Source organism: Kineosporia sp. NBRC 101731, from assembly GCF_030269305.1.
Classification (GTDB): domain Bacteria; phylum Actinomycetota; class Actinomycetes; order Actinomycetales; family Kineosporiaceae; genus Kineosporia.
On the sequence record NZ_BSTC01000001.1, the window covers coordinates 1005437 to 1062977 of the forward strand.

Consider the following 57541-nt stretch of genomic DNA (forward strand, 5'->3'; position numbering starts at 1 on the left):
TGCAGGTGGCCACCCCGAGCCGGGACCGGGTCGAGGAGTACGAGAAGATGAAGCGCGACGTGGAGGTCACGGTCGGGCGCATCAACGGCGACTATGGCCAGCTGGGCCACCCCGCCGTGCACTACCTGCACCAGTCGCAGGACCGCGAGGAACTGGCGGCGCTGTATCTGGCCGCCGACGTCATGTTGATCACCGCCCTGCGCGACGGCATGAACCTGGTGGCCAAGGAGTACGTGGCCACCCGGCACGACGAGCAGGGCGCCCTGGTGCTGAGCGAGTTCGCCGGGGCCGCGATCGAGCTGCCGCAGGCCTTCCTGGTCAACCCGCACGACATCGACGGGGTGAAGGCCGCGATCGTGCGGGCCGCCGGGATCTCGCCGCGCGAGGCCACCCGCCGGATGCGGGCCATGCGCCGTCGGGTGTTCGAGTTCGACGTGGCCCGCTGGGCCTCCACCTTCCTCAAGGTCGCGGCCTCCGCCGCGGCCGAGCCGATGCAGTCCCCGCCGCACCGGGTGCACATGCCGGCCACCGAGAGCATCGAGCTGTCGGCGATCCTCGCGGCCGCCGAGGCCCGGAACGACCCGGCCGCGGCCGAGGCCCGGGCCGAGAGCGACTCCACCGCACAGGTTCCGGTAGACGAGGGGCGTAAGTACTGGGAGGCCGGCGACTCCACTCCCTACGACGACGCGTACGAGGAGAAAGACCTGGACGACCCCGAGGGCCTGGAAGAGCCCGGGCACGTGCTGGACGATCCGCTGGTCGTGATCGACCCGGAGAACCGGCGCCCGGCACTGTCTCTCGGCCTGGTGACGGCGCTCGAGGGCTTCGCCATGCATCCCTCGCTGCTCATCGCGATGGACTTCGACGGGGTGATCTCCCCGATCGTGGCCGACCCGGACGCCGCCCGTCCGCTCCCGCACGCCCTGCGGTATCTGAACGAACTGGCCTCGCTGCCCGGTGTCCGGGTGGCCCTGGTCTCCGGCCGGCAGCTGGACGACCTGGTGCGGGTGGCCACACCGCCCGCGCGGGCTCTGCTGGTCGGCAGTCACGGGGCCGAGTTCCGCGACCCGCTGGGTGAGTCCTCGGCCGGCTCCCCGCTGACCGACGCCCAGGCGGAGCTGCTGGCCAAGGCCACGGCCGAGATGGAGGCCATCAGCTCGCGGCATGAGGGCACACACGTCGAGACCAAGCCCACCGGCGTGGTGCTGCACACCCGCCGGGCGATGCGTCCGGTGGCGGCCAAGGCCACTCAGGAGGCTCTCGACGGGCCCGCCTCGTGGCCCGGTGTGCATCTCACCCACGGCAAGGAAGTGGTTGAGCTGTCGGTGGTCTCGGTGACCAAGGGCACCGCCCTGCGGCGCCTGCGCTCGATCACCGGGGCCGACGCGGTGCTCTACGCCGGTGACGACGTGACCGACGAGCGGGCCTTCGCCGTGCTGCGCACGGAGGCGGGTGACGTGTCGGTGCGCGTGGGCTCCGGCGAGACCCGGGCCGACCACCGTCTGGGTTCCCCGGACGAGGTGGCGACCATGCTCGGGCTGCTCGTCGACCTGTGCGGTGAATGAGGCATAACTGATGCATAACCAGGCCGATTACGCCACCGGGGGCCTAACGGGTACGGCCTGAACATCTCGACATGCCGCCCCACGCGCCCCGTGATTCGATCTTGGTGTCGGAAAGAACAGATGGCGCTAGACGCCTCTTTAGAGTGACGGGAGCTTGTTCATGCCTCTCTGGCTGATCCTCATCATCGTCGGTGTCGTGCTGGCCGTTCTCGGCTTCGGTGGCGTCGGCAACCTGCTCATCTGGATCGGTGTGATCGTGCTCGTCGTGGGCGCCGTTCTGGCACTGGTCGGCCGTTCGAGGGTCTAGCACCCTGTGAGCGCCGTCCGACCACGGCCACACATTCATCGTGGGCGTCACCTGAAGAAGGTGACGCCCACGAGGCGTTGGGCGGGTCGTCGCCAGGAAGCGCTCTTCGGCCCCCGGTCTTTCCGCTCTACGGCGGCGGGTCCCTCCGCCGGACGGCCCTTTTCGGATCGGCTCTATGCACCTTGGCCTCCTCGTCACCGCAGGGGAGTCTGGGGACAGGGGCACGGGCGGTTCCACTGACGGGCTTCACCCGACCGGACTAAAGGTCACCGGAACGACTGCCGAACTCCGCTGGGAAAGCGCGGGTTGCCCCGAACGGGTGCACCCGCTGGTGCGGAGAGAGGTGGCACGGTGCGAGCGAAACGGCGACGATCACGGGTCCGCGACACGGCTGCGGTTCTCGCACTGGCCACGGCGCTCGTGGGTGGCCCGGCCCTGAGCGCGGCGGCGGACGAGCCGGTGCCCGGTCAGGACGACGTGCGGCGGGCCCAGAGGAAAACGGCCCAGGCCCAGTCCCGCGTCGATGCGATCCAGGCCCGGATGGACGCGTCGGCCCGCCGGGTCGAGGCCGCGAACGTGGCGCTCAGCCAGGCCGCCGAGAACTACGACTATGCCCAGGTGCAGCTGCAGGCCGCGGCGAAGGCCTCGGACGAGGCCCAGGCGCTCGCGCAGCGGGCGAAGAAGCGGCTGGACGGTGCCGAGGGGGATCTGGGCCAGCTCGCCGCCCAGGCTTACCGCAGCGGCGGTCCGATAGCGCAGCTCGACGTACTGTTCTTGCCGCAGGGCCCGCAGGACATGCTCGAGCGGGCCTCGATGATGCAGGTGCTGGCCGGGCATCGGCAGAGCGTGCTGCGCCGGGCCGACTCGGCCCGGGTGGTGGCCAACAGCCTGACCGCGCAGGCCGAGCAGGCCCTGAAGCGTCGCCGGGCCGCGGCCCGGGTGCTGGAGCAGGCTCAGCAGGAGGCCGAGCAGAAGGCCGCCGCCGCGCGGGCCGCGCTGGCGCAGGACGCCCGGCAGCGCGGCCAGTTGCTCACCGAACTGGCCGCCGCCCGCCGCACCTCGGTGGCGATCGAGCGTCAGCGCGAGGAAGGGTTGCGCCGGCAGGCCGAGGAACGGCGTGAGGCCGCGGCCCGGAAGGCGGCCGCCGAACGCGCTGCACAGGCCGCCCGGACCGCTCAGGCCGAGCGGGAGGCGGACGACAACGATTCGGACTCAAGTTCTGGTTCGGGCTCCGGTTCGGATTCTGGTTCGGGCTCTGGGAGCGGCAGTTCCAGCGGGTCCACCGCGTCGGGCGGCTCGTCCGGCGGCAGCAGCTCGGCGGGTGCCGGTGCGGTGTCCTGGGCCCGCGGCAAGCTCGGCCTGCCCTACCTCTGGGGTGGTGAAGGCCCCGGTAGTTACGACTGCTCGGGCCTGGTGATGAAGGCCTGGGCGCAGGCGGGCGTGGCCCTGCCGCACTCGTCCCGGTTGCAGTACGCGTCGGTCCAGCACGTCTCGTACGCGAGCATGCGCCCCGGCGACCTGATCTTCTTCGGCACCAGCCCCGGCAACCCCGCCTCGATCCACCACGTGGCGATGTACATCGGCGGCGGCCAGATGATCGAGGCCCCGTACACCGGCGCGTTCGTCCGGATCGTGCCGGTCCGCAGCTCCGAGGCCATGCCCTACGCCGGCCGCCCCTGATCACGGAAAAAAGGATTGTTCGCTTCGGGGGGCGGGACCTCGTCCTCCATGCGGGCCACAAAACCCGACGGGGCCCCTCGACGGTGAGGGGCCCCGGTCGTGCTGAGCTGTGAGAACCTGTGAATATCAGTGATACGTGCCGTTCGCCTTGGCCTCGATGAGCCGCTTGCGCGAGTTCTCGATCTCGATCTCGGCCGCGGCCTTGTCGGCCCAGGCCGCGTCCTCGACCGACTTGCCCGGTTCGAGGTCCTTGTAGGTCTCGAAGAAGTGCTGGATCTCGAGGCGGTAGAAGTGGTTCACGTCTGTCAGGTCCTGGAAGACCTCCAGACGCGGGTCGCCCGAGGGGATGCAGAGGATCTTGTCGTCCCCGCCCTTCTCGTCGCGCATGTGGAACATGCCGATGGCCCGGCACTTCACCAGGCATCCGGGGAAGGTGGGCTCCTCCAGCAGGACCAGGGCGTCCAGCGGGTCGCCGTCCTCACCGAGCGTGTTGTCGATGAAGCCGTAGTCCGCGGGGTAGCGCGTGGCGGTGAAGAGCATGCGGTCCAGGCGAATACGGCCGGTCTCGTGGTCGACCTCGTACTTGTTGCGCTGTCCCTTGGGAATCTCGATGGTGACGTCGAAGTCCACGGGTGTTCGCTACCTTCCGGCATGTGGTGTGGGCGGCCCAGCGTAATCTGGTACCTCTGGACCATGGGTTGTGATCGGGGTGTCTGACGTCACCCAGCGGACGTCCAAGCAATGGGTGATCCGCTTGTCTGTCGTGTTCGCTGTTCTCGTCGCCGCACTGATCGTCGCTCTGACGGTACTTGGTCCGTTCGGCGATCGGCAGTCGACCTCCCCGCAACAGGCCCTTGCGCCCTTGACGGAGAGGGTGCCCGGTGCATCCCTGCCTGAGCAGGAATCGCCCGAGGTTCTGCCCGCGGTCGACGCGGCGGCGCCGGAGATCTCCGCGACGAAGCTCACAGAGCGCATGAGCAAACTGATGAGCAGCAAGGCCCTGGGCAAGTCGGTCTCGGTCGACGTGCTGGACCCGCTGACCGGCGAGCACGTGCTCAGTCGGGCCTCGGGCACCGCGCGCACCCCGGCGTCCACCGCGAAGCTGCTCACCACCGCGGCCGCGCTCTCCGCCCTGGGCCCGCACGCCACCATCACCACGTCGGCCGTGTTCGACGACGACACCGTCTACCTGGTCGGCGGCGGAGACGTGCTGCTCGGGGCGGGGGAGAGCGACGAGGACGCGGTGGACGGGCACGCCGGCCTGGCCACGCTGGCCGAGCAGGCCGCGGCCGCGCTCTCGGCCAGTGGCCCGACCAGCGTGAAGGTCGCCCTGGACGACGCCCTCTTCGAGGGGCCGGCGATGGCCGAGGGCTGGGACGCCTCCGACGTGACGAACGGCTACGTGGCCCCGGTCTACGCGGCCGAGATCAGTGCCGGACGGTTGCGGGAGGGCAACTACGTGCCGCGCTCGGCCGACCCGGGCAAGGCGGCCGTGCAGGCGTTCGCCAAGGCCCTGGCCGAACAGGGGATCACCGTCGAGGGAAAGATCACCCGGTCGGAGGCCCCCGTCACGGCCACCCCGCTGGGCAAGGTGCAGTCCGCGACCATCGGCGACCAGGTCGAGCTCGCGCTCGACCACAGCGACAACACGATCGCCGAGGCCCTGGGCCGGCTCGTCGCCATCGAGCGCGGTGAGGGGGCGACCTTCTCCGACACCGGTCCCGCCGTGCTGAACGAGCTGGCCGAGCAGGACGTGGAGGTGGGCGGGGCGATCCTCGCGGACGGCAGCGGACTTTCCGCTGAAAGCAGAATCCCGGTGCAGGTGCTGACGTCGGTGCTCGCCCTGGCCGCGGGCGAGAACGGCGCGCAGTTGCGGCCGATGCTCAGCGGGATGCCGATCGCCGGGGTCTCCGGCACGCTCGCCGAGCGCTTCGAGGCGGATTCGGAGAGTGCGGCGACCGGCCTGGTCCGGGCCAAGACCGGCACGCTGAGCGGGGTCAGCTCGCTGGCCGGGACGCTGGTGGACGAGGACGGGCGCTACCTGGTGTTCGCGGTGATGGCCGACAAGGTGCCCTCCACCGTGGCTGCCCGTGAGGCCCTGGACCGGTTCGCCACCGGTCTCGTGGGGTGCGGTTGCTCCGGGGGGTAACCCGTACCGTGGGTCCATGGCAGCGGATCCGGTGGTGGCTGAGCCCGTCGACACGATGATCAACTGGGACCTCGCGGCCCGCACGGCGGCCCGGGTCGGGCGTTCCGGCCCGGATGTCAGCGTGGCGCAGGCCCAGCAGATCGTGGGGGAGCTGCGCCAGGCCGCGGCCACGGCGCACCCGCACGTGCAGTCGGTCACCGGGCTCACGACGAACCCGGGCGAGGGCGTCTTCGTGGTGGACCGGCCGGGCTGGGCCCGGGCCAACATCACGGCCTTCCGCACCCTGCTGGCCCCCGTGATGGCCGAGGTCCAGGCGAAGAACGAGGAGCGCGGCAAGGCCGGGGCCGGGCAGAGCGCGATCGGCAGCCGGGTCACCGGCGCCGAGATCGGGGCCCTGCTCGGGGTGCTCTCCAGCCGCGTGCTCGGCCAGTACGACGCGTTCGCCAGCCCGGGCCGGCTGCTGCTGATCGCGCCGACGATCGTCACGGTCGAGCGTGACCTGGAGGTCGTGCCCGAGGACTTCCGGCTCTGGGTGTGCCTGCACGAGGAGACACACCGGGTGCAGTTCACCGCCTCGGACTGGCTCGCCGACCACCTGCTGGGCGAGGTCCGCAGCCTGATCAGCGAGCTCATGCTGGAGCCCGGCCAGGTGGCCGACCGCTTCGGCCAGGTGCTGCGCGGGCTGCCCGACATGGTGCGGGGTGAGGGCGACGGGCGCTCGGTGCTCGAGGCCGTGCAGACCCCGCAGCAGCGGGAGAAACTGGCCCGCATCACCGCGATCATGTCGCTGCTGGAAGGCCACGCCGATGTGATCATGGACGAGGTCGGCCCGCAGGTCGTGCCCACCGTGGCCACCATCCGCCAGCGCTTCACCCGTCGCCGGGCCGGCCGGGGCGCCATCGACCAGCTGCTGCGCCGGCTGCTCGGCCTCGACGCCAAGGCCCGGCAGTACGCCGACGGCGCGAAGTTCGTGCGGGGGGTGACCCGGGAGGTCGGCATGGAGGGCTTCAACGCGGTCTGGACCTCGCCGCAGACCCTGCCCGAGCCCGCGGAGATCAACGACCCGAAGGCCTGGGTACGCCGCGTGCATGGATGACGTCACGGCCGTCCACGTGGCGGTCCGGGACGCTCTGGCGGACCTTTCGGGCAGATCCGGCCCGGTTCTCGTGGCCTGCAGCGGTGGGCCCGACTCCCTGACGCTCGCCGCGGTCACCGTCACCACCGCCCGGGCCCACGGGTTCCGCGCCGGGGCGGTGGTGATCGATCACGGCTGGTCGGCCGCGGCGTCCGCGGCCGGGGCGCAGGCGGCCGGGGCCTGTCGCGCGCTGGGTCTGGATCCGGTGCGTTTCATGACGGTGGACGCGGGTGGCCCCGGGGGGCCCGAGGCGGCCGCCCGGGTGGCCCGGTACCAGGCCCTGGAAGCCGTGGCCGCCGAACTGGGGGCCTGCGCGGTCCTGCTCGGCCACACCCTCGACGACCAGGCCGAGACCGTCCTGCTCGGCCTGGGGCGCGGTTCGGGGGCTCGCAGCCTGGCCGGCATGCCCGCGGTCCGGGGCGTCTTCCGCCGTCCGTTCCTCGGGCTGCGGCGGCAGGTCGTGGCCCGGGCCGGCGCCGCCCTCGGCCTGCACCCGTGGCACGACCCGGCCAACGACGACCCGGCCTACACCCGGGTGCGGGTGCGGCGGCTCTCCGGGGAGCTGGAGGGGGCCCTGGGGCCCGGGGTGGTCCCGGCCCTGGCCCGGAGCGCCCGGATGCTCAGGGAGGACGCGGACGCGCTGGACGCGCTCGCGGCCCAGTTGCTGGAACCGTTGCTGGAACGATCCCTCACCGGCGCGCACGAGGTGGCCGTCGAGCCGTTGCGGGACGCTCTGCCCGCCCTGCGCCGCCGGGCCCTGCTGGGGCTCGCGCGCCGGGCCGGCTGCCCCGGTGGGGCCCTGGGACACCGGCACGCACTCGCGCTGGAGCGGCTGGTGATCGCCGGCCGGGGCCGGGCGGATCTGCCCGGGGGAGTGGTGGCCCAGGTCATGACCGCCGGGCGGGGGCCCCGGCTGAGCCTGCACGGCCGGATTGTGGCAGGCTGAGATGCCGCCGGATCCGGCGCGACACCCCACTTCCGAATGCACCTGGGAGATACGTGGACGCCTCCGACATGGGTTCGGACCTGGAAAAGGTCCTGCTCACCGAGGAACAGATCCAGGCACGACTCGGCGAGCTCGCCGAGCAGATCGAGAAGGACTACGCCGGTCAGGACGTGCTCCTGGTGGGCGTGCTCAAGGGCGCCATCATGGTGATGGCCGACCTGAGCCGCACCCTGCACCGCAGCTACGAGACCGACTGGATGGCCGTGTCGTCGTACGGCTCGGGCACCAAGTCGTCCGGTGTGGTGCGCATCCTGAAAGACCTGGACCGCGACATCAGCGGCCGGCACGTGCTGATCGTCGAGGACATCGTCGACTCCGGGCTGACGCTCTCCTGGCTGATCGCCAACCTGAGCTCGCGCGGCCCGGCCTCGGTCGAGGTGTGCACGCTGCTGAGGAAGCCGGAAGCGATGAAGGTGGACCTCAAGGTCCGCTACGTCGGGTTCGACATACCCAACGAGTTCGTGGTCGGCTACGGCCTCGACTACGCCGAGCAGTACCGCAACCTCCGGGTGGTGGGCACCCTCGCGGAGCACGTGTACTCGAGCTGACGCCGCCTGGCTCCACCTGGCGCCAAGCTGTGAGCGCAACTGTGAACCGGCAGGAGCGGAACAGGAGGACGATGTCCTCCGTTCCACTCATAGCTGCCTTCCGGACGTGCGTCGGTAGTAGCCGGAGAAAGCGTCCGGAAGCGGCGACGTCCGCAGCAAGATGTGCACGGGCCGCCGGGTCGAGGCCGGGTCGGTCTGTGGGCATCGGTGTACCGTCGTCCTATTGAGCACGAGCAGGAGGGTCGGGGCCTTTTTGGCTCCAGGTGAACACACGGCATGGACGTCAAACGACTGACGCGGGGGCCGGCGATCTGGGTGATCGTCTTCGTGGTCCTGCTCATCATCGGGGCCCGCGTGTTCGCGCCCAATCAGGTCTCGAAGATTGACACGTACCAGGCCATCGACCTGATTGAGCAGAACAAGGTCGAGAGCGCCACCCTCATCGACGGTGACCAGCGCATCGAGCTGACCCTGAAGGCCGGCAACGAGATCAAGGGCCACCTTCAGGTCGAGGCCAACTACATCTCCCAGCGCGGCGACGAGCTGGTGCAGCTGCTGAAAGACAATGAGCCGGCCAAGGGCTTCACCGACAAGGTGCCGCAGTCCTCATGGTGGTCCAGCCTGCTCATCGGGGTGCTGCCGCTGATCCTGCTGCTCGCCGTGTTCTGGTTCCTGATGGGCCAGATGCAGGGTGGCGGCTCGCGGGTGATGAACTTCGGCAAGTCTCGTGCCCGGCTGGTCAGCAAGGACACCCCCAAGGTGACCTTCGCCGACGTCGCCGGTGCCGACGAGGCGGTCGAGGAGCTCCACGAGATCAAGGAGTTCCTGGCCGAGCCGGCCAAGTTCCAGGCCGTCGGGGCCAAGATCCCCAAGGGCGTGCTGCTCTACGGCCAGCCCGGTACCGGTAAGACGCTGCTCGCCCGGGCTGTCGCCGGTGAGGCGGGCGTGCCGTTCTACTCGATCTCCGGTTCCGACTTCGTCGAGATGTTCGTCGGTGTCGGTGCCTCCCGCGTGCGTGACCTGTTCCAGCAGGCGAAGGAGAACGCTCCGGCGATCATCTTCGTCGACGAGATCGACGCGGTGGGCCGCCACCGGGGTGCCGGTCTCGGCGGTGGGCACGACGAGCGCGAGCAGACCCTCAACCAGCTGCTGGTCGAGATGGACGGCTTCGACGTCAAGACGAACGTCATCCTGATCGCGGCCACCAACCGGCCCGACATCCTCGACCCGGCCCTGCTGCGCCCGGGCCGTTTCGACCGGCAGATCTCGGTCGAGCCGCCGGACATGAAGGGCCGCACGAAGATCCTCAACGTCCACTCCAAGGGCAAGCCGATGGCTCCCGACGTGGACCTCGAGGGTGTCGCCCGCAAGACCCCGGGCTTCAGCGGTGCCGACCTGGCCAACGTGCTGAACGAGGCCGCTCTGCTGACTGCCCGCGCCAACGCCCGGGTGATCGACGACCGGGCCCTGGACGAGGCGATCGACCGGGTCATCGCGGGGCCGCAGAAGCGCACCCGGCTGATGAGCGAGAAGGAACGCAAGATCACCGCGTACCACGAGGGTGGTCACGCGCTGGTGGCGGCGGCGATGAACAACACCGAGCCGGTCACCAAGGTCACGATCCTTCCGCGGGGCCGCGCCCTCGGCTACACCATGGTCCTGCCGCAGGACGACAAGTACTCCACCACCCGCAACGAGATGCTCGACCAGCTGTCGTACGCGATGGGTGGCCGGGTGGCGGAAGAGATCATCTTCCACGACCCCACCACGGGCGCCTCGAACGACATCGAGAAGGCCACCGGCATCGCCCGGGCGATGGTGACCCAGTACGGCATGTCCGAGCGGGTCGGTGCGATCAAGCTGGGCCGCAGCAGTGGTGAGGTCTTCCTCGGCCGCGACATGGGCCACGAGCGCGACTACTCCGAAGAGGTGGCCAGCGTCGTCGACGACGAGGTGCGCCGCCTGATCGAGGCCGCTCACGACGAGGCGTACCAGGTTCTGGTCGAGAACCGCGATGTCCTCGACACCCTGGTGCTGACCCTGCTGGAGAAGGAGACCCTGAACCGGGCGGAGCTGGCCGAGATCTTCGGTCCGGTACGCAAGAGCCCGGTGCGCCCGGTCTGGCTGTCCAGCGAGCGCCGCGCCGTCTCCGACATCCCGCCGGTGCTCAGCCCGGCCGAGCGTCGCCTGGCCCAGAACGGCAGTGCGGCCTCGGCCAACGGTTCGGCCAACGGCCACGGCGCCGAGCTCGGAGACCTGAACTAGGTTCGGTACGAACGATCCCCGCAGGTTCCCTCGCGCAGGGGGAGCCTGCGGGGATTTTCATCTCCCGGCGGCGGGGCGCCGGAATTCGCCAATCACTGGAGAACCACGTGGCACACGAGCTGGACACCGTCGCCGACACCCCGGCCGAGGGACTGGACCCGAGCGTCGACACCGCCCGGATCGAGTCCGCCGTGCGAGAGATCCTGCTCGCCATCGGGGAGAACCCCGACCGCGACGGTCTGGTGCAGACCCCCGCCCGGGTCGCCCGGGCCTATGCCGAGATGTTTGCCGGTCTGCGTCAGGACCCGTCCGACGTGCTCTCCACCACCTTCGACCTCGGGCACGAGGAGATGGTGCTGGTCCGCGACATCGAGCTGTACTCCTGCTGCGAGCACCACCTGGTGCCGTTCCACGGCGTCGCTCATGTCGGCTACATCCCCAGCTCCGACGGCCGGATCACCGGGCTGAGCAAGCTCGCCCGCCTGGTCGACCTCTTCGCGAAGCGCCCGCAGGTGCAGGAGCGGCTCACCACACAGATCGCCGATGCGCTCGTCGAACACCTGAAACCTCGCGGTGTGATCGTGGTGGTGGAATGTGAGCATCTCTGCATGTCCATGCGTGGCGTGCGCAAGCCGGGCTCGCGTACCGTGACGTCCGCGGTGCGTGGCCAGCTGCGCGACCCGGCCACCCGCGCCGAGGCCATGAGCCTGATCGTCGCCCACGCGCGCTGACCGCACGAATCTGCTGACGAGGAAAGAGGCCGTGGCCCACATCCAGCTGCCGGGAATGACCACCTCCGAACACCGGACCCTGGTCATGGGGGTGCTCAACGTCACCCCGGACTCGTTCAGTGACGGTGGTCGATGGCTCGACCCGGACGCGGCGGTGACGCACGGCCTGGAACTGCGGGCGCAGGGTGCGGACCTGATCGACGTCGGTGGGGAGAGCACCCGGCCCGGGGCCGAGCGGGTCAGCGAGGAGGAAGAGCTGCGCCGCACCGTTCCGGTGGTGCGCCGGCTCGCCGGGCAGGGCGTGGCCGTCAGCATCGACACGATGCGGGCGAGCGTGGCCCGGGCCGCTCTGGAGGCGGGCGCGGCCCTGGTGAACGACGTCAGCGGTGGCCGCTGGGACAGCGCCATGCCGGCGTTGATCGCGCAGACGGGTGCTCCCTTCGTGGCGATGCACTGGCGGGGCGTGCAGGCGCTGGGGCGGGCCGAGCACGATCTGGCCGCCCAGTACGACGACGTGGTGGCCGAGGTCGCCGCCGAACTGACCCAGAGCCTGGAGGTTCTGGTGGCGGCGGGTGTCGACCCGGCACAGGTGGTGCTCGACCCGGGTCTCGGCTTCTCGAAGAACGCCGAGCACAACTGGGAACTGCTGGCGCATCTGGACGCCCTGGTCGACCTCGGGCGACCGGTGCTGGTCGGGGCCTCTCGCAAGCGGTTCCTGGGCAGCCTGCTGGCCGGGCCGGACGCGGCCCCGGCACCGGTGGGGCAGCGCGACGACGCCACCGCTGCGATCAGCGCCCTGGCCGCGACGGCCGGGGTCTGGTGCGTGCGGGTGCATGCGGTGCGGGCCAGTGTGGACGCGGTGCGGGTGGCGGCCCAGGTTCGGCAGGCCGGGCAGATGCGGCAGATCCGGCAGCAGACCCGCAGTGGCACCCACACAGAGCACACACAGGCCGGAAGGACGACGGGGACACGGTGAGCACGGGGCTGGGCTTCGGCCCGATCACACAGGGGTCCGGGCGGTTGCTGGACCAGATCCGGCTCTCCGGCGTCACGGCCCGGGGCACCCACGGGGTCTTCGACTTCGAGCGGCGTGAAGGTCAGGACTTCGTCGTCGACGTGGTGCTGCACACCGACATCTCGGCCGCCGCGGCGAGCGACGACCTGACCCGGACCACCCACTACGGCGAGTTGGCCGGCACCGTTGCGGACATCGTCCGGGGTGATCCGGTCGACCTGATCGAGACCCTGGCCGAGCGCATCGCCTGGGCCTGTCTGGAGCCGCCGGGTGTGTTCGCCGTCGACGTCGCGGTGCACAAACCGCAGGCGCCGATCGAGGAGACCTTCGGCGACGTGGTGGTGGCGATCCGCCGCGAGCGCACGATCTTGCTGGAGCGGGCCCCGGCCGCGCCGGTGCCGGTGGTGCTCGCCCTGGGTACGAACATGGGTGACCGGCTGATGATCCTGCGAGGCGCCGTGCGTGACCTGCGGGCGGTAGAGGGGCTGGAGATCGACGTGATCTCACCGGTGATCCAGACCGATCCGGTGGGTGGTCCCGACCAGCCCGACTACCTGAACGCGGTGGTGCTGGCCACGTCCACGCTGAGCGCGAACGACGTGCTGGCCGCCTGCAACCGCATCGAGGGCGAGTTCGGCCGCGAGCGCACGGTGCGCTGGGGCCCGCGCACCCTCGACATCGACGTGATCAGCTACGGCGAGCTACGTAGTTACGACGAGAAGCTGACCCTGCCGCACCCCCGGGCACACGAGCGGGCGTTCGTGCTGGCGCCCTGGCTGGCGGCCGACGAGCACGCCACGCTGCTCACCGACTCGGGCCCGGAGAAGGTGGCCACCCTGCTGGAACGGGCTCCGGACCGGATCTCGCTGCGGCAACGGCCCGAACTCACCCTGGAGCACTGGGCATGAGGGGCGCCCGGATCAGCACCACGCTGCTCATCGGAGTGGTCTCGAGCGTGGTCTGCTGGGTCCTGCTGGACAGCTGGACGGGTCAGGGCAACACGGCTCCGCCGCTGTCCTGGACCGCGGTGTTCGGCACGGTGGCGCTGGTGGTCGTGGTGATCGCCGCCGGTCTGCCGATGCGTCGCTGGCAGCGCACCGTCCCGGGGGAGCGGGTCGGGATGAAGCGGCGGATCGACCCGCTGGTGGCCGCCCGTACCGCGGTGCTGGCCAAGGCGGCGGCGTACGGCGGGGCGCTGATCCTCGGCTGGTATCTCGGTCAGGCCCTGATCCTGCTGCCCGATCTGGTGGGTGACCGCCTGGGCCGGTTCGTGCTGGCGATGATTGCCGCGGGCAGTGCCGTGGCGCTGAGCGCGGCCGGTTTCGTCGTGCAGCGATGGTGCCGGGTCCCGCCGGACGACGACGAGAAGAAACCGGACTGAGTTCGGCATCTGTGACGGGTGTGTCGTCTGAGTCGTACCAGTATGAAAACCTCCGAACGGGAGGCTGACTGAGGCATCGGCCGAACGGCCATTCCTCTCGGTACCGGCGATGTCGGACGCACGCGTAACTACCCTGGGTACTCGATCGTAAGCACAGCGATCATTCACTCCCAGGAGACACCTTGCCCCCTGCTGTCCTGCTTGCGTCCGGATCCGTGCCCCTGGCATCCGGCCCTCTGGACGTGGTCAATGCGTTCGTCCCCTGGGACTCGGTGCAGGACCTGCGTTCCTGGATGCCGCTGGGGGTCGCGGGTGTCATCGTGTGGAGTCTGTGGATCTACCGGTGGGTGCTCTCCCGGGCCTACCGCCCGGTCAGCAACACCTTCCGCACGACCACCTCGGTCGTCGTACCCAGTTTCCGCGAGGACGTCGAGATCCTGCGCCGCTGCCTGGCCACCTGGCTGGCCCAGGGGCCGTCCGAGCTGATCGTCGTGCCGGACATCGAGGACATCGACTGCATCGAGATGCTGAACCGGGTGGGCGACCCCCGCCTGCGGGTGCTGCCGTTCGCACACCGCGGCAAGCGGTCGGCGCTGGGCGTCGGCATCCGCGCCGCGCGGGGCGAGGTGCTGGTGCTCACCGACTCCGACACTGCCTGGGAGCCAGGCCTTCTCGCGGCCGTCCAGATGCCGTTCCAAGATCCGCGGGTCGGTGCCGTCGCCACCCAGCAGAAGGTCTACCGGCGCTGGTCGAGCATGTGGCGGCTGGTCGCCGACTGGATCATCGACCTGCGTTACTACGACTACGTGCCTGCGATGGGCCGCGTCGGGGGCGTGATCTGTGTGTCCGGCCGGACCGGTGCCTACCGTCGCGACGCGGTGATGCCCGTGCTGGAGAACCTGGAGCACGAGTTCTTCCTGGGCCGCCGCTGCGTCGCCGGCGACGACGGCCGGCTGACCTGGCTGGTGCTGGCCTCCGGCTACCGGACCGAGTTCCAGTCGACCGCCCAGGCGATGTCGATGTTCCCGGCCACGTTCGCCGGTTTCGTGAAACAGCGCATCCGCTGGAGTCGTAACTCCTACCGCTGTTACCTCACCGCGCTCTGGAAGGGCTGGTTGCGCGACGTGCCCTTCGTCTCCAAGATCACCGTACTGCAGATTCTGCTCACCCCGGTGACCATGGGCATGGCCCTGACCTACCTCCTGCTCTCCCGGATGGCACCGGGCTGGGGCGGCGTGGTGCTGGCCCTGGGCTGGCTGATGGCGGGACGACTCGTGCGCAGCGTGTCCCACCTGTGGCGGCACCCGCTCGACATCTTCCTGCTGCCCGTGGTGACGCTCGTGGTCATCCTGATCTCGTTGCCGATCAAGCTCTACGCGTTCGTCACGATGAACAAGCAGGGCTGGCTCACGCGTAACAGCGACCAGATCGGTGGCGACGGGCAGGACAACGCCTCGCTCGGCCTGACCTTCGACGAGTCCCGGCGCGAGGTGGTTCTCGATGTCCGGTAAGGCTTTTCTGGGGTGCCTGGGCGCGGCCGTGCTGGTCTGCGCCGGCGGTGCCGCCCCGGCCCGGGCCGATTCCCCCGGAGACCAGGTGCTCGCCGCGAAGGAGGCTCTGACCGACGCCCCGCGCCAGGCCGAGCTGGTCGCCGGCGAGGACCAGCGGGTCACCCGGGCGCTGGTGAGTCAGCAGGTGCGCAAGGAGAAGGGCGCCGGCACCGGCGCCTACCGGGCCCGCTCGAACGGCCAGTACACGTTGGTGCTGACGGCCCGCAAGCGTCCCTACAGCTTCGACGACCTGCGAAACCTGTCACCGGACAAGCTGATCAAGCAGACCGACGGGTCGTTCCTGCTGCGCGAGCACGTGCTGGTCGGGCCCGGGGCCACTCTGTCGATCAGCCCCGACAAGCCGCTGAACCTCAAGATGAGTTCCGGCCCGGACGGTTTCGTCTCGATCGTCACCGACGGCGGGCGGCTGCGGCTGAACGGCACCGCTACCGCCCCGATCTCGATCACCAGCTGGGACGAGTCGCACGGCCGCACCGACGCGAGGCTCGGTGACGGCCGGGCCTACGTGCGGGCCAGTGGCCTGCTCGTGGCGAGCTACACCAGGTTCAGCCGGCTCGGCTTCTGGAGCGGGCGCACCGGCGGGCTGGCCGTGGGTGCCAACAGTTCTCTGCCCACCACCAACCTCAGCACCAGCGCGGCCACCGGGGTGGACGACGACCCGGTGGCCCAGCGGGCGGGCAGCCACACCGATATCCTGCCGGCGGGCAAGGTGCCCTCCGCGGCGCGGGACGGGGCCACGCCGCTCTTCTCCGCGATCACCAACTCCTCGATGAACGGCAACGCGTTCGGGCTGTTCGTGACCGGTTCCTCGGTGCAGGTCGCCGACACGGTGATCAGCAACAGCCTGGTCGACGGCCTGGTGCTGCACCGCAACGTGTCCGGTGCGGTGATCAGCCGGGTGACGGTGAAGAAGTCGGCCCTGGACGGAGTGGTGGTCAACCGCGACGTCGAGGCCACCACGCTGACCCAGCTGAACGTGCACGACAACGGCCGGGACGGCGTGCTGCTCAACGGCAGCCCGTTCGCCGACGGGCCCTCGCCCAGTGGCGCGTCCATGCGTCCCTTCGGCAACAACAACCTGAGCAGCAGCAAGATCTCCGGCAACGCCCGGATCGGGGTGTACGTCACGGGTGGGGAAGCGATCACCGTGCAGGGAAACACCGTGTCCGGTGGGCATTCCGGGATCGTGGTCTCGGAGGGCGCCCGGGAGGTCATGGTGAACAGCAACACGGTGAAAGACTCCGCAGCCAACGGAATTCAGGTGCGGGACGGCTCGAAGGCCGACCTGACCTCGAACAACGTGATCGGCGCGGCGACCGGTGTGCACGTCCGGGACGCGATCGCGTCGCTGCGCGACAACTCCACCTCCGGTGTCACCCTGCACGCGTTCACCTTCGTCGGGAACGTGGCCGGGAGCGTGGCCCGGGACAACGCGCTACGTGGTTCCGGCACCTCGGCCGTCGACACGGTGCGCGTCAGCGGTGAGGTGCCCGAGGTGTCCGACACCGATGACTCCGGCTGGTCCCGGACCGTCACGAAGGACTCGCTCGTCAGTATTCTCAGGCATCCGCTCACGATGGTCTGGATCGGCGTGGCCGTTCTGCTCCTGATGATGAGCCGTCCCCGGCGTGGCGGTACCCGTGCGCCCTACCTGGCTGATCCACTGATCGGGAACGGTCGGCCACCGATGGCCGACCTCTCGACGGAACGCACAGAACGCACGGAACGGGCAGAACGGCAGGAACGGGAGCAGTCGGTGAATCATCCCCAGCAGCCGGGATCCCGGCCGAGAGCCCAGCAATTCAGGCCGATCACGGTCAGGTCCGACGAATCCCCGCCGACCGTGGCCGCGCCCGTCCAGCATCCGGTGCCGCCGCAGCCCGGACGCCGTTCCACCCCGCAGTACCGGCCCCGCACCGCCGCGGAACGCCTGGTGCCGGGGATGCAGCCGAGGCCCGCACCGAACCGGCACGACCAAAACCGGCACGACCAGACCCCGCCCGGATATCACCCCGGTTACTCCGACCCGGAGCCCCCGGTGGCGGCCGAATGGCTTCAGCCGCGACCATCCTCGGTGCCGAGGCAGAAACCCGAGGTGCGTGTGGACGTCCGCGATTCCTGGGATGCCCGAAACGACAACGGCGACAACACCGGCGATAACGGCAACAACGGCAACAACGGCAATGGCACCCCGGCCAACGGGAGCACCGTGATCGACCTCGCGATCGCGCAGGCGCGGGCCAACCCCGTTCCCTCGCGCCGTCGCCGGTCGGTGGGACGATGAACGCGCCGACGGGCCGCCCCCTGATGGCGTTCGCGGCGCTCGGCCTGGTCGCGACCTTCGCGGCCGGCTGGGCGGTCGGGCATGAGTCCGGCAGCTCCGGCGGCGAGGTGCACAACACCACCTCCCCGGCCGTTCCGGGTGCCACCCGGACCCCGGCCACCAGCCCCGAGCTCCCGGCCGGGACCTCCACCGCACCGGACGTCACCGGTAGTCCGGAGGAAGGCGGGATCAGCACCGCCAAGCTGAAACTGCCGTCGCTGAACAAGTGGAAGAAACCACCGGTCGGCGCCTTCACCTGCCCACAGGCCACGTCCACGGTCTCGACCAGCGACGAACTGCAGCAGGCGCTCGACACCGCCAAGGCCGGCTCGTCGATCCGGATCGCCGACGGGCTGTACACCGGCGAGTTCAGGACCAGGCGCGACGGCACCGCGAAGAAGCCGATCTACCTGTGCGGCGGCCGTAAGGCGGTGCTGGAGGCGGGTGCGGTCAAGGGCGGGTACACGCTGCACTTCGACAGTGCCTCGTACTGGCGGGCCGACGGTTTCACGGTGCGCAACGGCCAGAAGGGCGTGATGGTGGACGCCGGTACGGGTATCGGCCTGCAGAACCTCCTGGTCGAGCAGATCGGTGACGAGGCCGTGCACCTGCGCACCGGCAGCACCAAGAACGTGGTGCGGGGCCTGACGGTGCGCGACACCGGCCTGCGTAAGCCGCAGTACGGCGAGGGCGTGTACATCGGTACGGCCGAGAGCAATTGGTGCGAGTACACGGACTGCAAGCCGGACCGCAGCAACGACAACTTCGTCCTGAACAACCACATCTCCGGCACCACCGCGGAGAACGTCGACATCAAGGAAGGCACCCAGGGCGGCGTGCTGACCGGCAACACCTTCGACGGCGCCGGCCTGACCCAGGGCGACAGCTGGGTCGACGTGAAGGGCAACGGCTGGCTGATCTCGGGCAACACCGGCACCGACTCACCCGCCGACGGCTACAAGGTGATCGAGATCCTGGACGGCTGGGGTTGGCGGAACCTGTTCAGCGCCAATTCCTCCACGGTCAACGGCAGCGGCTACGCGATCAACGTGACGAAGCGGCACAATGACAACGTGGTGCGCTGCAACAACACGGCGAAGAGCGCGGCCGAGGGGCTGACCACGATCGACTGCGCCAAGTAGAAGCTACTTGTCGACTACTTGTCGACGTCGCCGACCACGAAGAAGGTCGAGCCGATGATGGCGACCAGGTCGGGGAGCAGGGTGCCCGGCAGCAGTTCGGACAGCACCTGCACGTTGCTGAACGAGGCCGAGCGCAGCTTCAGTCGCCACGGCACCTTGTCTCCCTTGCTGACCAGGTAATACCCGTTGAGACCGAGCGGGTTCTCGGTCCAGCGGTAGACCTGACCGGGCGGAACCTTGAGCACCTTGGGCAGTTTCACGTTGATCGGGCCGGGCGGCAGCGAGCGCAGCCGGTCGGCGCAGTAGTCGGCCAGGTCGAGGCTGACGTGCACCTGCTCCTGCAGCACCTGGAACCGGGCCAGGCAGTCGCCCTCGGTGCGGGTGACCACGCGGCCCGGGCCGCCGGGTGCGAACAGCTCGCCGTACGCCAGGTAGGGGTCGTCGCGGCGCAGGTCGAGGTCGAGCCCGCTGGCCCGGGCGACCGGCCCGCTCACCCCGTAGGCCGCGGCGGTCTCCTTCGACAGCACCCCCACACCGCGGGTGCGGGCCTGCAGAATCTCGTTGCCGACAATCAGCGACTCCAGCCGGGGCAGCCGCCGTCGCACCGACGCGACGGCGTGGTGCACCCGGGCCAGCCAGCCGGCCGGCAGGTCTTCCTTCAGCCCGCCGACCCGGTTGAACATGTAGTGCATACGCCCGCCGGAGAGCTCCTCCATCACGGCCTGCAGCTCTTCGCGTTCGGTGAACGAGTAGAAGACCGGCGTGATCGCCCCGAGCTCCAGCGGGTACGAGCCGAGGAACATCAGGTGATTGAGGACGCGGTTGAGCTCGGCGAGGAGGGTGCGGGCCCAGACGGCGCGCTCGGGAACCTCGGTGCCCAGCAGTTGCTCCGCCGCCAGCACCACTCCCAGTTCGTTGGCGAACGCCGAGAGCCAGTCGTGACGGTTGGCCAGCACGATGATCTGCCGGTAGTCGCGCACCTCGAACAGTTTCTCGGCGCCGCGGTGCATGTACCCGACGATCGGCTCGGCGCTCACCACCCGCTCGCCGTCGACGACGATGCGCAGCCGCAGCACCCCGTGGGTGGCCGGATGCTGCGGGCCGATGTTGAGCACCATGTCCGACGTGGCCAGGCCCGAGGACCCGAGCGCCACGGTGAGAGCGCGGGAGGTCTCGCCGGCAGCGCCGACAGTGGGAGTCACGCCTGAAAGTCTGCCCTAGGAGCGGCGGGGTGGGTGTGACATCCTGCGAACCATGGTCAGGACCCAGGGCGACGTCTTCGACGCGGACGGTGCGGCGTGGACGCCGATCTCCCCGAAACTGGCCGCCGTGCGGCGCGCCTGGCTGGCGATCGAGAGCCTCGTGGCCCTGGCCGTCTTCACCGTCCCGGCCGTGATGTTCAGCCGCTGGTTCCTGATCGGCACCGCGGTCAGCGTTCTCGCCCTGATCTGGGGCTGGTGGCTGATCGGGCGGCAGATCCGGTCGTGGGGCTACGCCGAGCGGGCCGACGATCTGCTGATCCGGCACGGGGTGATGTTCCGGGAGCTGGTCGTGGTGCCCTACGGGCGCATGCAGTTCGTCGACGTGCAGGCCGGTCCCATCGACCAGTTGTTCGGGGTGGCGCACATCCAGCTGCACACCGCCTCGGCCGGCACCGACGCCCGCATCCCCGGCCTGAACACCGCCGAGGCCTCCCGCCTGCGTGACCGTCTCGCCTCCCGCGGCGAGGCCCGTCTGGCGGGGTTGTGACGTTGTGACGCAGCCTCCGGTACCTCACTCGGGCCTGGCCGACGGGGAGTGGCACCTGATGCACCCGGCCACGCCGCTGCTGCGGTCGTGGCAGGTCATCGCCGTGATCCTGGTGTTCATCGTGCAGAGCCTGGGCAACAACGTGCTCACCGGGGAGGCCGACTTCGAGCGCCCGGACGTGGCGGGCAGCTGGCTGGCCGGGGCCGGGGCGGTGTTCGTACTGCTCATGCTGCTCGGTGTCGGCTTGGCCTTCGTGGTCTGGCGCTCCACCCGGTTCCGGGTGCTCGACGAGGCACTGGAACTGCACTCCGGCATCCTCGTCCGCCGGCAGCGGCGTGCCCGGCTCGACCGGATGCAGGCCGTCGACGTGGTGCAGCCGTTCCTCGCCCGTCTGCTCGGCCTGGCCCGGCTGACGGTCGAGGTGGCGGGCGGCAAGGAGTCGAACGTCGCGTTGTCCTACCTGCGTGAGGACGACGCGCGCACCTTGCGCAACCAGTTGCTCGCCTCGGCCGCGGGGTTGCGGTTCGAGGGGCCGGACGCGCCGGAGGCTCCCGAGCGCGGCAACCTGGAGGTGCCGGTCGGCCGGCTGATCGTGTCGCTGCTGGTCAGCGGCCCGGCCATCAGCTTCGTGCTGGGGGTGGTGGTGCTGGGCACCATCAGTGTCGTGATCGGGCACCCCGGGCCGCTGTTCGGCTCGTTCGCTCCGTTGCTCGGTGCTGCCGGGGTGCTCTGGACCCGTTTCACCAAGGGCTTCGGCTTCCGCGTGGCCGACTCGCCCGACGGTCTGCGCCTGCGGTACGGACTGCTCGAGCAGCGCACCCAGACCGTTCCGCCCGGCCGCGTGCAGGCGGTCCGGATCAGTCAGGGCCTTCTCTGGCGCCGCCTGGACTGGTGGACCGTGCACGTGAACATCGCCGGGTACGGCGGTGAGGACAAGGACTCCACCTCCGGCAGCACCCTGCTGCCGGTCGGTCCGAAGACCGAGGCGGTCGGCGTCCTGGCCCTGGTGCTGCCCGATCTCGGGGTCGGGCCGGGCGAGAACCCGTGGGACGTGGTGGACGCCGGCCTGCGTGGCTCCGGTCCGACGGCGGGATTCATGACGGCTCCGCGCCGTTCACGCTGGGTGGACCCGATCTCGTGGGGCCGGTCGGGGGTCCGCGTCACCGATCAGGCCCTGCTGATCCGTAGCGGCCGGATCTACCGTCACCTCGACATCGTGCCCCACGCCCGCACCCAGAGCCTGGGCCTGAGTCAGGGCCCGCTGCAACGGAAGCTGCGCGTGGCCTCGTTCACCGTGCACTCCACCGCCGGCCCGGTCGAGGCGGTCGCCTCGCACCTGGACGAGACCGAGGCGTCCGCGCTGATCGCGGTGCAGTCGCTGCGGGCCGATCAGGCGCGTAAAGACTCGGGGCCGGAGCGCTGGATGGAGACGGGGCCGTCAGAATTCGTGCAGGAGCCAGGCGAACCCGCCTAGCCCACCGGGATCCAGCAGCTCGTCGTTCTTCACCCCGAGTTCTTTCAGGGCCCGAGCCTGGCTGGTCAGCGTGCAAGAGACCGAAGTTGCCGACAGCGCCGACAGCACCGAGTCGATCGCGACATGCGCGGTGAGATCCATGGTGCCGTCCGGGCGGGGCGGCACGGCCCGTCCCCGGTAGAACCCGGTCAGGCTGCCGCCGGCCGGCCGGTCGGCCTTCCGATGGGCGTAGTCCACGCACAGGGTGGCCACCGCCCCGGCTCGTCGTGCCCGGTCGACCAGCCGGTGCCAGAACAGGTCACGGGCCCGCCCCACTTCGACCCGGTCGCCCTCACCCAGGTGGTCGAGCGGCCACCAGGTCCTGGCCCAGTCCAGATCGACGGACGAGGCCCGCCCGCCCAGGCGCTCACGCCCGGTTCGCGGGTCGACGAGAACCAGGCTCAGCCTGCCGTTCTCGTCCATCTCCAGCACCGTCACGGGGATGACGTCGAGCAGTTCCCAGGCGATCACCAGGGCGCCCTCGAAAACGTCGTCGGGCAGGGCGTCCACCCCGGGCGACCACCCGATCGACGGTGACAGGCCCGCGGGCCTGACCACCACGTCCGTACCCCAGAGCTCGTGCGGTGAGCCGACGAGCGAGGTGAGCAACTCACCCCGGCCGGCACCGACGTCCACAATCCGGCGGGCCCCGAGCATCGAGGCGAGCCGGGAGACCGCGCCCGCCAGCTCGTCCGGTGCCGCGTGCGACGCCGTGCGGAAGTGCCCCGCCGGGCCCTCCGGACGCCGGTAGAAGCCCGCGGGTCCGTACAGCGCCTCTGACCAGGCACTCTGCCAGGGCAGCATCACTCCGGGCGGCGTAGCACCACGGCGACATCGGTGACCGCGAACATGAACTTGCCCTCGGCCGCGAGCCGGGACAGCTCCTCGACCCACGACACGGCGCGGGCGGACAGGTCCGGGTCGTCCTTGGTCGCGGCCAGTACGCCCATCGCGACCTTCCAGCTGACCGAGCCCTGGTCGAAACGGCGGTGGGCATCGGCCCAGGTCTCCGCGCCCAGCATCTCGAACGGCGACTTCGAGGCCAGGGCGAGCAGTTTGCGGCCCATGAAACCGTCGGCCCGCTCGGCGAAGCGCGGCACGGTGGAGACGAAACGGTTGACCAGCAGCCGGGTCAGGGCGTCGTCGGGGCTGGCGAACAGGGCGGTGTCCCAGTCGCTGTGGGCCAGCACGAGCCGGCCGCCGGGCCGCAGCACCCGGTAGCACTCGGCCAGGTGCGCGAGCGGGTCGGCCAGGTGCTCGGCCACGTTCAGCGAGATCACCCGGTCGAGGGAGGCGTCGGTGAAGGGCAGTGGCTCGTTCAGGTCGGCGAGTACCGAGCGCACCCGGGCGTCGTTCAGCACGTCGTCGTCGAGGCTGGAGGCCGAGTCGACCGCATGCACGCGCCGGGGCTCCACGTCGTTCGCGGCGGCCGCCTTCAGCAGGGCCCGCACGATGCGACCGGGCCCGGTGCCCAGATCGGCCACCTCCAGCCCGGCGCGGTCGAGGTCGATCAGCTCGGCGATGCGTTCGTGACGTCCCACCCTGCAACCCTACGGCGCCCTCTTCGTGATCATGCAAAACCTCCCCGTGATGACCGGATCAGGAACCGCGACGTCCTACGCTGCCGGGGTGTCTGAAACTCAGCGACCTGCCGACCGTCCGGGCCGTCTCGGGGTCGGGGTGATCGGTGCCGGCCGGGTCGGTGCCGTGCTCGGCTCGGCCCTGCGGGCGGCCGGCCACGCGGTGGTGGGTGTCAGTGCGGTGTCCGAGGCCAGCGTCGAGCGGGCCTCGGTGCTGCTGCCGGGGGTTCCGGTGCTCGAGGTGCCCGACGTGGTCGAGCGGGCCGAGCTGGTGCTGGTGGCGATCCCCGACGACGCCCTGCCCGGCCTGGTCTCCGGCCTCACCGAGACCGGCGCCTGGCAGCCGGGACAGCTGATCGTGCACACCAGCGGGCGGTTCGGCTGGAAGGTGCTGGAGCCCGCGGTCAGCCGGGGCGCGATCCCGCTGGCCCTGCACCCGGCGATGACCTTCACCGGCACCAGCCTCGACCTGAGCCGCCTGGTGGACTGCTGCTTCGGGGTCACCGCACCCGGGCCGGTGCTGCCGATCGCGCAGGCCCTGGTGGTGGAGATGGGCGCCGAGCCGGTGGTGATCGACGAGAAGATGCGTGGGCTCTATCACGCGGCCCTCGCCCACGGCTCGAACCACCTGGTCACGCTCGTGGCCCAGGCCCTCGACCTGCTCCGGGCCGCGGGTGTGGAAGACGCCTCCCGCCTGCTCGCGCCGCTGCTCTCGGCCTCGCTGGACAACTCGCTGCGGGGCGGGGACAACGCCCTGACCGGCCCGGTCGCCCGCGGTGACGCGGGCACGCTGGCCGACCACCTGCGGGCGATCCGCGCCACCGGCGAGCGCGGTGAGGGCACCCTGGAGACCTACCGGGCGATGGCCCGGGCCACGGCCGACCGGGCGCTCGCCTCGGGGCGTCTGCAGGTCGCGAGCGCGGAGGCACTCCTCGCGGCCCTCAACACGGAACCCCCCGAGCAGTAGTTGTTCGTCACGCCAGGGGCCGGTGGGCCCGGTGAAGATGACGAGTAGGTTAAGAACCATGTCCACAGTTGTGGCCCGAACCCGGGACGAGCTGGCCGTGGCTCGCGAGAAGCTGCACGGCACGGTCGCCGTCGTGATGACGATGGGCGCTCTGCACGAGGGGCACGCCGAGCTGGTGCGGCGGGCGCGCGAGCGGGCCGACAGCGTGATCGTCACGATCTTCCTCAATCCGCTGCAGTTCGGCCCGAACGAGGACCTGGCCAAGTACCCGCGCACCTTCGAGGCCGATCTGGAGCTGTGCGAGCGCGAGGAGGCCGACCTGATCTTCGCGCCCTCGCCCGACGTGGTGTACCCGAACGGCGACCCGGGCATCCGGATGTCGGCGGGCCTGCTCGGGGCCAAGCTCGAGGGAGCCTCGCGGGCCGGGCATTTCGACGGCGTGCTGACGGTCGTGGCGAAGATGTTCCACCTCACCCGGCCGCAGCTGGCGTTCTTCGGGCAGAAAGACGCGCAGCAGTTGCTGCTCATCCGCCGGATGGCCCGCGACCTGGACTTCGACTGCGAGATCGTGGCGGTGCCCACCGTGCGGGAGAGCGACGGCCTGGCCCTGAGCAGCCGCAACCGGTACCTGAGCGCGCTGGACCGGGAGTCGGCGCTGGCCCTGTCGAAGGCCCTGCACGCCGGGCACGACGCCCGCACGCGGGGTTCGGCGGCGGTGCGCCGGGCGGCCCGGGACGTGCTGGTGGCCGAGCCGCTGGTGCTGGTCGACTACCTGGTGCTGGTCGATCCGGAGACCCTCGACGACGTGCCCGAGTGGTATCAGGGTGAGGCGGTGCTGCTGGTCGCGGCCCGCGTGGGCACGACCCGGCTGATCGACAACCGGCCGCTCTGGATCGGTGGTTCGCTGTGAGCACCCAGCTGGCGACCTCACTGGCCACCCCGGAGATCGGCTGGACCACCCAGGCCGACGTGATCGTGGTCGGCTCGGGTATCGCCGGGCTCACCGCGGCGCTGCGACTGCGCCGCCGGGTGCCGCGGGTGCTGCTGGTCACCAAGACGGTGCTGGACTCCGGCTCCACCCGCTGGGCCCAGGGCGGTATCGCGGCGGCGCTGGCCCCGGAGGACTCGCCCGCCGAGCACCTCGACGACACGCTGGTGGCCGGGGTCGGGCTGTGCGACACCTCGGCCGTGCAGGCGCTGGTCACCGAAGGTCCGGCCCGGGTGCGCGAGCTGGTGGCCCTGGGGGCCAATTTCGACCGCACCCCGGACGGTGAGATCGCCCTGACCCGCGAGGGCGGGCACCACCGCGACCGCATCGCCCACGCCGGTGGTGACGCCACCGGCGCCGAGATCTCCCGGGCGCTGATCGCGGCGCTGGAGGCGGTGCGCGACGACCCGGGCATCGAGGTGCTGGAGCACGCGCTGGTGCTCGACGTTCTCACTTCTCCGGACGGAAAGGCCTGCGGAGTAACCCTTCACGTCATCGGCGAGGGCAGCCGTGACGGGGTCGGCGCGGCCCTGGGCCGGGCCGTGGTGCTGGCCACCGGCGGCATCGGGCAGGTGTTCCAGTCGTCGACCAACCCGCGCGAGGCGACGGGCGACGGCATCGCGGCCGCGTTGCGGGCCGGCGCCGAGGTGGCCGACCTGGAGTTCGTGCAGTTCCACCCCACGGTGCTCTGGCTCGGCCAGAACGCGCGGGGTCAGCAGCCCTTGATCTCCGAGGCGGTGCGCGGCGAGGGCGCCCTGCTCGTCGATGTCAATGGCGTGCGTTTCATGCCCGGCGTGCACGAGATGGCCGAACTGGCCCCGCGTGACGTGGTGGCCAAGGCGATCGTGCGGCAGATGGCGGCGACCGGCTCCTCGCACGTCTACCTCGATGCCCGGCACCTGGGCCGGGACTTCCTCCGCCGGCGCTTCCCGACCATTGTGAACGCCCTGGCCGGGCACCGTTTCGACCCCGCCGAAGACCTCATCCCGGTGGCACCCGCCCAGCACTACCACTCCGGTGGCATCCGGGTCGACGCCGTCGGCCGCTCCAGCCTGCCCGGGCTCTACGCGGCGGGGGAGTGCTCCTGCACGGGGGTGCACGGGGCCAACCGCCTGGCCAGCAACTCGTTGCTGGAGGGTCTGGTGTTCGCCCACCGCATTGCGGACGATGTGAGCACCCGGGTCTCCTCGGGTGAGCTGACGCAGGTGGAGCCGTCGGCGAGGCCGGGTCCGGTCGGCCTGCTGCCGGCCACCGCCCGCACGAAGATCCAGCGGGCCGCGTCCTCGGGCCCGGGCGTGATCCGGACCGCCGCCGGTCTGGAGAAGGCGACGCAGGACCTTGCCCGATTGTCTTCCGGTGCGCCCGTGGAGATTCCGGAAGGCGCGCACAAGCTCGACGTCACCCACGGCACGGCGGAGTGGGAGACCATGAACCTGCACACGGTCGCCACCGCCCTGACCCGGTCGGCCGCGCTGCGCGAGGAGACCCGGGGTGGGCACTACCGGGAGGACTTCCCCTCGGCGTCGGCGGACTGGCTCGGGCGGCTGGTCTCCCGGGTGAATCCTGACGGGGAGCTGGAGACCCGGTTCGAATCTTTGGGGAGCACGTCGTGAGTAACTGGGAATCGCTCTGGCCCGCAGGGGTTTCGGAGAGGCTGGACGACGCGGGGCTGGACCCGGCGCGGGTCCGCTCGGTCGTGCGTGACGCCCTGGCGGAAGACCTGGGGATCGGCGGCGCGGTGGTCTCGGTGCCCGGCGCGGCCCCCGGTCACGACGTGACCAGCGAGTCCACGATCGGCGCGGACGTGCTCGGGCAGGCCCACGTGGTCGCTCGCACCGGCGGGGTGATCAGTGGAATGCCGCTGATCCCGGTGGTTCTCGCCGAGGTGGCGGGCTGGACGGGCCTGGCGGGGGTTTCTGCCGAGGTGCTGCGCGCCGACGGTGACGTGGTCGTGCGCGACGACGTGCTGGCCGTGCTGCGGGGACCGGTGCAGGTGTTGCTGATCGCCGAGCGCACCCTGCTCAACCTGGTCTGCCGCACCAGCGGTATCTCGACGCACACCCGTCTCTGGGCTCAGGAGCTGTCCGGCACCGGCGCCCAGGTGCTCGACACCCGGAAGACCACGCCCGGCCTGCGGATGCTCGAGAAGTACGCGGTGCGCTGCGGCGGCGGTACGAACAAGCGCATGGGTCTGTACGACGTCGCGATGGTGAAGGACAACCACAAGATCGCCGCCGGCTCGGTGGCCGGGGCCTACCGGGCCGTCCGTGAGCGGTTTCCCGCGGTGGCCGTGCAGGTCGAGGTCACGACTCCGGACGAAGCCGTTGAGGCGGTTCTCGCCGGGGCCCGGTTCCTCCTGTGCGACAACATGTCTCCCGCGGTACTGGCCGAGAGCGTGAAGGTGGCCAGGGCCGCGACCGACGAGAGGATCGAGATCGAGGCCACCGGTGGCCTGACGGTCGAGGTGGCGAACGAGTACGCGCGCACCGGGGTGGACTACCTGTCCGTGGGTGGGCTCACGCACTCGTCGCCGATCCTCGACCTCGCGATCGACCTGATCAGCGATTGATCAGTGAGAAGAATCAGGCCTTTTCGTCGAGCAGGCTCTCGTAGGTGTTGCGCAGCCACTCGGCGATCGCGACCCGCTCGTTGAACCGGGCGGTCGGGTCGGCGCGCTCGGCCTGGGGTGCGCGGACGGCCTCGGCAAAGGCCTTGGCCAGCGACGACACATCGGGGATGCCGGCCCGGTCGCAGGTGTAGGTCAGGGCCGAGCGCTGCGACGAGGCGTGACTGTTCGCCGGCATGATCGCCTGCGTGCCCAGGTCGTAACAGGCCTCCGGCCACAGCGAGTGCGAGCCGAAGAAGGGCGGTACGAGTGCGGCGTCGAGACCGAAGATGTTGTCCCACAGCTGGGAGTCGGTCATCGGTCGGTGGGCCCGTAGCGTGCCGCCGACACTGTTGACGATCCGGTCGATCTCGCGGATCGTGGCCGGGTCGTAACGGGTGGAGTCGGGGTCCAGCAGGTGGTCGTGGGCGAACAGCACGAGCCGCACGTCGGGCGTGCGCTTCGCGGCCTCGGCCAGTGCCGACACCACCTTGACCGGGTCGCTGGGCAACCGCAGGCTGCCCAGGTGCACACCGACGAGGTAGGGACCGCTCTGACCGCGGGCGGGGCGCTCGCGGCGCATCCGGACGAAGTCCACGGCGTGCGGGTGCGGCTGCACCTGTGCCGTCACCTTCCAGCGCTTGGCGATCTCCTTGGCGGCGGACTCGGTGAGCGTGACGACCTGGTCGGCCGCGGGGATCAGCACGTCGAGCTGGGCGGCGTAACCGGCCTCGTCCAGGCCGGTCGGGTCGCTCAGGTGGTAAGCGGTGACGATGAGCGGCCGGCCGGCGTCGCGGGTGGCCTGCACCGCCGCCTTCACGTGCTCGGCGCTCATCCGGGGGGCCAGCGCGTGCACGTGCACGATCTGCATGTCGCCGAGATGGGTCTGGAGCCAGGCCGGGTCGAACGCCGCGGGGGGCTTGGGGGCGGAGCCGGGCATCTGGACGGTGGGACGGTGAACACCGTCGACGCCCTCGGGGTGACCGAGGTGCCGGACGTAGACGCCGCGCCCGGGGAGCGCTGCGATCTTGATGATCGTGCGGCCTTCCCACTCGGGGGATGCACGACGTCGCTTACGGGATGGTGACACGGGCGCCTCTCGCGAGATATCGCTGGTAGCGGTGGCTGTGCGACTCGCGCCGGGGCTGGACGAGATGGTCACCATAACCTGATCAACTCCACTCAACGACCTGATGATCCGAAGACTGCGAGCGGAGGTGACTCCGCACATTTCCGCCGACTCGAGCCTGGCATCTGTGATCGCTTTCCGCGCGCTGAAGCCCGATGCTAGGGGCTCGACGGCCTCGCGCCGCTTTTTGGAAAGGACCTCACTTGACCATCCGCGAGTTCGGGAACGACCTGCTGACAAGCCTTCTCGAGTTCACCCGGCAATCCGTACCGGGTGCCGTAGGGGTCGGGCTCAGCGTGGCGATGGACAGCAAGGAAAACGAGGGCGCCCCCCAGACGATCGCCGCCATCGGGGTTGCCGGAGAACTTGACATCGCTCAGTGGAAACACGCTCAGGGCCCGATCTGGGACGCATTCCGTCGCGACACCGTGATCATCCGGCCGACGGAGAACGACGACATCGGCCTGAACTCCCTGCCCGGTGTCGGCACGGACGTGACCGACGTGGTGCGCGGCGCGGTCTTCGTGCCCGGGGAATTCGGCTCGGACCTGCCCACCGTGTTCTCGGTCTACCTCGACCGGGTGCCGGACCACCAGGTGCTGCGCGACATCGACCGCTACGAGCCGCTGGTGACCCAGGCCCTGGCCGTGGTCGAGTACTGCGCCGGCGAGGAGCAGGTGGCCCAGCAGATGCTGCAGATGACCCAGTACCGTCGGGTGATCGAGCAGGCGAAGGGTCTGGTCATGGGTGCTATCGGGGCCGACGCGCCCTCCGCCTTCGCCGCCCTGGCCCGGGCCAGCCAGCACTTCAACATCCGGCTGCGCACCCTGGCCGTGGCCCTGGTCGAGCACGTCGGCCGTCAGGACGCCGAGCACCCGGACGACCCGGAACTGGTGGTGCGCCCGACCCCGGCCGAGCGGGAGACCGCGGCCCGGATCTGGGCCGCGCTGACGACCAGCGCGATCCTGGAACAGAAGTGACCTGCCTCTCGTGATCGGACCCGGGACCCGGCGCACCGTCGCACGGTCGCGCGGGGCACGGGTCGCACCGTCACGAGAGGGACGGCCTGAGGGTTGACGGCGGCGCGGTAAAGGTTTAGACGGGGCCGACTAGGATTGCTCGTCGTGACCGACCAGCAGGCTGATGCCACCCGCGAACTGCCCGACTCGAACGGCGAGGACCTTCCCGAGCAGATGCGTATCCGCTCGGAGAAGCGGGCGCGCATCCTGGCCGAGGGTAAGGCCGCCTATCCGATCGAGGTCGAGCGCAGCCACACGCTCGCCGAGATCTGCACCGCCCACTCCGAACTGGAGGCGGGCGCGTCCAGCGGCGAGATCGTCTCCGTGGCCGGCCGGGTCGTGCGGTTCCGCAACGCCGGCAAGCTCATCTTCGTCGTGCTGCAAGACGGTGACGGCACCCAGCTGCAGGTCATGGTGTCCAAGAACGGCGTCGGCGACGAGGCCCTGGCCGCCTTCAAGACCGATGTCGACCTGGGCGACTTCGTCTCCGTGCACGGTGAGGTGATCTCCTCCCGCCGCGGTGAGCTCTCGGTGATGGCCGACGGCTGGGCGATGGCCTCGAAGGCCCTGCGCCCGCTGCCGGTGCTGCACAAGGAGATGTCGGAAGAGGCGCGGGTGCGCCAGCGGTACGTCGACCTGATCGTGCGTCCGGCCGCGCGCGAGGTGGTGAGGACCCGGGCCAGCGTCGTGCGCTCGCTGCGCGACACCTTCCACTCGCACGACTTCACCGAGGTCGAGACCCCGATGCTGCAGTCGCTGCACGGGGGCGCGGCGGCCCGGCCGTTCCAGACCCACATGAACGCGTTCGACATCGACCTGTTCCTGCGTATCGCCCCCGAGCTGTTCCTCAAGCGCGCGGTGGTCGGCGGTATCGACCGGGTCTTCGAGATCAACCGCAATTTCCGGAACGAGGGCGCGGACTCCACGCACTCCCCGGAATTCGCGATGATCGAGGCCTATCAGGCCTACGGGAACTACAACACCATCGGCGACCTGACCCGGGAACTGGTCCAGAACGCGGCCCTGGCCGTGGCCGGCAGCACCACCGTGGTCCTGGCCGACGGCACCGAGTACGACCTCGGTGGCGAATGGCGGCAGATCACCATGTTCGGTTCCCTCTCGGAGGCCGCCGGACGTGAGGTCACCGCCCTGACCGAACGCGCCGAACTGGTCGAACTGGCGGCCAAGCACGATGTGCCGGTGCAGGACTGGTACAGCCCGGGCAAGCTCGCCGAGGAGCTCTTCGAGGAGCTCGTGGTGCCGGACCTGTACGCGCCGACCTTTGTGCGCGATTACCCGGAAGACACCTCACCTCTGGTGTCGGCACACCGCACCACGCCCGGTGTGACCGAGAAGTGGGACCTCTACGTGCGGTCCTTCGAGCTCGGCACCGGCTATTCCGAGCTGGTCGACCCGGTGGTGCAGCGCGAGCGCTTCGTGGCCCAGGCCCGGGTGGCTGCAGCGGGTGACGACGAGGCCATGCGGCTGGACGAAGACTTCCTCCGGGCCATGGAGTACGGCATGCCGCCGACCGGTGGCATGGGAATGGGCCTGGACCGGTTGCTGATGGCAATCACCGGCCTGGGCATCCGGGAGACGATTCTCTTCCCCTTGGTCAAGCCCGAATAAGCCCGTAGCACCAGGACAGTTGTAGGACAGGAGTCGACATGGACTACGTGGCAGCGATCTTTCCCTCGATCGGTGTTCTCGCCATCTTCGTGGTCGCCATCCGCGCCATCTTTCAGGCGGATCGGCGTGAGCGTCTGGCCCAGGCCGCCCAGGACCGCAGGCTGACCGCGGACGAGAAAGCCCGGGACGGGAAGTCTGGGCAAACGCACACCTCGCAATCTGTGAAGCCTGCAGATTCGTAGAGACGCGCCGGGCGACCGGTCGTTCTTTAGCGTCACCCGTTCGGCCGAACGGGTGACGTGATCCTCGCAGATGCCGGTGAAAGGTTTGAATGTCACCGGTCGTGGAGACACCACGAATCCGTTCGCTATTGCGGGCCGTCAGCGGTGTTGGCTTGACATGTTTGAATGTCGACTCCATGATTCCGATGAATGGGTTCATCTGCCCGGGGTGGACTCCGGTGGCGTTTCTAGGAGTAATTGATGGCGCAGAAGGTGCAGGTCATTCTTGTTGACGACCTGGACGGCGGCGAGGCCGAGGAGTCGGTCTCGTTCTCGCTGGACGGGGTCAGCTATGAAATTGACCTCTCCGCAGCGAATGCGGAGGCATTGCGGGAAGCGATCGCACCGTGGGTGGAGCACGCCCGCCGGATCAGCGGCCGTTCCGGCGGCCGTGGCCGGGGTGCTGCCCGTGGCCGTTCCGCCGCCAAGGCGGATCTCGGCGACGTGCGCTCATGGGCGCGTGACAACGGTTACCAGGTGAGTGACCGGGGCCGCGTCTCGGCCGAGGTCATGGCCGCCTACGAGGGCGCGCACTAGCCCGTACGCACAACCCACCTTTGCCCCGGTGAAGTTCTGCCCCGGCGGGTGGTGTAAACGAACGCCGCGCCACCGCCGTGAATCACGGTGAAAACTGTGTGCCGGGCGCCGGATCACTCCTGGTCCGGCGCCCGGCACAGTTTTGTCCAGGGTCTTTGTATTTCCCTGGGCCGGCCGGGGAATCGAAAGTGCGGTACCTGGAGGGGAAACAGATTTCGGCTTAATCCCGAATCGGCAGGTGGGCCTGAATGAAGCGGCAGAAAGTCGCTCGCCGGGCTTCCCCCGTCGTACCACTTCCGGGTATCGGTGATGACGCCGGGGTGGAATCCGGGTAGCCCCCGGGCGTCCTCCCGGGGGTGGCGGTGCAATCGCCGGGCAATGTCCGGGTTCGGGTGCGGCCCGGTCGGCCGAATTCGCCGGGTGAATATCCCGGCCGGTGGCGGCCCGGAACCGGGGCGGGCCGGCCGGCGTTCACCCGTGGGCTTCTCCGGCCTGGTGACGCCGGGCCGAAAGAGTGACCCGCCGTAACCACGGCGGGGAAGGGGTGCGACCCTGGTGCCGGGGTCGGCGGACCCGGCCCGTCGGGCGGGCGCGATTCGGGACTTCGGTCCCGAGGCGGTGCAAAGCTCGCGAAAAGCGCTGGATCTGTCCGCCAACAGCGAACATCGAACAGCTGTGCCCGGGCCCTGGAACACGTAAGGTTCCAGCTCCGTTGGCCGATGCACGGGTGTCGGGACAGTCTCACCGTCAGATTGCAGGGTGTTTCTTTCCGTAGCCCCAGATAGCATCGATAAGGTCAGCGAGACCGGATCTCACCGAGTCTCACCCCCACTGACCGCACGAGGAGCGCAGATGTTCGAGAGGTTCACCGACCGCGCCCGCCGTGTTGTTGTCCTGGCCCAGGAGGAGGCCAGGATGCTCAACCACAACTACATCGGTACCGAGCACATCCTGCTGGGGCTGATTCACGAGGGCGAGGGAGTCGCAGCCAAGGCGCTGGAGTCCCTCGGCATCTCGCTCGACGCTGTCCGCGAGCAGGTGCAAGAGATCATCGGTCAAGGACAGCAGGCCCCCTCCGGCCACATCCCGTTCACGCCCCGCGCCAAGAAGGTGCTGGAACTGTCGTTGCGGGAAGCGCTCCAACTGGGGCACAACTACATCGGCACCGAGCACATCCTGCTCGGCCTCATCCGCGAGGGTGAGGGCGTCGCCGCCCAGGTGCTGGTCAAGCTGGGCGCCGACCTCAACCGCGTGCGCCAGCAGGTCATCCAGCTGCTGTCCGGCTACCAGGGCAAGGAGCCGGCCGCGGCCGGCGGTCCGGCCGAAGGCACGCCGTCCGGTTCGCTGGTCCTCGACCAGTTCGGCCGCAACCTCACGCAGGCCGCCCGCGAGGGCAAGCTCGACCCGGTCATCGGCCGGGAGAAGGAAATCGAGCGGGTCATGCAGGTGCTGTCGCGACGCACCAAGAACAACCCCGTTCTGATCGGTGAGCCCGGGGTCGGTAAGACCGCGGTCGTCGAGGGTCTGTCCCAGGCGATCATCAAGGGCGAGGTGCCCGAGACGCTGAAGGACAAGCAGCTCTACACGCTTGACCTCGGCGCCCTGGTCGCCGGTTCTCGCTACCGCGGTGACTTCGAGGAGCGCCTGAAGAAGGTCCTCAAGGAGATCCGCACCCGCGGCGACATCATCCTGTTCATCGACGAGATCCACACCCTCGTCGGGGCCGGTGCCGCCGAAGGCGCGATCGATGCCGCCAGCATCCTCAAGCCGATGCTGGCCCGCGGTGAGCTCCAGACCATCGGTGCCACCACGCTCGACGAGTACCGCAAGCACATCGAGAAGGACGCCGCCCTGGAGCGCCGGTTCCAGCCGGTTCAGGTGCAGGAGCCCTCGCTGGCCCACGCCATCGAGATCCTCAAGGGCCTGCGTGACCGGTACGAGGCGCACCACCGGGTCTCCATCACCGACGCGGCCCTGGTCGCGGCGGCGACGCTGGCCGACCGGTACGTCAACGACCGGTTCCTGCCGGACAAGGCGATCGACCTGATCGACGAGGCCGGGGCGAGACTGCGCATCCGTCGCATGACCGCTCCGCCGGACCTGCGCGAGTTCGACGAGAAGATCGCGCAGACCCGCCGCGACAAGGAGTCTGCGATCGACGCGCAGGACTTCGAGAAGGCGGCCTCGCTGCGCGACGGCGAGAAGAAGCTGCTGGCGGCCAAGGCCGAGCGCGAGAAGCAGTGGAAGGCCGGCGACATGGACGTGGTCGCCGAGGTCGACGAGGAACTGATCGCCGAGGTTCTGGCCACGGCGACCGGCATCCCGGTGTTCAAGCTCACCGAGGAGGAGACCACGCGTCTGCTCCGGATGGAAGACGAGCTGCACAAGCGGATCATCGGCCAGGTCGACGCGGTCCGGGCGATGTCCCAGGCCATCCGCCGTACCCGTGCGGGTCTGAAAGACCCGAAGCGTCCCGGTGGCTCGTTCATCTTCGCCGGTCCGACCGGTGTGGGTAAGACCGAGCTGGCCAAGGCGCTCGCCGAGTTCCTGTTCGGCGACGAGGACTCGCTGATCCAGCTCGACATGTCCGAGTTCTCGGAGAAGCACACGGTCTCGCGGCTGTTCGGTTCTCCTCCCGGCTACGTCGGCTACGAAGAGGGTGGCCAGCTCACCGAGAAGGTGCGCCGCAAGCCGTTCTCCGTGGTGCTGTTCGACGAGGTCGAGAAGGCCCACCCGGACATCTTCAACTCGCTGCTGCAGATCCTGGAAGACGGTCGCCTGACCGACTCCCAGGGCCGCATGGTGGACTTCAAGAACACCGTGATCATCATGACGACGAACCTGGGTACCAGGGACATCGCCAAGGGTGTGCAGCTGGGGTTCCAGTCCGGCAGCGACACGAAGACCAGCTACGAGCGCATGAAGGCGAAGGTCGCGGAGGAGCTCAAGCAGCACTTCCGTCCGGAGTTCCTCAACCGGGTCGACGACACCATCGTGTTCCCGCAGCTGTCGCAGGACGAGATCATCGAGATCGTCGACCTGATGATCGCCAAGCTCGACGAGCGTCTGAAAGACCGGGACATGGGCATCGAGCTCACCCCGGCCGCGAAGATCGCTCTGGCGCACAAGGGTTACGACCCCGTGCTCGGTGCCCGGCCGCTGCGCCGCGCCATCCAGCGCGAGATCGAAGACACCCTGTCCGAGAAGATCCTCTACAACGAGCTCAAGCCCGGTCAGATCGTTCTGATCGACGCGGAGGGTGAGCCGGCGACGGCGCACTTCAGCTTCCGCGGAGCCTCGAAGGGCGGATCGATCCCGGAGCTGGCGCCCGCGGGCGAGAAGGGGGCACCGCCGGTCACCGGCGAGGCCACTCCTTCCGCCTGATCGCTCGCTCGCACGACCGGAGGCCGGAACCCCCCAGGGGGGTTCCGGCCTTTTCGTGACGATGCTGCGCTTTCGGGCGCGGACATGAGAACATCGACGGGTGGCTGACTTCCGCGTCCGGCGTGCCCGCACCACCGACGTCTCCACCATCGGCCGCCTGGTGTCCGGTTATGCCGATCAGCGCATCCTCCTGCACAAGGAGACGGTGACCTACTACGAAGACGTGCAGGAGTTCCGGGTCGCGGTAGACGCCGACGACACGGTGATCGGCTGCGGGGCCGTGCACGTGCTGTGGGAAGACCTGGCCGAGGTGCGCACGCTGGCCGTCTCGTCCGACTGGCGCGGTGCCGGCGTCGGGCACGCCCTGCTCGACACTCTGGTCGAGCAGGCCACGGAACTCGGTGTGAGTCGGCTGTTCTGCCTCACCTTCGAGGTGAAGTTCTTCGAACGTCACGGTTTTCGCGAGATCGAGGGCACCCCGGTCGAGCCCGGCGTCTACGCCGAGATGCTGCGCTCGCGCGACGAGGGCGTGGCCGAGTTCCTCGACCTGGCCCGGGTGAAGCCGAACACCCTGGGCAACAGCCGGATGATCCTGGACCTCTAGACGGCCAGTCTCCGCACCAGCTCGGCGACGTCCGGCTGTTCCAGCGTCAGGCCCCGCACCGGGGCCCGCGCCACCACGTTGGCCAGCACCTTCGAGACCTTCACCGGGCCCGGGGCGATGCCCAGCCGCTGCCGCAGGCCACCCGCCTCGACCGCGATCAGTTCCGCCCCGGGCAGGTCGTCCAGCGGCGCCACCGGCCGGTGCAGATCGACGATGAGGACGCGTTCGGTGCCGAGCAGCTCGTTCAGGGCCGACACGTTGCCGTCGAACCCGATGCGTCCCTCCACGCCCACCAGCAGCCGGTGGCACAGGGACTCGACGTCGGCCAGGTCGCTCGTGACCAGTAGCAGAGTGCGCCCGTGCATCCGGTTCTCTTGGCGCAGAACTGATCTCAGTCGTTCCTTGCTGGCCGCGTCCATCCCGCGCATTGGCTCGTCGAGGATCAGTACCTCCGGCTCGGGCAGCAGGGCGGCGACGAGCTCGGCCCGTCGGCGCTGCGCCGGGGTGAGGTGTTCCACGGGCGTCTTGAGGACGCGGGTCAGCTCCAGTCGCTCGGAGAGTTCCCTCGCGCGGTGGTCGGGAACGTCGTAGAACCGGCACAGCAGAGTGAGGGAATCGCCGAGCAGGTCGTCCAGCCACAGCTGTGAGTGCCCGTTGACGATGGTGCCGACCCGGCCGGTGAGCTCGCGCTGGGCGGTGGCGGGGCGCAGGCCCAGGACCGAGAGCGAGCCGAAGGACGGCGACGAGTGGCCGCCGGCCAGCTTGACCAGGCTCGTCTTGCCCGCGCCGGGCGGAAGCAGCACGCCGACTGCCTCTCCGGCCGCGACCGTGAACGACAGACCGTCGAAGAGCCACTGGCGGCGGCGGAACAGACCCCGGCGTGGTGCGAGCCCCACGTGCCCGAAGGCGATCGCGGGACGCGTCGATGCCTGGGTGGGCGGCTGACCCCCGCCACTGTGCGCCACGCGTTGAGATTATCGAAGATTTAAGGCATTCAGATGACAGCCGTAACGTATGGGTCCTGTACTCCGGTACGAGGCTTATGCGGGGAGCTGGTACTGATCGCCGGGCAGCGGCTCGACCAGGCCGTCCTCGATCAGGCCGGCCAGGCAGCGTGACCGCTGCCCGGGCTCGCGCAGGGCGCTGTCGGGTACCTGGATCACCAGCTGTGGGTGCGAGAGCGGCTCCCGGCTGGCGCGCAGGGCCGCCATCAGGGCTCCGCGGATCTGCCGGTCGGTGCCGGCCCAGGCCTGGCCCTTGCGGGCGGGGCCGGAGTGCGGTGGGGAACCGGCCAGACGCCAGGCACACTGGTCGGACACCGGGCAGTCCACGCACTTGGGGGATCGGGCGGTACAGACCAGGGCGCCGAGTTCCATCACGGCCACGGCCCAGCGCGCCGCCCGATCGTCTTCCTCCGGGAGCAGCTCGGTGGCCAGCCGGGTCTCGGCGGCGGTGAGAGCCGGTGGCGGGTACTCGACCCCGGTGACGGTGCGGGCGAACACCCGGCGCACGTTGGTGTCGAGCACGGCGTGGCGCTGACCGAACGCGAAACTGGCCACGGCGGCGGCCGTGTACGAGCCGATGCCCGGCAGGGCGAGCAGCTCGGCGTGGTCGCTGGGCACCTCACCGCCGTGCTGCTCGACGATCGCCTGGGCGGCCGCGTGCAGGCGCAGGGCGCGACGCGGGTACCCGAGTCGGCCCCAGGCCCGGATCACCTCACCGGGCGGCTCTTTCGCCATGTCGGCGGGTGTCGGCCAGCGTTCGACCCACTCCTGCCAGATCGGCAGCACCCGGCTCACCGGGGTCTGCTGCAACATGATCTCGCTGATCAGGATGTGCCACGCCGGGCAGCCCGGCTCCCGCCACGGCAAGTCACGGTTGTTCGCCTCGTACCAGGCCAGGATCGGCCGGTGCAGCGCGTGCTCGGTGCTCAGATGTAACGCTCCAGGATGCTGGACTCGGCCAGACGGGAAAGGCCTTCCCGCACGGCCCGGGCCCGCTGGTCGCCGACGCCCTCCACGAGCATCAGGTCGTCCAGGTTGGCGGCAAGAAGTTTCTGCAGGTCACCGAAGTGGTCGACCAGGCGCTCGACGATCGCACCGGGCAGACGCGGCACCTTCGTGAGCAGGCGGTAGCCCTTCGGGCTGATCGATGCGTCGAGCGCGTCGCCGCCCTGCACGAAGCCCAGCACCCGGCCCACCAGGCCGAGGTCGACCAGGTCGTTCGAGGCGATCTCGGCCAGGGCCGCCACCACCTCGGGCATCGAGCGCTCGCGGCGCGTGGCGTCGAGGTAGTCGCGGATCACCAGGTCGCGGTCGGGGCCCACTCCGCCGATCAGCTCGTCGAGCTGTAGCGAGAGCAGCCGGCCGTCGGTGCCGAGTTCGACCACGTAGTGCTGGATCTCGTCGGAGATGCGGCGCACCATCTCGAGGCGCTGGATGACGATCGAGACGTCCCGCACGGTGACCAGGTCTTCGATCTCGAGCGCGGAGAGCGTGCTGGTGACCTCGTCGAGCCGGGCCTTGTAGCGCTCCAGCGTGGCCAGGGCCTGATTGGCCTTGCCGAGGATCGCGTCGGAGCCCTCCAGCACGTACCGCCGGCCGGCCACGTAGAGCGCGATGATGCGCATCGACTGACTGACCGAGACCACCGGATAGCCGGTCTGTTTGGCCACCCGCTCGGCGGTGCGGTGCCGGGTGCCGGACTCGTCGGTCTGGATCGTCGGGTCGGGCACGAGCTGCACGGCGGCCCGGAGGATGTGCGACCCGTCCTGGTCGGTGACGATCGCCCCGTCCATCTTGGCCAGCTCACGCAGCCGGGTGGCGGAGAACTCGACGGCGAGGTTGAAGCCGCCGGTGCAGATGCTCTCGACCAGGGGATCGTGCCCGAGCACGATCAGCGCCCCCGTGCGGCCCCGCAGAATTCTCTCCAGGCCGTCACGCAGTGTCGTACCCGGCGCCACGGCGGCAAGGGTGTACCGCAGCAGCTCTTCGGGAGTGCGCTCCGCAACCACAGGAGGGAGTCTATCTGTCCCCGGAACCGGCCCGGGTACAAAGGCCCTGGCCCTCCCGGGCCGGAAGTCCCCCCGGGGGTTCCGGCCCGGGGTCGCCCGAGACTGTCGGTGGTGACGCGTAGGTTCTGCGGGGTGAGCACATCTGACGCACGGCGGGGTTCGGCAGCGCGTACCAAGAAGTCCGGGCGGGACAACCCGGGATACCGGTGCGCCGAGTGCGGGTGGACGGCGGCGAAGTGGGTCGGCCGGTGCGGTGAGTGCCAGGCCTGGGGCACCGTCATGGAGGCCACGCCCGCGGCGGCGGCCCCGGTGACCAAGGCCCGCACGGTGTCCGAGAAGGCCAGGCCGATCGGCGAGATCACCACCGAGAACGCGAAGACCTGGTCCACCGGCGTCGAAGAGCTCGACCGGGTCCTGGGCGGGGGCATCGTCAGCGGGGCCGTGGTGCTGCTGGCCGGTGAGCCCGGGGTCGGCAAGTCCACGCTGCTGCTCGACGTGGCCAGTCGCGCCGCCCAGAACACCCGCACGGTGCTCTACGTCACCGGGGAGGAGTCGGCGAGCCAGGTGCGGCTGCGGGCCGAGCGCATCGGCGCGCTACGCCCCCGCCTGCTGCTCGCCGCCGAGACCGACCTGAGCACCGTGCTCGGTCACGTCGAAGACGTGCAGCCCGACCTGCTGGTGGTCGACTCGGTGCAGACCATCGCCAGCGACGCGATCGACAGCTCGGCCGGCAGCGTCTCCCAGGTGCGTGAGGTGGCCGCCTCGCTGATCCGGGTGGCCAAGGAGCGCGGCATGGCCGTCGTCCTGGTCGGTCACGTCACGAAAGACGGCTCGATCGCCGGCCCCCGTGTGCTCGAGCACCTGGTCGACGTGGTCTGCCAGTTCGAGGGCGACCGCCACTCCCGCCTGCGCCTGGTGCGGGCCGTGAAGAACCGCTACGGCCCGACCGACGAGGTGGGCTGCTTCGACCTGTCCGAGGTGGGCATCGTCGGGCTCACCGATCCCAGCGGCTTGTTCCTGTCCCAGCATGCGCATCCGGTGCCGGGTACCTGTGTCTCGGTCACCCTGGAGGGTCGGCGTCCGCTGGTCAGCGAGGTGCAGGCGCTGGTGGCCCCGACCAACGCGAACAACCCGCGCCGGGCCACCTCCGGTCTCGACAACAGCCGGGTCTCGATGATCCTGGCGGTGCTGGAACGCCGGGCCGGGGCAAGGCTCTCGGGCAACGACGTCTACGTCTCCACCGTCGGCGGTGTGCGCCTGGCCGAGCCCGCGTGCGACCTGGCGGTGGCACTCGCGGTCGCCGGCGCCGCCATCGACCGGCCCCTGGCCGCCGGCACGATCGCGATCGGCGAGGTGGGCCTGGCCGGAGAGGTGCGCCCGGTGGCCGGGGTCGGCCGCCGCCTGGCCGAGGCCGCCCGCCTGGGCTTCACCTCGGCCTTCGTCCCGGCCGGCACCCGGGACGCGGCCCCCGCCCCCGAGGGCATGATGGTTCACGAGGTGCCCGACGTCCTGACCGCTCTCAGCCGGGCCGCCTTCCCGATCGTCGGGAGCCGAGGAGAGCGGGGCGAACGGGGAGAACGGGGCTAGGGCGTGCCCTGCTCAACCCGGCCCTGACGGAGCCGATCAGCTGCCGGTCAGCTGCTGGCTGAGCTGCCGGCCCCGGCTGTTCCACGAGCCGACCAGGCTGTTCCCACGAGCCGACCACGCCACCACGGGAGCGAGATCGTGTTCATTCGTTGCGGATATGGCGCAAGGAATGCACGCAGTCTCGCGGATCGGCCTTGCGGATCGGCCTGGTCGTGGAGCTCAGCGTCGGCGCCAGAGGCCTTCCGGGGCCTGGTACGAGAACAGGTTGACGGCGTAGTCGACCGAGGCGCCGGGGTGGGAGGCCAGGATGCGGTCGGCGTGCTCGGCGCTGAACTCGATGCGGACCACGGCCTCGAAGTCGGCGCGGGTGGGCATCTCCCAGCGGATGTCGAGAGCATGACGGGTCCAGCCCTGCCGGGCCCAGAAGGCCTCGACGGCGGCCGGGTCGTAGTCGGGCAGCCAGTTCTGGAACCAGCGCCCGAAAGTGGAACGGGTGGCGTCGTTGTCGATCACGAACGCGGTGCCGCCCCGGCGCAGCACCCGGCGGATCTCGGCCAGGCCGGGTTCGCAGCCCGGGCCGAAGAAGTAGGCCCAGCGGGCGTGCACCACGTCGATCGTCCCGCTGGGCACGGGCAGGGTCTGGGCGGTGCCCGCGCGCACGTCGATCCGGGCGCGCAGGGCATCGTCGTCGAGGGCGGCCACCCGGCGCCGGGCCAGTTGCACCAGGGGCGGGTGCGGCTCGACGCCGATCACCGCGCCGGCGGCAGCGGCGAAGCGGGGTAGGTGAAAGCCGCTGCCGCAGCCGATGTCCAGAACGGTGACGCCGTCCCAGGGCCGGATCGAGCGCATGGCCGTCTCGAGCACACCGTCCGGATCGACGCTGCGGTTCTCCACCTCGTAGACGCCCGGATGCCGCCAGATGTTCGGGCTGGGAATGACGCCGGACACGTCAGCGAGCGCGTGTGGTGGCCGGGTGCACGGTGAGCGGGATGAGCTTGCGGGCCCCGGTGACCTGGTCACAGTGCTGGGCCAGCACGTCGTAGGCGGCCTGGCCCATCAGCTCGACCAGCTCGGGGCGCAGGCTCCGGTAGACCGGCTCCCGGCCGACGTGGGCCTGCGGGTTGCCGGTGCAGTACCAGTCCAGGTCGTGCCCGCCGGCCCCCCAGCCGCGCCGGTCGTACTCACTGATGGTCACCTCGAGATAGCTGGTGCCGTCCGGTCGCTCGATCGTGCGGTACGAGCGGCGGATCGGAAGCTGCCAGCAGACGTCCGGTTTCAGCTCCAGCGGCTCTCGCTCCTGCGCCCAGGCGAGCTTGTGCAGGGAGCAGCCGTCACCGGCGGCGAAGCCCGGCCGGTTCAGGAAGATGCAGGCGCCGTCGACGACCCGGGTCTTGCGCTGGCCGTCGGGGTCGACCTCGATCCAGCCGTCGCGCTCGCCCTCGTCGGCGTACTGCCAGATGGTGGGGTCGAGCATCTTCACCGACTCGGTGACCCGCTGCTCGTCCTCCTCGTCGGCGAAGTGCGCGCCGAGGGTGCAGCATCCGTCATCGGGTCGGTCGGCGTAGATGCCGCCGCAGCCGCTGCCGTAGATACAGGTCCAGTTGGACGTCAGCCAGGTCAGGTCGCACCGGAAGACCTGGGCGGGCTGGTCGTCGTCCTCGACCTCCTCGTCGTCGTCCTCGAGGTCCTCGGAATCGTCGGAGTCCTCGGAATCGTCAGAGTCGTCCGAGAGGTCGGAGTCGGCCGTGAAGCCGACCACGACGTCCTCACGTTCGTCGTCCTCGTCGATGGTCGACGGGTCTTCGATCACGTCGGCGGGCTCGGGGTCGGGGAACTCGAGCCAGAGCCGGGCCGGGTCGAGTCCGATCTCCGGCGCGGGGGGATGGGGCATGGCCGACAATGTAAGCCCTGCGATGTGCGTCTTCCACGCAAGGGCACTGAATCCTTCCCGGTGGCGGCGCCGGGGTGGGGTACTTTCGCGGAATGCGGCTGGGAGTTCTCGACGTGGGTTCCAACACGGTGCATTTGCTGGTGGTCGACGCCCATCCGGGAGCCCGGCCGCTGCCGGCGTCGTCGCACAAGGCCGAGCTGCGACTGGCCGAGCAGCTGGACGAGGACGGGCGCATCTCCCCGGCCGCGGAGAAGTCGCTGCTGGCCTTCGTCGAATCGAGCCTGACGGTGGGTGAAGACCTGGGGGTCGAGGAGGTCATCGGCTTCGCCACCTCGGCCATCCGCGACGCTCCCAACGGTGAGGCCCTGCTGACCCGGGTGCGCCAGGAGACCGGCGTCGACCTGCGGGTGCTGGCCGGCGGAGACGAGGCCCGCCTGACCTTCCTGGCCGTGCGCCGCTGGTTCGGCTGGTCGGCGGGCCGCCTGCTGGTGCTGGACATCGGCGGGGGATCGCTCGAGATCGCCTCGGGCCTGGACGAACTGCCCGACGTGGCGATCTCGCTGCCGCTGGGGGCCGGGCGCCTGACCCGCGACCGGCTGGCCGGTGACCCGCCGGGCGCCGACCAGGTGCGGGCGGCCCGGAAGTACGCGCGGGCCGCGATCGGCCGGGTGGTGCGTGACGTGGTGCGCGGCGGGGCGCCCGATCAGACGGTGGGCAGCAGCAAGACCTTCCGGACGCTGGCGCGCATCTGCGGGCCGGCCGACGCCCAGACCCCGGCGCGCACCCTGCGTCGTGCCGACCTCACGCAGTGGGTTCCCCGCCTGGCCGCGATGACCGAGATCCAGCGGGCCGAACTGCCGGGTGTCTCGGCCGGGAGAGCCCGCCAGATCCTGGCCGGGGCACTGGTCGCCGAGGCCGCGATGGAACTGCTCGGCGTGGAGAGTATGCAGATCAGCCCGTGGGCCCTGCGCGAGGGTGTGATCCTGCGCCGGCTCGACGACGTGATGAGCGCGGCCGGTCCCGGCATCTAGGGCCTGTCCTGCGGAGCATCGCCCGCTACGGCGTGATCGCAGGACAGGCCCTTGATCCAGTACGCCGCGCGAGTGAGGCGTACCGGGCCTGACGCAGCCTGGGGAGGGTGTGAACCAGCGCCCACAGCGGGAGTGACTACGCTGAACGGCATGGCCCGATCGAGCAGTGGCCAGCCGGACGACCGGAACACCAGGTCGTCCAGGCTGCCGACAGCGAAGGTGGCGCTGTCGACCAGCTCCGTTTACCCGGAGTCCTGCGCCGACGCGTTCGAGATCGCAGCACGTCTGGGGTACGACGGCGTCGAGGTGATGGTGTGGACCGATCCGGTCAGCCAGGACACCGGGGCCCTCAAGAGACTCTCGCAGCACTACGGCGTGCCGGTTCTCTCGGTGCACGCCCCGACACTGCTGGTGACCCAGCGGGTCTGGGGCAAGGAGCCGTGGGCGAAGCTGGAGCGCTCGCTGCAGATGGCGGAAGACCTGGGGTCCGGGGCCGTGGTGGCGCACCCGCCGTTCCGCTGGCAGAAGGAGTACGGCGCGGCCTTCGTGGACGGCGTCGCCCAGCTGAACGAGCACTTCTCGGTGCCGCTCGCGGTGGAGAACATGTACCCGTGGCGGGCCCGTAGCCGTGAGGTGATGGCCTACTCGCCGGGCTGGAACCCGCTGGAGCAGCCGTACCAGCACGTCACGCTGGACTTCTCGCACGCCGCGACCGCCGGGGGAGACTCCTTGGCCATGGCCCGCGCGCTGGGCGACCGGCTCACGCACATCCATCTGGCCGACGGGGCCGGCTCGGCCAAGGACGAGCACCTGCTGCCCGGCCGCGGCACCCAGCCCTGCGGCGAGGTGCTCGACCTGCTCTCCGAATGGAACTGGGCGGGCGTGGTCGCGGTCGAGGTGAACACGCGCAAGTGCCGTACCCGGGCCGAGCGCGAGGCCGAGCTGACCGAGTGCCTGACCTTCGCCCGCGAGCATCTGGCCTCGGCGAACCTCACGCCCACCCGGTAGGGGAAACCGTGGGCCCCGGAGGAGGGGTTTCCGGAGCCCACGGTCGTTCTCGTCACCCCATGTGCGGGTAGCGCCAGTCCACGGCGGGCTCGAACGTCTCCTTGATCGACCGGGTCGAGGTCCACCGCTGAAGGTTCTGCGGGGCCCCGGCCTTGTCGTTGGTACCGGACGCCCGGGCGCCACCGAACGGCTGCTGCCCGACCACGGCGCCGGTCGGCTTGTCGTTGATGTAGAAGTTGCCCGCGGCGAACCGCAGCGTCTCCATCACCGAGGCCACGGCCTGCCGGTCCTGCGCGATGATCGCGCCGGTCAGCGCGTACTTGGAGTCGGTCGCGATGCTCTGCGCGATGCTCTCGAAGTCGGCGTCGTCGAACACGTGCACGGCCAGGATCGGGCCGAAGTACTCGGTGGTGAGGGCCTCGTCGGTGGGGTCGTCCACCACGAGCACGGTCGGGTCGACGAAATAGCCCACGCTGTCGTCGGCCTTGCCGCCGGCCAGGATCTCGACACCCGGCGCGTTGCGGGCCCGCTCCAGAGCCTGGGCGTGCTTCGCGAACGCCCGCTCGTCGATGACTGCCGAGGTGAAGTTGGCGAAGTCGGTGACCGGCCCGACGGGCAGAGAATTGGTGACGTCTGCCAGCCCGTCTTTCAGCCGGGTCCAGACACTACGCGGCACGTAGGCCCGCGAGGCGGCCGAGCACTTCTGCCCGGAGTACTCGAAAGCGCCTCGCACCATGGCGGTCCGCAGCACGTCGACGTCGGCGCTGGGGTGGGCCAGGATGAAGTCCTTGCCACCGGTCTCGCCGACGATGCGCGGGTAGGAGCGGTACTGCGTGATCCGCGAGCCGACCTCCTGCCACAGGTGCTGGAAGGTCGCGGTGGAGCCGGTGAAGTGGATACCCGCCAGGTCCGGGTCTTCCAGCACCACGGACGACACCTCGGGGCCGGCGCCGTGCACCAGGTTGATCACCCCGGCGGGCAGGCCCGCGGCGGTCAACAGGCGCATCGTGTACTCGGCCGAGAGGGCCTGCGTGGGGCTGGGCTTCCAGACCACCGTGTTGCCCATCAGGGCCGGGGCGGTGGCCAGGTTGGCTGCGATCGAGGTGAAGTTGAACGGCGTGATCGCATAGACGAAGCCCTCGAGCGGCCGGTGGTCGAGGCGGTTCCAGATGCCGGGGGAGTTCGCGGCGGGCTGCTCGGCGTAGATCTGCCGGGCGAAATGCGCGTTGAAGCGCCAGAAGTCGGCCAGCTCGCAGACCGCGTCGATCTCGGCCTGGTAGATGGTCTTGGCCTGGCTGAGCATGGTGGCGGCGTTGGTGACCGCGCGCCAGCTGCCGGTGAGCAGATCGGCGGCCTTGAGCAGCACCGCGGCCCGGTCGTCGATGGACAGCGCGGCCCAGGCCGGCGCGGCCTTCTTCGCGGCGGCGATCGCGGCCGCCGTGTCGTCCGCCGTGGCGGCCTTGAAAGTTCCCAGCACGTGCGACTTGTCGAACGGCGCGACGACGTCGAAGGAGTCCCCGCCACCGGCGACGGGCTGGCCGTCGATCCAGTTGGTGATCTCCAGGCGGGTGCCCCAGATCTCCTTGAGGGCGGGTTCCAGGGCGGCGCGCTCGGCGCTGCCGTCCGTGTAGGAGCGCGGCGGCTCGTTGACCGGAGCTGGGACCTTCGTGATCGCGTCCATTATTATGCCTTTCGTTCTAAGGGTTTTCAGGAGTTGAGGTGACGAAGAAGGAAGAGCATGTTCGCCGGGCGCTCGGCCAGACGGCGGATGTAGTAGCCGTACCAGTCGGTGCCGAAGGGCAGGTACACGCGCACGTCGATGCCGGCCGCCGCGAGCAGGCGCTGCTCGTCGGTGCGGATGCCGTAGAGCATCTGCAGTTCCCAGTCGCCCCGGTCGCGGCCCAGGACGCAGGCCTGCGTCACCAGGGACATGTCGTGCGTGGCGATCATCGGGTGCCCGGCGCCGGCGAACAGGATCTCCAGGCAGCGGCGGTAGGCGGCATCGACATCGGCCTTCGCCGGGTGGGCCACCGAGGCCGGTTCCGCGTAGGCGCCTTTCACCAGGCGTACGCGTGACCCGGTGGTGGCCAGGTCACGACAGTCGCCCTCGGTGCGGTAGAGCGCGGCCTGCAGCACGGCGCCCACCCAGGGGTACTGGGCGCGCAGTTCGGCGAGGATGCCCAGCGTGGAGTCGACCGTGGTGTGGTCTTCCATGTCGAGGGTCATCGTGGTGCCCGCGGCCTGGGCCGCCTCGGCCACGGTGAACGCGTTCTCCAGGGCGATCTTGTCGCCGTCGGCGCCCAGGGCCTGACCGAAGGCGGAGAGCTTCACCGACACCTCGGCCCGGTCGGCCAGCCCGGCCTCGGACAGCGCGGCCAGCAGCGAACGGTAGGAGGCCGCCGTCTGCGCGGCCTGGGCCTTGTCGGTGATGTCCTCACCGAGCACGTCGAGCGTCACGGCCAGTCCCTGCTCACGCAGCGACTTCGTGACCTGCAGGGCGGACGTGGAGTCCGGCCCGGCGATGAACCGGCGAACCATCTTGCGGCTGATGGGCAGCGCGCTCACGGAGGCCCGGACCGGCCGGGTCTGTGCGGCCGCCAGCAGGAGTTTCGGCATACGAACCAGGCTAGGAGCGAGGCGGGGGTGTCACCATGTGCAGATGTCACGAGCCGTTCCGACGATTGTCGAAGCCCTCCGGTGAGCAGTACGGCCGAGTCGGACCCCCGGGCGCTGCAGGAACTGGTCGATGACGTGTCGGACCTGCTCCAGGCCCCGGCCACGCTCGAGGACACCGGATTCGCCCTGGTGGCCTACGGGTCTCACGGCGCGGACGGGGTGGACCAGGTACGGGCGGCGTCGATCCTGCGCAAGACCGCGACCGCGCAGGTGCGTAGTTACTTCCTCAACCACGGCATCGCCTCGGCCACGCAGCCGGTGCGCATTCCGGCCGATGAATCGCAGCAGATCGCGGCGCGGGTCTGTATCCCGGCGCGTTCCGGCGGTCGGACCCACGGCTATCTCTGGGTGGTCGAGCCCGCGACCGGGGTGGCGGCGCAGGCCCTGACCCAGGTGGCGCCGCTCGCGGACCGCGCCGGGGCCCTGCTCGCGCGGCGGGCGGGCGTGGCCGACGAGCGGGAGGCTCTGGTCGGCGAGTTGCTGAGGGGAGACGCCCTGCACGCAGCCGGCGCCTGGCGGCGCCTGGTGGCGCTCGGCGAGCTGGCCGGTGGCGAGGCCCTGGTGGTGGCCGTGATCCGGGCCCCGGAAGAAACGAGAACCCGCACGGTGATGTCGGTTCCGGCCGGCTCGGAGCCGGAGGTGGCTGCTCGGCGGATGGCCCGGCGGCTCCCGGCCGGGGCAGTGGCGGGGGTGAGCGACGCGCATCTGGTGCGGTTCAACGAGGGGACGCCGGTGGGCACCGGACCGGGGCCCGGGTCAGCTGCGGGTTCGGGGCGCGGCGGTTCGAGTCCGGTGGGTCCGGTGGGTCCGGTGGGGTCTTACGGATCGGACCTGGGTCCGGCCGCGTCGGGTGCGGCAGGCCCGGATCCGGAAAGACCTGATCCGGTGGACCCTGGTTCGGCCGGGCCGGGACCGGTGGGCGTTGGAGCTGAGGACCATGCCGCGGCGGCCGCGCTCGTTGCCGCCGCCCGCCAGGCCGAGGCCGCCGCGGCCACGGCCGGCGCCCGGCCCCACCTCGGACCGGTGCTGAGCTGGGTCGATCTCGGGTTCTACCGGGTGCTCGCGCAGGGCCCCGCCGCGGTGGAGGCCCTGATCGCGGGTACCCCGGCCGCGCGGCTGCGGGAGAAGGCCGACGCCGATCTGATCCGCACGGCGCTGGTCTGGCTGGACTCCGGAGGCAACGCCGCGCGCACGGCGGCCACGCTCTCCGTGCACCGCCAGACCCTGTATTACCGGCTGGAACGCATCGAGCAGATGGCCGGGGTGGACCTGGACGAGGGGGAGGCGAGGCTCGGGCTGCACCTGGGCCTGGCGCTGAGCGAGGTACTGGCGAAGTACCAGGGCTGAGGGGCTCCGGAGACATCGTGTGCATTCCTTGCGCCCGGACCGCAAGGAATGCACACGATGAAGGCCCGCCCCGGGCGGCGGGGCATCATGGGCGGCATGGTTGAGCAGGGTGAACAGGTTGAGCAGGGTGAACAGCAGGACGCCATCGGCCGGGTCGCGATCCTCGGGGCCGGGAACATGGGTGGCACGATCCTGGCCGGACTGCTGAGGGCCGGTCGCGGCCCGGGTGACGTGGTCGTGTCCGCCCGACGCCCCGAGCGTGCGCAGGAGCTGAAGCAGCAGTACGGCGTCGAGGTGATGGACAACATCGGGGCCGCGGCCTGGGGCGACACGGTGATCGTCGCGGTCAAGCCGCGGGACGTGGCCGGGCTCCTGACCGAGATCAGCCCGGCGCTGCGCCCCGGCACGCTGGTGATCTCGCTGGCCGCCGGGCAGACCATCACCTCGCTCGAGGGCAACGTGCCCGAGGGCACCCCGGTGATCCGGGTGATGCCGAACACCCCGTCCCTGGTCGACCAGGGCATGTCGGTGCTCAGCCCCGGCACCCACTGCCGGCCCGAGCACACCGAGCGCGCGCAGGAACTGCTCAGCGCCACCGGCAAGGTGCTCCAGGTGCCCGAGTCGTACCAGGACGCCGTCACCGCGGTCAGCGGTTCCGGCCCGGCCTACGTGTTCTACGTGGCCGAGGCGATGATCGAGGCCGGCGTGCTGCTGGGACTGCCCCGCCCGACGTCCACCGAGCTCGTGGTGCAGACCCTCTTCGGCGCGGCCACGATGCTGCGGCAGACCGGTACCCACCCGAGCATCCTGCGCGAGCAGGTCACCAGCCCGGGCGGCACCACCGCGGCGGCCCTGCGGCTGCTCGACGACCAGCGGGTACGGGGCGCGTTCGTCTCGGCGATCGAGGCCGCGTGCCACAGGTCCGAGCAGTTGTCGAAGAACTAGGGCGTTTCACCTCGTGACGTAACGGCGGAGCCTGCCAGGATCCGTACCAGCGATTACCGTGGGGGTTGTGGAGGCACTGCGGCTGGTCTGGGACGAGGCGTTCACCGCCTACGACTTCGGGGTCGAGCATCCGATGGCCCCGATCCGGCTGGAGCTCACCGCCCGGCTGGCCGACGCGCTGGGCCTGCTCGACGCGGCCGGCGTGCACGTGGTCAGTGCCGAGCCCGCCTCCGACGAGCTACTGCTCACCGTGCACGAGGCGGCCTACGTCGAGGCGGTGCGCCGGGCCTCGACCCGCCCGACCCTCGAAGACCTGCGGTTCGGCCTGGGCAGCAGTGACGTGCCGACGTTCCCGGGCATGCACGAGGCCAGCGCCCGGATCTGCGCCGCCAGCCGCGACGTCGCGCTCGCGGTCTGGTCGGGGCAGGCCGCGCACGGGGTCAATTTCACCGGCGGTCTGCACCACGCCATGCCCGGGGCGGCCAGCGGTTTCTGCGTCTACAACGACGTCGGGGTGGCCATCCAGGCGTTGCTCGACGCCGGTGCGAAGCGGGTGGCCTACGTGGACGTCGACGTCCACCACGGTGACGGTGTGGAGAAGATCTTCTGGGACGACCCCCGGGTGCTCACGATCTCCCTGCACGAGAACGGCCGGGTGCTCTTCCCCGGCACCGGGTTCCCCGAGGAGATCGGCGGTGCGCAGGCCCAGGGCGAGGCCGTCAACGTGGCGTTGCCGCCCGGCACCTCGGACGCCGGCTGGCTGCGGGCCTTCCACGCGGTGGTGCCGCCCCTGCTGGCGGCCTTCGAGCCGGATGTGCTGGTCACCCAGCAGGGCTGCGACTCGCACGTGCTCGACCCGCTGGCCCACCTGGCCCTGTCGCTGGACGCGCAGCGGGCCTCCTACGAGGCCCTGCACGACTTCTCCCACCGCTACGCCCACGGCCGCTGGGTGGCGTTCGGCGGAGGTGGGTACGAGGTGGTCGACGTGGTGCCCCGGGCCTGGGCCCATCTCATCGGGATCGCGGCGCACCGTCCGGTGCCGCCGGGTACCGACGTCCCGGCCGACTGGCGGGACTACGTCGCCTCCCGCTGCGGCCGTTCCGCCCCGCTGCGGATGACCGACGGGGCGAACATCGACTACCGCTCCTGGGCCACCGGCTACGACCCCGCCGACGCGATCGACCGGGTCGTCCTGGCGACCCGTAAGGCGGTCTTCCCGTTGCACGGTCTTGACCCCTATTTCGACTGACCCGCGGGTAGGGATCTGTCCCCCGAACGGGGCTCGGACTGGGACTTCAAGGCACACGCGGGCCGTACCGGTGGGTTGAGTGCCAAAAAGGGGCAGTTCGGTGGAGAAGTTGACCCGGTAATTCGGACTAGTCGGCAACTCGATTCACACATCAGGCTCACTTACACCTATGGTTGGTTACGGGGCGTTGCCGAACGTATCCGGAGCGAAGTCACCAGACGTCGACATCCGGTGCGAGAGGGTCCAGAACGGCCCACGTTCCGCACTCCGCAGCCCTACCGAGGGGAGACCTGAGATGACCGCCGTGCGTGCCCTGCCCAGGGGAGATTTCGAAGTCCGTTTCCTCACCGTGGCCGAGGTGGCCGGGATCATGAGGGTGTCGAAAATGACCGTTTACCGCCTCGTCCACGCCGGTGAGCTGGCAGCGATGCGGGTCGGCCGCTCGTACCGGGTTCCGGAGCGGGCGGTGCAGGAGTACCTGCGTCACTCCTACATGAACGGCAACAGCGAAACCGCCTGACGGCCGTCCGACGGCACCCGATCCATCGGTGAACCGGAGGGCGAGACCGGGGGCACCACGTCCGAGGCGCTACCCTGGGACCAGGTACGGCTGGTGTGGGTCTTCCCGCGCCGCGAGCAACCTTGATCCCGCGCAGGTGTCGCGGGCGACCCGATCTACGAACTGCGAGGACCCGTGGGCTCCGTCATCAAGAAGCGCCGCAAGCGGATGGCTAAGAAGAAGCACCGCAAGCTGTTGCGCAAGACGCGTCACCAGCGTCGCAACAAGAAGTAGAAACACCTGACCCGAACGTAGTACCGCACACCGGCGGCCAGTACTCACTGGCCGCCGCGCGTGCTTTGCGGGCTTCGTGGGTGGGCGCGTCGCGAGGCGCGCCGGGTGCGGTCGGCCAATGATGGACGCGTAACTCGGTCCGCGGGTCAGGTCGGGTCCCGGCGGCCCGGGGAAGGACCGCATGATCACCAGCAGAATGGTTGGTGATCAGGCAGACCTCCCCGCGCGGCCTCTGCGTGGCCGGTCCCACGAAGTAGCAGGAGGCGGTATGGGTAGGTCGGTGCTGGTGGCCGGGGTCTCCCGGTATCTCGGTGCCCGCTTCGCCCGGCTGCTCGCGCAGGAACCCGGGGTGGACCGGGTGGTGGGGGTTGACGTCATCGCCCCGCCCTACGACATCGGCGCCGCGGAGTTCGTGCGGGCCGACATCCGCAACTCGATGATCGGCCGGATCATCGAGCAGACCGGCGTGGACACCGTCGTGCACATGAGCGTGATTGCCACCCCGGTCTCGGCCGGGGGCCGCACGGCGCAGAAAGAAATCAACGTGATCGGCACGATGCAGCTGCTCGCCGCCTGCCAGCGGGCGACCCGGCTGCGACGGCTGGTGGTGAAGTCCACCTCGGCGGTCTACGGCAGCAGTCCGCGCGACCCGGCGATGTTCACCGAGACCCTGGTGGGCAAGCATCCGCCACGCACCGGCTGGGGCAAGGACTCGGCCGAGGTCGAGGAGTACGTGCGGGGGTTCAGCCGCCGCCGGCCCGAGGTCGAGGTGGTGACCCTGCGGCTGGCGAACATCGTCGGTCCGGGCATCCGCACCTCGATGACCGACTACTTCAGCCTGCCGGTGATCCCGGGCGTGCTCGGCTTCGACCCGCGTCTGCAGTTCCTGCACGAGGACGACGCTCTGGAGGCGATCCGCCGGGCCACGCTCGGCGACGCGCAGGGTGTGATCAACGTGGCCGGGGACGGCGTGATCGGTCTGAACCAGGCCGCCGGGTTCGCGGGCCGCCCGACCGTCGGGGTGCCACCGCGCCTGGCCGGGCTGATGGGAAGTCTCTATCACCGCGGCGGGCTCGCCGACTTCAGCGCCGACCAGGTGCGTTATCTGCGCTTCGGCCGCTGTCTCGATACCACCCGCATGCGTGAGCAGCTCGGCCTCGAACCGGCGTACACCACCCGGGAGGCGTTCCTCGACTTCGTCCGCACCCGTGGCCTGCGCGGTCCGCTCTCGCCCGAGGTGGTGAACGCGGTCGAGCGCAAGGTCGTGAACTGGCTGCGCCCGCCGGGGCCCGCGAGGGCCACCCGGACCGCGGGAGCGGCGCCTCGTCCTCAATTCACGGACACCCCGTGAGCGCGCCCGACCCCGACAGCCCCGACAGCCCCGACCGCATCGCCACCGATCAGGTGCGCGCGGGTGCCGAACGGGCCGCGGCCGAACGCAACCGCCGTCATCCGAACCCCCTGCTCTCGGCGCCGGACGAGCCGCCCCCGGCCGTGCCCGACGCGGCGATCGCGCGGCCCACGGTGGTGCCCGCCTCGTCCACCGCCTCGATGGTGCTCTCGATCGCCGGGCAGATCGGCCAGTCGATGCTCACCGCGATCACCGAGGTGCCGGACGAGCAGAGCGAAACGGGCATGAAGGACGAGGCACCTCACCCCGACGACGCCCCGGACCGGCTGCTCGATCTTCTGGAGTTCCTCCGGACCCGCCTGGCCGGCGACTACGAGATGGACGAGTTCGGGTTCGACCCGGCGTTCGCCGACGCGGTACCCCTCAACCTGCTGCGGCCGCTCTACAAGAACTGGTTCCGGGTGGAGGTGCGCGGCGCGGAGAACATCCCGGCCACCGGGGGCGCGCTGATCGTGGCCAACCACTCGGGTGCGATCCCGGTGGACGCCCTGATGACGGCCGTGGCGGTGCGCGAGGAACGCGGGCGTCACCTGCGCATCCTCGGTGGCGACCTGGTGTTCCAGACCCCGGTGCTCTCGACGCTGGCGCGGCGGGCGGGTGCCACGCTGGCGGCCAACCCGGACGCCGAGCGGCTGCTGTCGTCGGGTGAGCTCGTCGGGGTCTGGCCGGAGGGCTACAAGGGCATCGGAAAACCCTTCTCCGAGCGCTACAAACTGCAGCGGTTCGGGCGCGGTGGGTTCGTGTCGGCGGCGCTGCGCACCGGTGTGCCGATCGTGCCCTGCTCGATCGTGGGGGCCGAGGAGATCTACCCGATCATCGCCGATGTGCCGGCGCTGGCCCGGCTCCTGGGTCTTCCCTACCTACCGGTGACGCCGTTCTTCCCGCTGCTGGGACCGCTCGGCGCGGTGCCGCTGCCGAGCAAGTGGCTGATCGAGTTCGGTCCGCCGATCCAGCCGGACGAGACCGGCCCGCAGGCGGCGGAAGACCCGATCCTGGTGTTCGACCTGACCGACCGGATCCGCCAGACGATCCAGCAGACCCTCTACTCGCTCCTGGTTCAGCGCCGGTCGGTCTTCTTCTGATCGATCGCCGGGGGCTCCTGGCGACGGTTCGACACCAGCGCGCCCGCGGCGAAACCGGCCAGCACCCCGGCCCCGGCGGCGGGCAGGCCGATCTTCGCCGCGCGCCGGGTGGTGCGGTAGTCGTGCACCTGCCAGCCGTTGGCCCGGGCGTGGGCCCGGAGCCGGGAGTCCGGGTTGATCGCGACCGGGTGACCGACCAGCGAGAGCAGCGGGATGTCGTTGGAGGAGTCGCTGTAGGCGGCGCACCGGCGCAGTGACAGGCCCTCGCGCCGGGCCAGGGCGGAGACGGCGTCGGCCTTGGCCTCACCGTGCATCGGGGCCCCGACCAGCTGGCCGGTGTAGCGGCCGTCGACGTGCTCGGAGATCGTGCCCAGGGCACCGGTCAGCGCCAGGCGCTGGGCGATCACCTCGGCGATCTCGATCGGGGTGGCGGTGACCAGCCAGACCCGCTGCCCGGCGTCTTCGTGCATGCGGGCCAGGGCGAGGGTGCCGGGCCAGATCTTGTTGGTGAGAATGTCTTCGAAGACCTCCTCACCGATGGTGCGCATCTCGGCGACCGACCGTCCGGCGATGAACGCCAGGGCGCGGGTCTGCACCTCGGCCAGCGCGTGCGGGTGCTCGCCGATGGCCAGAAAACGGGCCTGTTGCAAGGCGAACCGGCAGATGTCGCGCGGCGTGAGGAAACCGCGGTGATAGAGGCCTCGGGCCAGATGAAAGATCGATGCCCCGCGGACGATGGTGTTGTCCACGTCGAAGAAGGCGGCCGCAGTCGGGTCGCCCGGGCGAGCCGGTGGGGAGTGGCTCTCCACCATCCGGATCTCGGCGTCCGACATGGCGTGGAGTCTACGCGTGCGCCCGCCGGCGTACAGGCCGGGCAACGCCGGGATGACGTGACATCGAGCCGAACAACCCTGAATTGCCGAAGGTCACGAGTGGGTTACGCGGAAGGGTGGGGACGTAATGTTGGGTGTGTGCCAGACGTTACCGACGATCAGTCGCGAATCACCCTGATCGGCAAACCCGGTTGCCATTTGTGCGACGCCGCCCGGATCGTTGTGGAAAAAGTCTCAGCCGAAACCGGGGCAGGATGGAAGGAAATCTCCATTTCGGACCGTCCCGATCTGGCCGCGCGCTATGCCGAGCAGATCCCGGTGGTGCTGGTCGACGGCGCGCAGCACGACTACTGGAGGGTCGACGAGAACCGGCTCCGGAGGGCCCTCACTCGGCGTAAAGGCTTCTTCTCCCGCCGTGACCGATGAGTTGGCAACTTTGTGCATACGTTCACAAGCGCTTAGGCTGGGTAACGAAACTCCGGCACGACTGCGCCGGTCACAAGGCGCCAGTCGTCCCTCATCAGGGGTACCAAAGGCATCGAAGGAGCCGGCCGACTGTGACCCGACCACGCCCCGCGCGGCTCGTCCGTGGAGAGCGAGCCACCCGCGACGGAATACCCGAGGCAACGGTCTCCCGGCTTCCGTTCTACCTCCAGGCGCTCACCGCCCTCGCCGAGCGCGGTGTGGCGACCGTCTCGTCCGAGGAGCTCGCCACCGCGGCCGGAGTCGGTTCCGCAAAGCTTCGTAAAGACCTTTCCCACCTCGGTTCGTACGGAACACGTGGTGTGGGTTACGAGGTCCAGTACTTGATTTACCAAATTTCGCGTGAACTCGGTCTGACGCAGGACTGGAAGGTCGTGATCGTCGGAATCGGAAATCTCGGTCACGCGCTCGCGAACTACGGCGGATTCACCTCACGGGGATTCACCGTGGCGGCTCTGGTCGACGCCGACGCCCGGGTTGTCGGTGAAACTGTGGCCGGTCTCACCGTCACCGGTCTGGATTCACTCGACCAGACGGTGTCGTCGCTCGGCATCCAGATCGGTGTGGTGGCCACGCCCGGGCCCGCGGCGCAGGAGATCTGCGACCGGCTCGTCGCCGCCGGGGTCACCGGAGTGCTCAACTTCGCCCCCTGCGTGCTCACCGTGCCCGACGGCGTGATGGTGCGCCGCGTCGACCTGGCCACCGAGCTGCAGATCCTGGCTTTCCATGAGCAGCGCCGCGCCGCCGGCCGCCTGGCCGGTGAGATGCCGACCGAACCGCAGGACCTGTCCGAGGCGCTGGGCGTCATCGGCGAACCCCGAACCACCCTGACGACGTCGAGAGCCGAGGCAGCCGGATGAGCATCATGATCGTCGGGCTGTCGCACCGCACCGCCCCGATCGGGCTGCTGGAACGCACCACGCTGAACACGCAGGCCGCAGCCGACCTGATGGCCAACCTCTGCCGGGGCGACCACGTCGCCGAGGCGATCGCGCTGGTCACCTGCAACCGGCTCGAGGTGTACGCGGAGGTCAGCAAGTTCCACGGCGGTATCGGCGAGATCGGTGCGGGGCTGGCCGAGGCCACCGGCGTGCCGCTGGACGAGCTCACCGAGCACCTCTACGTGCACTACGAGAATGCCGCGGTCGCCCACCTCTTCCAGGTCACCTGCGGGCTGGACTCGATGGCCGTGGGGGAGCAGCAGATCCTCGGGCAGGTCCGGGTGGCGCTGCGTTCGGCCCAGGCCACCGGCTCGGCCGGGCGCACCATCGGCCACCTGGTGCAGAACGCCCTGCGCGTGGGCAAGCGCGTGCACTCCGAGACGCTGCTCGACAAGGCCGCGCCGAGTCTGGTCGAGGCCGGTCTGCGCAAGGCCGGCGAGGTACTCGG

The 57541-nt window shown here is 70.2% G+C and carries 53 protein-coding genes (2 of these 53 cut by a window edge); 40 read left to right on the plus strand and 13 right to left on the minus strand.

Features of this window, described 5'->3' with window-relative positions; genetic code table 11:
- From otsB to QSK05_RS04400, 3 genes are all read left to right on the plus strand, one after another.
- Window positions 1–1565 carry the 3' portion of a trehalose-phosphatase gene (gene otsB / locus QSK05_RS04390; protein ID WP_285594146.1) on the plus strand. The gene continues 1042 nt to the left of window position 1, outside the view, so only the last 1565 of its 2607 coding nucleotides appear in the window; its start codon lies off the left edge, out of view; it ends in the stop codon at window positions 1563–1565.
- A 160-nt stretch (window positions 1566–1725) separates the two neighbouring features.
- A complete protein-coding gene (locus QSK05_RS04395) occupies window positions 1726–1872 on the plus strand; it encodes a hypothetical protein (RefSeq protein ID WP_231487235.1) in 147 nt (48 codons plus the stop codon).
- Between the two features lie 351 nt (window positions 1873–2223).
- The gene (locus QSK05_RS04400) at window positions 2224–3552 is read left to right on the plus strand and encodes a C40 family peptidase (RefSeq protein ID WP_285594148.1); all 1329 of its coding nucleotides are present in this window, start codon (window positions 2224–2226) and stop codon (window positions 3550–3552) included.
- Window positions 3553–3678: 126 nt separating this feature from the next.
- On the opposite strand, the gene QSK05_RS04405 is transcribed toward QSK05_RS04400, so the two are convergent.
- Window positions 3679–4182: an inorganic diphosphatase gene (locus QSK05_RS04405; protein WP_285594149.1), complete on the minus strand. Its 504-nt coding sequence runs from the start codon at window positions 4180–4182 to the stop codon at window positions 3679–3681.
- A gap of 79 nt (window positions 4183–4261) precedes the next feature.
- Here QSK05_RS04405 and dacB point away from each other — a divergent pair, with 79 nt between their 5' ends.
- From dacB to QSK05_RS04465, 12 genes are all read left to right on the plus strand, one after another.
- On the plus strand, window positions 4262–5701 hold the full coding sequence (gene dacB / locus QSK05_RS04410) for a D-alanyl-D-alanine carboxypeptidase/D-alanyl-D-alanine endopeptidase (RefSeq protein WP_285594151.1): 1440 nt from the start codon (window positions 4262–4264) through the stop codon (window positions 5699–5701).
- 16 nt (window positions 5702–5717) lie between these two features.
- Window positions 5718–6797 carry an Rv3626c family coenzyme F420 biosynthesis-associated protein gene (locus QSK05_RS04415; protein WP_285594153.1) on the plus strand — a complete coding sequence of 360 codons (1080 nt, stop codon included), beginning with the start codon at window positions 5718–5720 and terminating at the stop codon, window positions 6795–6797.
- The gene (gene tilS, locus QSK05_RS04420) at window positions 6790–7782 is read left to right on the plus strand and encodes a tRNA lysidine(34) synthetase TilS (RefSeq protein ID WP_285594155.1); all 993 of its coding nucleotides are present in this window, start codon (window positions 6790–6792) and stop codon (window positions 7780–7782) included. The genes QSK05_RS04415 and tilS overlap by 8 nt, the downstream gene beginning before the upstream one ends.
- Window positions 7783–7835: 53 nt before the next feature.
- Entirely contained in the window at window positions 7836–8390 is a 555-nt protein-coding gene (gene hpt, locus QSK05_RS04425) for a hypoxanthine phosphoribosyltransferase (protein ID WP_352299909.1), read from the plus strand.
- Between the two features lie 276 nt (window positions 8391–8666).
- On the plus strand, window positions 8667–10655 hold the full coding sequence (gene ftsH, locus QSK05_RS04430) for an ATP-dependent zinc metalloprotease FtsH (RefSeq protein ID WP_285594156.1): 1989 nt from the start codon (window positions 8667–8669) through the stop codon (window positions 10653–10655).
- A 107-nt stretch (window positions 10656–10762) separates the two neighbouring features.
- Entirely contained in the window at window positions 10763–11386 is a 624-nt protein-coding gene (folE, locus tag QSK05_RS04435; RefSeq protein ID WP_285594158.1) for a GTP cyclohydrolase I FolE, read from the plus strand.
- 55 nt (window positions 11387–11441) lie between these two features.
- The gene (gene folP, locus QSK05_RS04440) at window positions 11442–12362 is read left to right on the plus strand and encodes a dihydropteroate synthase (RefSeq protein WP_352300254.1); all 921 of its coding nucleotides are present in this window, start codon (window positions 11442–11444) and stop codon (window positions 12360–12362) included.
- Complete coding sequence (gene folK / locus QSK05_RS04445; RefSeq protein WP_285594162.1) at window positions 12359–13309, plus strand: 2-amino-4-hydroxy-6-hydroxymethyldihydropteridine diphosphokinase; 951 nt, start codon at window positions 12359–12361, stop codon at window positions 13307–13309. The genes folP and folK overlap by 4 nt, the downstream gene beginning before the upstream one ends.
- On the plus strand, window positions 13306–13782 hold the full coding sequence (locus QSK05_RS04450) for a DUF3180 domain-containing protein (protein ID WP_285594164.1): 477 nt from the start codon (window positions 13306–13308) through the stop codon (window positions 13780–13782). Before folK ends, QSK05_RS04450 begins: the two co-directional genes overlap by 4 nt.
- A 293-nt stretch (window positions 13783–14075) precedes the next feature.
- Complete coding sequence (locus tag QSK05_RS04455) at window positions 14076–15293, plus strand: glycosyltransferase (protein ID WP_352300257.1); 1218 nt, start codon at window positions 14076–14078, stop codon at window positions 15291–15293.
- Window positions 15283–17637 (plus strand): right-handed parallel beta-helix repeat-containing protein, encoded by a 2355-nt coding sequence (locus QSK05_RS04460; RefSeq protein ID WP_285594169.1) that lies wholly within the window; start codon window positions 15283–15285, stop codon window positions 17635–17637. The genes QSK05_RS04455 and QSK05_RS04460 overlap by 11 nt, the downstream gene beginning before the upstream one ends.
- Complete coding sequence (locus QSK05_RS04465) at window positions 17634–18818, plus strand: right-handed parallel beta-helix repeat-containing protein (protein ID WP_285594171.1); 1185 nt, start codon at window positions 17634–17636, stop codon at window positions 18816–18818. The genes QSK05_RS04460 and QSK05_RS04465 overlap by 4 nt, the downstream gene beginning before the upstream one ends.
- Window positions 18819–18832: 14 nt before the next feature.
- On the opposite strand, the gene QSK05_RS04470 is transcribed toward QSK05_RS04465, so the two are convergent.
- Complete coding sequence (locus QSK05_RS04470) at window positions 18833–19936, minus strand: NADH-quinone oxidoreductase subunit D (protein ID WP_352300259.1); 1104 nt, start codon at window positions 19934–19936, stop codon at window positions 18833–18835.
- 136 nt (window positions 19937–20072) lie between these two features.
- On the opposite strand from QSK05_RS04470, the gene QSK05_RS04475 reads away from it, so the two are divergent.
- Window positions 20073–20567, plus strand: coding sequence for a PH domain-containing protein (locus QSK05_RS04475; RefSeq protein ID WP_285594175.1), 495 nt, complete (start codon window positions 20073–20075; stop codon window positions 20565–20567).
- A 4-nt stretch (window positions 20568–20571) separates the two neighbouring features.
- Window positions 20572–22041, plus strand: a complete 1470-nt coding sequence (locus QSK05_RS04480; protein WP_285594177.1) for a PH domain-containing protein — start codon at window positions 20572–20574, stop codon at window positions 22039–22041.
- Here the strand turns inward: QSK05_RS04480 and QSK05_RS04485 are convergent.
- Together QSK05_RS04485 and QSK05_RS04490 are read right to left on the minus strand one after the other, a co-directional pair.
- A complete protein-coding gene (locus tag QSK05_RS04485; RefSeq protein ID WP_285595163.1) occupies window positions 22006–22884 on the minus strand; it encodes an SAM-dependent methyltransferase in 879 nt (292 codons plus the stop codon). The two genes, QSK05_RS04480 and QSK05_RS04485, sit on opposite strands and share 36 nt — an antisense overlap.
- Window positions 22884–23621 carry a methyltransferase domain-containing protein gene (locus tag QSK05_RS04490; RefSeq protein ID WP_285594179.1) on the minus strand — a complete coding sequence of 246 codons (738 nt, stop codon included), beginning with the start codon at window positions 23619–23621 and terminating at the stop codon, window positions 22884–22886. The genes QSK05_RS04485 and QSK05_RS04490 overlap by 1 nt, the downstream gene beginning before the upstream one ends.
- A gap of 49 nt (window positions 23622–23670) precedes the next feature.
- On the opposite strand from QSK05_RS04490, the gene QSK05_RS04495 reads away from it, so the two are divergent.
- Genes QSK05_RS04495 through nadC form a run of 4 tightly spaced genes read left to right on the plus strand, consistent with a single transcriptional unit; the run spans window position 23671 to window position 28184 of the window.
- Window positions 23671–24627, plus strand: coding sequence for a Rossmann-like and DUF2520 domain-containing protein (locus QSK05_RS04495; RefSeq protein WP_502879712.1), 957 nt, complete (start codon window positions 23671–23673; stop codon window positions 24625–24627).
- 58 nt (window positions 24628–24685) lie between these two features.
- Window positions 24686–25537 carry a pantoate--beta-alanine ligase gene (gene panC, locus QSK05_RS04500; protein WP_285594182.1) on the plus strand — a complete coding sequence of 284 codons (852 nt, stop codon included), beginning with the start codon at window positions 24686–24688 and terminating at the stop codon, window positions 25535–25537.
- Complete coding sequence (locus tag QSK05_RS04505) at window positions 25534–27228, plus strand: L-aspartate oxidase (protein ID WP_285594184.1); 1695 nt, start codon at window positions 25534–25536, stop codon at window positions 27226–27228. Before panC ends, QSK05_RS04505 begins: the two co-directional genes overlap by 4 nt.
- Window positions 27225–28184 carry a carboxylating nicotinate-nucleotide diphosphorylase gene (gene nadC, locus QSK05_RS04510; protein WP_285594186.1) on the plus strand — a complete coding sequence of 320 codons (960 nt, stop codon included), beginning with the start codon at window positions 27225–27227 and terminating at the stop codon, window positions 28182–28184. The genes QSK05_RS04505 and nadC overlap by 4 nt, the downstream gene beginning before the upstream one ends.
- Before the next feature lie 13 nt (window positions 28185–28197).
- Here nadC and QSK05_RS04515 read toward each other — a convergent pair whose 3' ends face one another.
- Entirely contained in the window at window positions 28198–29310 is a 1113-nt protein-coding gene (locus QSK05_RS04515) for a glycosyltransferase family protein (protein WP_285594188.1), read from the minus strand.
- Between the two features lie 242 nt (window positions 29311–29552).
- Here QSK05_RS04515 and QSK05_RS04520 point away from each other — a divergent pair, with 242 nt between their 5' ends.
- The 6 genes from QSK05_RS04520 (at window position 29553) to QSK05_RS04545 (ending at window position 36803) form a co-directional block, all read left to right on the plus strand.
- Window positions 29553–30329, plus strand: a complete 777-nt coding sequence (locus QSK05_RS04520) for an ANTAR domain-containing protein (protein WP_285594190.1) — start codon at window positions 29553–29555, stop codon at window positions 30327–30329.
- 144 nt (window positions 30330–30473) lie between these two features.
- The gene (gene lysS, locus QSK05_RS04525; protein WP_285594192.1) at window positions 30474–31997 is read left to right on the plus strand and encodes a lysine--tRNA ligase; all 1524 of its coding nucleotides are present in this window, start codon (window positions 30474–30476) and stop codon (window positions 31995–31997) included.
- 38 nt (window positions 31998–32035) lie between these two features.
- Window positions 32036–32239: a hypothetical protein gene (locus QSK05_RS04530; protein WP_285594194.1), complete on the plus strand. Its 204-nt coding sequence runs from the start codon at window positions 32036–32038 to the stop codon at window positions 32237–32239.
- A gap of 240 nt (window positions 32240–32479) precedes the next feature.
- Window positions 32480–32815, plus strand: a complete 336-nt coding sequence (locus QSK05_RS04535; protein WP_231489095.1) for a histone-like nucleoid-structuring protein Lsr2 — start codon at window positions 32480–32482, stop codon at window positions 32813–32815.
- 852 nt (window positions 32816–33667) lie between these two features.
- Window positions 33668–36199 carry an ATP-dependent Clp protease ATP-binding subunit gene (locus QSK05_RS04540; RefSeq protein ID WP_285594197.1) on the plus strand — a complete coding sequence of 844 codons (2532 nt, stop codon included), beginning with the start codon at window positions 33668–33670 and terminating at the stop codon, window positions 36197–36199.
- 100 nt (window positions 36200–36299) lie between these two features.
- Complete coding sequence (locus tag QSK05_RS04545) at window positions 36300–36803, plus strand: amino-acid N-acetyltransferase (protein ID WP_285594199.1); 504 nt, start codon at window positions 36300–36302, stop codon at window positions 36801–36803.
- Here QSK05_RS04545 and QSK05_RS04550 read toward each other — a convergent pair.
- The 3 genes from QSK05_RS04550 to disA all read right to left on the minus strand — a co-directional run bounded on the left by QSK05_RS04550 (window position 36800) and on the right by disA (window position 39816).
- Window positions 36800–37768, minus strand: a complete 969-nt coding sequence (locus QSK05_RS04550; RefSeq protein WP_285594201.1) for an ATP-binding cassette domain-containing protein — start codon at window positions 37766–37768, stop codon at window positions 36800–36802. The genes QSK05_RS04545 and QSK05_RS04550 overlap by 4 nt on opposite strands.
- 75 nt (window positions 37769–37843) lie before the next feature.
- Window positions 37844–38737, minus strand: coding sequence for an iron-sulfur binding domain-containing protein (locus QSK05_RS04555; protein WP_352300265.1), 894 nt, complete (start codon window positions 38735–38737; stop codon window positions 37844–37846).
- Window positions 38734–39816 (minus strand): DNA integrity scanning diadenylate cyclase DisA, encoded by a 1083-nt coding sequence (disA, locus tag QSK05_RS04560; RefSeq protein ID WP_285594205.1) that lies wholly within the window; start codon window positions 39814–39816, stop codon window positions 38734–38736. The genes QSK05_RS04555 and disA overlap by 4 nt, the downstream gene beginning before the upstream one ends.
- A 132-nt stretch (window positions 39817–39948) precedes the next feature.
- Here disA and radA point away from each other — a divergent pair, with 132 nt between their 5' ends.
- On the plus strand, window positions 39949–41403 hold the full coding sequence (radA, locus tag QSK05_RS04565) for a DNA repair protein RadA (RefSeq protein ID WP_285594207.1): 1455 nt from the start codon (window positions 39949–39951) through the stop codon (window positions 41401–41403).
- 219 nt (window positions 41404–41622) lie between these two features.
- On the opposite strand, the gene QSK05_RS04570 is transcribed toward radA, so the two are convergent.
- Window positions 41623–42351: a class I SAM-dependent methyltransferase gene (locus QSK05_RS04570; RefSeq protein ID WP_285594209.1), complete on the minus strand. Its 729-nt coding sequence runs from the start codon at window positions 42349–42351 to the stop codon at window positions 41623–41625.
- 1 nt (window position 42352) lies between these two features.
- Window positions 42353–43294 (minus strand): DUF3109 family protein, encoded by a 942-nt coding sequence (locus tag QSK05_RS04575; protein ID WP_285594210.1) that lies wholly within the window; start codon window positions 43292–43294, stop codon window positions 42353–42355.
- A 92-nt stretch (window positions 43295–43386) separates the two neighbouring features.
- Here QSK05_RS04575 and QSK05_RS04580 point away from each other — a divergent pair, with 92 nt between their 5' ends.
- Both QSK05_RS04580 and QSK05_RS04585 read left to right on the plus strand, forming a co-directional pair.
- Window positions 43387–44325: a Ppx/GppA family phosphatase gene (locus QSK05_RS04580; RefSeq protein WP_285594212.1), complete on the plus strand. Its 939-nt coding sequence runs from the start codon at window positions 43387–43389 to the stop codon at window positions 44323–44325.
- 150 nt (window positions 44326–44475) lie between these two features.
- Window positions 44476–45333, plus strand: a complete 858-nt coding sequence (locus tag QSK05_RS04585) for a sugar phosphate isomerase/epimerase family protein (protein WP_285594214.1) — start codon at window positions 44476–44478, stop codon at window positions 45331–45333.
- A 52-nt stretch (window positions 45334–45385) separates the two neighbouring features.
- Here the strand turns inward: QSK05_RS04585 and pruA are convergent, their stop codons facing one another.
- Window positions 45386–47014: an L-glutamate gamma-semialdehyde dehydrogenase gene (gene pruA, locus QSK05_RS04590; protein WP_285594216.1), complete on the minus strand. Its 1629-nt coding sequence runs from the start codon at window positions 47012–47014 to the stop codon at window positions 45386–45388.
- Between the two features lie 26 nt (window positions 47015–47040).
- Window positions 47041–47949 carry a proline dehydrogenase family protein gene (locus QSK05_RS04595; RefSeq protein ID WP_285594218.1) on the minus strand — a complete coding sequence of 303 codons (909 nt, stop codon included), beginning with the start codon at window positions 47947–47949 and terminating at the stop codon, window positions 47041–47043.
- Between the two features lie 81 nt (window positions 47950–48030).
- Here QSK05_RS04595 and QSK05_RS04600 point away from each other — a divergent pair, with 81 nt between their 5' ends.
- From QSK05_RS04600 to QSK05_RS04630, 7 genes are all read left to right on the plus strand, one after another.
- A complete protein-coding gene (locus QSK05_RS04600; protein ID WP_285594220.1) occupies window positions 48031–49356 on the plus strand; it encodes a PucR family transcriptional regulator in 1326 nt (441 codons plus the stop codon).
- A gap of 96 nt (window positions 49357–49452) precedes the next feature.
- The gene (proC, locus tag QSK05_RS04605; protein ID WP_285594222.1) at window positions 49453–50301 is read left to right on the plus strand and encodes a pyrroline-5-carboxylate reductase; all 849 of its coding nucleotides are present in this window, start codon (window positions 49453–49455) and stop codon (window positions 50299–50301) included.
- A 67-nt stretch (window positions 50302–50368) separates the two neighbouring features.
- Entirely contained in the window at window positions 50369–51550 is a 1182-nt protein-coding gene (locus QSK05_RS04610; RefSeq protein WP_285594224.1) for an acetoin utilization protein AcuC, read from the plus strand.
- A 295-nt stretch (window positions 51551–51845) separates the two neighbouring features.
- Window positions 51846–52070, plus strand: coding sequence for a helix-turn-helix domain-containing protein (locus tag QSK05_RS04615; protein ID WP_231489079.1), 225 nt, complete (start codon window positions 51846–51848; stop codon window positions 52068–52070).
- Between the two features lie 174 nt (window positions 52071–52244).
- Window positions 52245–52343 carry a 30S ribosomal protein bS22 gene (locus QSK05_RS04620; RefSeq protein WP_003792170.1) on the plus strand — a complete coding sequence of 33 codons (99 nt, stop codon included), beginning with the start codon at window positions 52245–52247 and terminating at the stop codon, window positions 52341–52343.
- Window positions 52344–52611: 268 nt separating this feature from the next.
- Window positions 52612–53694 carry an NAD-dependent epimerase/dehydratase family protein gene (locus tag QSK05_RS04625; RefSeq protein ID WP_285594227.1) on the plus strand — a complete coding sequence of 361 codons (1083 nt, stop codon included), beginning with the start codon at window positions 52612–52614 and terminating at the stop codon, window positions 53692–53694.
- Window positions 53691–54836, plus strand: coding sequence for a lysophospholipid acyltransferase family protein (locus QSK05_RS04630; RefSeq protein ID WP_285594229.1), 1146 nt, complete (start codon window positions 53691–53693; stop codon window positions 54834–54836). Before QSK05_RS04625 ends, QSK05_RS04630 begins: the two co-directional genes overlap by 4 nt.
- On the opposite strand, the gene QSK05_RS04635 is transcribed toward QSK05_RS04630, so the two are convergent.
- Window positions 54812–55669, minus strand: coding sequence for an HAD family hydrolase (locus QSK05_RS04635; protein ID WP_285594231.1), 858 nt, complete (start codon window positions 55667–55669; stop codon window positions 54812–54814). The genes QSK05_RS04630 and QSK05_RS04635 overlap by 25 nt on opposite strands.
- Before the next feature lie 138 nt (window positions 55670–55807).
- Here QSK05_RS04635 and QSK05_RS04640 point away from each other — a divergent pair, with 138 nt between their 5' ends.
- From QSK05_RS04640 to QSK05_RS04650, 3 genes are all read left to right on the plus strand, one after another.
- Window positions 55808–56095 carry a glutaredoxin family protein gene (locus QSK05_RS04640; protein ID WP_285594232.1) on the plus strand — a complete coding sequence of 96 codons (288 nt, stop codon included), beginning with the start codon at window positions 55808–55810 and terminating at the stop codon, window positions 56093–56095.
- A 131-nt stretch (window positions 56096–56226) separates the two neighbouring features.
- Complete coding sequence (locus QSK05_RS04645; protein ID WP_285594233.1) at window positions 56227–57012, plus strand: redox-sensing transcriptional repressor Rex; 786 nt, start codon at window positions 56227–56229, stop codon at window positions 57010–57012.
- Window positions 57009–57541 carry the 5' portion of a glutamyl-tRNA reductase gene (locus tag QSK05_RS04650; RefSeq protein ID WP_285594234.1) on the plus strand. Its footprint extends 838 nt past the window's final position, so only the first 533 of its 1371 coding nucleotides appear in the window; it begins with the start codon at window positions 57009–57011; the stop codon falls past the right edge of the window. The genes QSK05_RS04645 and QSK05_RS04650 overlap by 4 nt, the downstream gene beginning before the upstream one ends.

Coding starts and splice junctions, on each gene's coding strand:
- QSK05_RS04615 (WP_231489079.1), top strand. CDS start 51,846: ATGACCGCCGTGCGTGCCCTGCCCAGGGGAGATTTCGAAGTCCGTTTC.
- QSK05_RS04595 (WP_285594218.1), bottom strand. CDS start 47,949: ATGCCGAAACTCCTGCTGGCGGCCGCACAGACCCGGCCGGTCCGGGCC.
- QSK05_RS04535 (WP_231489095.1), top strand. CDS start 32,480: ATGGCGCAGAAGGTGCAGGTCATTCTTGTTGACGACCTGGACGGCGGC.
- panC (WP_285594182.1), top strand. CDS start 24,686: ATGTCCACAGTTGTGGCCCGAACCCGGGACGAGCTGGCCGTGGCTCGC.
- folP (WP_352300254.1), top strand. CDS start 11,442: ATGACCACCTCCGAACACCGGACCCTGGTCATGGGGGTGCTCAACGTC.
- QSK05_RS04475 (WP_285594175.1), top strand. CDS start 20,073: ATGGTCAGGACCCAGGGCGACGTCTTCGACGCGGACGGTGCGGCGTGG.
- QSK05_RS04635 (WP_285594231.1), bottom strand. CDS start 55,669: ATGTCGGACGCCGAGATCCGGATGGTGGAGAGCCACTCCCCACCGGCT.
- tilS (WP_285594155.1), top strand. CDS start 6,790: ATGGATGACGTCACGGCCGTCCACGTGGCGGTCCGGGACGCTCTGGCG.
- QSK05_RS04530 (WP_285594194.1), top strand. CDS start 32,036: ATGGACTACGTGGCAGCGATCTTTCCCTCGATCGGTGTTCTCGCCATC.
- QSK05_RS04395 (WP_231487235.1), top strand. CDS start 1,726: ATGCCTCTCTGGCTGATCCTCATCATCGTCGGTGTCGTGCTGGCCGTT.
- QSK05_RS04540 (WP_285594197.1), top strand. CDS start 33,668: ATGTTCGAGAGGTTCACCGACCGCGCCCGCCGTGTTGTTGTCCTGGCC.
- pruA (WP_285594216.1), bottom strand. CDS start 47,014: ATGGACGCGATCACGAAGGTCCCAGCTCCGGTCAACGAGCCGCCGCGC.
- QSK05_RS04625 (WP_285594227.1), top strand. CDS start 52,612: ATGGGTAGGTCGGTGCTGGTGGCCGGGGTCTCCCGGTATCTCGGTGCC.
- QSK05_RS04450 (WP_285594164.1), top strand. CDS start 13,306: ATGAGGGGCGCCCGGATCAGCACCACGCTGCTCATCGGAGTGGTCTCG.
- QSK05_RS04575 (WP_285594210.1), bottom strand. CDS start 43,294: ATGCCCCATCCCCCCGCGCCGGAGATCGGACTCGACCCGGCCCGGCTC.
- QSK05_RS04580 (WP_285594212.1), top strand. CDS start 43,387: ATGCGGCTGGGAGTTCTCGACGTGGGTTCCAACACGGTGCATTTGCTG.
- QSK05_RS04470 (WP_352300259.1), bottom strand. CDS start 19,936: ATGGTGCTCAACATCGGCCCGCAGCATCCGGCCACCCACGGGGTGCTG.
- QSK05_RS04460 (WP_285594169.1), top strand. CDS start 15,283: ATGTCCGGTAAGGCTTTTCTGGGGTGCCTGGGCGCGGCCGTGCTGGTC.
- QSK05_RS04455 (WP_352300257.1), top strand. CDS start 14,076: ATGCCGCTGGGGGTCGCGGGTGTCATCGTGTGGAGTCTGTGGATCTAC.
- QSK05_RS04465 (WP_285594171.1), top strand. CDS start 17,634: ATGAACGCGCCGACGGGCCGCCCCCTGATGGCGTTCGCGGCGCTCGGC.
- QSK05_RS04585 (WP_285594214.1), top strand. CDS start 44,476: ATGGCCCGATCGAGCAGTGGCCAGCCGGACGACCGGAACACCAGGTCG.
- QSK05_RS04485 (WP_285595163.1), bottom strand. CDS start 22,884: ATGCTGCCCTGGCAGAGTGCCTGGTCAGAGGCGCTGTACGGACCCGCG.
- QSK05_RS04415 (WP_285594153.1), top strand. CDS start 5,718: ATGGCAGCGGATCCGGTGGTGGCTGAGCCCGTCGACACGATGATCAAC.
- proC (WP_285594222.1), top strand. CDS start 49,453: ATGGTTGAGCAGGGTGAACAGGTTGAGCAGGGTGAACAGCAGGACGCC.
- QSK05_RS04495 (WP_502879712.1), top strand. CDS start 23,671: ATGACCGGATCAGGAACCGCGACGTCCTACGCTGCCGGGGTGTCTGAA.
- ftsH (WP_285594156.1), top strand. CDS start 8,667: ATGGACGTCAAACGACTGACGCGGGGGCCGGCGATCTGGGTGATCGTC.